The organism is Pseudonocardia tropica, from assembly GCF_040105315.1.
GTDB lineage: Bacteria > Actinomycetota > Actinomycetes > Mycobacteriales > Pseudonocardiaceae > Pseudonocardia > Pseudonocardia alni.
Window position 1 is genome coordinate 1 of sequence record NZ_JBEDNP010000004.1, and the last position, 53,239, is coordinate 53,239.

The following is a 53,239-nucleotide window of genomic DNA, read 5'->3' on the forward strand; positions in this document are numbered from 1 at the left end:
GACTCCTATCGGACCCGCGCCCGACGCGAGCTACTGGCGAAGCACAACCGCGCCAGCAACGACTGAACACCGACAGGGGTCAGTCCCAGTCCGTCGTTACGGGGTCACTCCAAACCCGCCGTTGACAGACGCCATGAACGACGTTCGACGGGGCTACCAGCAGAAGGCCGATGCGCATGCACGGGAGGCCGAGGAGTTGCTCGCGAGCCTGAACAGCAAGCAGGCGGCTGCGGCGCACGCCTCGCTTGCTGTGTTCTACCAGCTCAAGGCTAACGACAACGGTGGCGAGCTGGAGTACGCCATCAAGGACCTGGCCAGGCAGCTCGCTGGCCGAAGCTAGCTCAACCGCTCGATCCGGTCGGCCAGGCGCTCGAAGCCGAGGGCTCGCAGATTCTCGGGCGCCTGGCCGGGGTCGTGCTCGATCATCGCGTCGATCGCCTGGTCGAAGAACTCGGCGGTGGCGCGAGGCGTGTTGCCGCTGTCGATGAACTCCTGGAGCCGGTCCAGGTCCAGGTTCTTCGTGGGGTCGAAGCCGGTCACTTCGTCTCCTCCAGGGCTCGGTAGATCGTCGCGGGCGAGCAGCGGAACGCCTCGGCGATCTTGCCGATCGTGTACTGCTTCGAGTCGTACATCCGACGGGCCTCGGTCTTCTGCATCTCGGAGAGGACCGGGCGCCTGCCGCCCTTCCGGCCACGAGCCCGAGCAGCGGCGAGGCCCTCCCGGGTGTTCTCCGCGATCAGGTCGGCCTGGAACTCGTCGACCGCGCCGAGGATGTGGAACGTCAGGCGCCCGGCCGGTGTCCGGGTGTCGATCTGCTGCTTCAGCACGAGCAGCTCGATGCTGCGCTCCTTGAGCTGCTCGGCCAGCTCGGTCAGGTTGCGTACGGAGCGCGCGGCCCGGGACAGCCGGGTGATGACCAAGGTGTCCCCCGGCCGGAGGTACTCCAGGCACCGGTCCCAGTCGGGTCGGCGGGCGAGCTTGCCCGAGGCCTTGTCGACGAAGATCCGCTCGCACCCCGCCTCGCGCAAGAGGTCCTCCTGCGACTCCTCGTGCTGATCACGAGTACTCACGCGCGCATACCCAACCAGAGCCACGCCACAAGTCTCTCACAAACGGTTGTCGATGGGGACTATGAGAGATAGATTGTGGATACGGGTTCTGAGAGGAACAGCATCGCGATCTCCATCCTCGGTCCCCGGTCCATCACAAACGACCGTTTGAGGAGACCGCGATGCCCAAGATCAATCGCCTGCTCGTCGCGATGGCCACCGGCGCGGTGCTCGCGCTCGGGTCCGTCGCGTGCACGAGCGAGCCCGCCCCGGCTCAGCCCGCCGCAGCCCCCTCGGCACCAGCCAGCGTCGAGGACGTCCGGAACATGGACAGCGAGACCTGGGGCCGGGCGGTGTGCGCGGAGATCCCGGAGGGGACGCTGCCGACCGACCACCCGCTCCTCGCCGGGGCCATCCGACCGGACGACACCACCAAGGACTCGGTATTCACCCGGACCATGGCGGCCATGCAGGCCTACTGCCCGGCCAAGGCCCAGGTGCTGCTGGAGCGCTTCGCGTCGGCCCAGTCGGACGCGGCCAGCTCGGGCAACGTCGAGCAGGGGCAGAGCACCTCGGGCGACGAGCAGCACCGGTACGGATGCGAGCAGGGCTACATCACGGAGGGCTGCTGAGATGCCCATCCGCGCCTACGTCCCCCTGCCCGGCCCGTTCGCGTGGACCCCGGGTCCGCCCGGTCCCTCCTGGGGACAGCAGATCGTCGAGGGAGGCGATCAGGTCGGCGGCTCGGTCGGCAGCGGCCTGAAGCGGTTCGGGCTCTACGTCGGGGTGACCATCGGCGTGCTCAAGCTGGGCGTGCTCGCCTGGCTGCTGAGTTACCTCTTCGGCGACGTCGTGTTCGTGGCCTACGGCGGGGCTGTGCTCTACCTCGGCTGGATCCTGGAGCGGACCATGGCGCCGCTCTACGTCCGCCTGGGCATCTGGCGGGTGCGGGACGCCGAGCCGATCACCCAGCCCATCCCCGTCGTCCCCGGGCGGCACCGGCAGGCGACCCCGTGAGGGCTCACTCCATCGTCATGGCGGCCAGCCACTCCGACGGGCGCATCCCGTCGAGCGTCGGCTCGCCGTCGACGACCTCGAAGTCGTCCGGCGTCAGCTCGATCCCGGCCGCCCGTGCCGCAGCGATGTGCTCGGAGACGGTCTCGTGATCCGGCGTCGTCGTACCCACGTGAGCACGGTATCGGCCCGCCATGGTCATCGGCCGGCCTTGACGGCTATCAGTTTCGGAGTGCTGATCGGCGCTGGTGGAGCCTGGTACCGCATCCAGCGCCACCTGTGGCGCCACAGCGACCTGTCCCACGAGGAGCGCCGGTGAGCAGCATCTTCTTCTGGAGGGCCGACTCGGCCGGGAGCGGGTTCTACCGCTCGATGGAGCCCGCCCGGGTGCTGGCCGCCCGAGGGCACAAGGCGACGTCCTCGCCCTACCTGCCCGGGTGGGCTCGGGAAGCGGATGTCGTGGTCGGTCAGCGCATCTGCACCCCGACCGCCTCGAAGCGGTGGGCCGAGCTGGCCAAGGAGGGCAGGGCCAAGCTGGTGTTCGAGATCGACGACGACCTCCTCAACGTCGACCCGAGCAATCTGACGGCTCACGGCTTCTTCTCCCAGCCCGAGATCCACCAGGGGCTCCAGCGCAACGCGACGCTCGCCCACGAGGTGGTCGTGACGACCGAGCGCCTCGCCGAGATCTTCGCCGAGATCAATCCGAACGTTCGGATCATCCCGAACTACGTGCCTGAGTCCATGCTCGCGGTGCAGCGACCGACACCCGAGCGGCCGGTCGTGGGCTGGTACGGCTCGCCCTCACACACCCGCGACTTCGAGAAGACCGCGCCGCAGCTCGTGCGGTTCATGCGCCGCAACCCCAAGGCCGACTTCCACGCCCTCGGGTCCCGGCTCGACTGGATGGCCAGCATCGAGCACCGGCAGTTCCGCTTCACCGGCTGGAACGACTCGATCGCCGGACTGTGGCGCACCGTCGACTTCACCGTCGGGCTGGCCGTGATGCGACGGTCGGAGTTCAACCGGTCGAAGTCGGACTTGAAGATCAAGGAGATGGCCGCCCTCGGCATCCCCTCGGTGGTCACGAACTTCGCCGCCTACGAGCATGCGGCGATGACCGGCGCGCCGGTCCTGACCGTGGACCGGCCGAACGGCTGGGCGCCCACCCTGGAGTACCTGCTCGACGACGAGGAGGCCAGGACCGAGCTGGGGGCGAAGGCGAAGGCCTGGGCGAGTAGCCAGACCATCGAGCAGCACGCGGGCCTGTGGGAGGCCCTCCTCCCATGAGGACGAACGTCGAGCGGCCCCTGGTTCTCCCTGCGCAGACCTTGGGGCTGCTCCGGCGTCTGGCCCGTAGCGCACATCCGCGGGAAGCCTGCGGCGTGCTGTTCGGGAACCCCCGCACCCGCGAGGTTCTGCGCGTCGCTGAGCTGACCAACGTCGCTGACCATCACCTCGACTTCGCCTTCGACCCGCAGGAGCAGCTCGACTGGTGGGTGTCCGAAGAGGCCGAGGGACGGGTGCCGCTCGTGCTCTGGCACTCCCACCCCACCGCCGAGCTGTACCCCAGCCCGGCCGACGCCACCTGCATGGCGATGCACGCCCGGCTCGACCACCTCATCGTGAGCCGGTGGACCGCTCGGGCCTTCCGGTGGCGCGACGGCGTCATGCCGGTCGAACTTCGCTCGAAGCCGGGCTGGTTCCGAGTCGGCTAGATCAGGCCACGCTGTATCCGTACGGGGCCGGATCCCGGTCCGGCCTGACAACCGGGTCCCACGGCCGCTCCGCGTCTCCGTAGAACGTGACGTGCAGGTCTGTCACTTCCGGATATCCGGCCCTGGGCTGGAAGTACGGGTTGTCCCCGATCCAGCGGCCCAGGACCAGCGAGATGAAGAACCTGTCTGTGTGCGTGTCCCCGTAGGTCACCGACCTGATGATCATCGTGTCGCCGTTGGAGCACGAGACCGCCTCCCAGCCCTTGGCGACCATGAAGTCGATCGCACCTTGGGGATCGTTCGGATCGACGTAGATCAGCTCCCACTCGGGAACGGTTGGCCGCACGGTGACGGGAGTCGTCGTCACCGTGCTGGCGGGCTCCTCGGGCGGAGTCGGTGTGCTCATCGTGTGCTCCTTCGTTGGATCAGCTTCGGACGCGCGAGATCGAGATGAAGGTCGCGGCGAGGTTGCCGGTGTTGACCGTCATTGCGGCCCCGCTGCCGGTGCTGGCGATGGCCGAGCAGACGGTTCCGCCGACGTCGAAGTAGCGCTCGACAGAGACGCTGAACGATCCGCCTGCGCCGGAGCAGTAGCCGTCGGCCATGACGTAGCGCTTGTTGGTCACGTCGGTCACGTCGGCCAGGCACAGGTAACGGGTCTGAGCCGCTACGCCGCCGGAGGTGATCACACCAGCGGTGATCCGGTAGACCCCCGCCTCGTAGAAGTAGTAGCCCGTGGCGTCCGGGTACTGGTAGATCGACGGGTCGGTGTTGATCGCGTTCGGGAGCACCAGCTTCTGCATGACGCCGTTGGTCGTGTAGCTCCCCGCCGCGCTGGCCCGGTAGTGGGCGAACGGCAACGGGGCGTGCGTGTGGGTCGCCGGGGCATACTCCGGGTGCGTGTGCGTGGCCAAGCGCCCGTAGATCGTGGAGGTGTCCTCCGCGAGCTGCTGGGCGGTGCGAGCAGCCGTCTGCTCCAGGGTGTCGAAGCGTCGCTGGTCAGCCATGTCAGACGAACTCCACTCCGAGCTGCTCGTCACCGTTCTTGTCGGCGGTGACCGTGGTCTTTCCGGTCCGGAAGTTCCCGCTCTGGTAGCCCAGACCGGCGTCGTAGCCGTAGAAGACGGTGTCTCCGGGTCCGAAGTCGCCGACGTCGGATCCGGCGCGTGGGGAGATCGAGACGCCCGGCTGGAAGAGCTGGGTCGAGCGGGCCTTGAGGAACTCGGTGAGCTTGCCGTTCACCGAGGCCTGGTCCGGGATGTCCTGGAAGCTCTGCCCCGCCCAGGAGGCCCCGAAGGTCTGCCGGGCAGTCGAGTTGATGTCGCTGCTCCAGAAGGCCTGCGACTCGCCGGTGGTGCTCTGCGAGGTGCCGGTGGCGCTGGCGTCGGTGACCAGGTCGCCGGGGGCCACGGACATGGCGATCGAGGCCGACTCGATGTTGCGCTGGTCCAGGAAGACCTTGGCGCTGAGGTCCTGACCGCGCTGAGGCGAGGCCATCCGCAGGCGCCGGGTGTCGGGCTCGACCCAGATGTCGAAGCCGCTGGTCATCTTGGACAGCTCCTCGACCTTGCTGGCCACCCCGGAGAGGTCCTTCTGAAGGTAGGTCTGGGTGCGCACCACCCCGGAGGTCCCGACCGCCGAGGTGTCGATGCCGTAGTGACCCCGACCCCGGGCCTGCCAGTTGTCGACCATCGTCTTGGTGATCGCGAACTGGTCGATCCCGGTGGGGCTGTAGTCGGCCATGATCCCCATGCGGGAGACGTAGCCGTAGAGCCCGACGGCCCCCAGGACGACGTTCTGCTGCTGGAGGCCGATGGTCTCCACTCCCCCGGCCCAGACGAGCTTGGTGTTCCGGTAGATCCACACCTCGCAGGGGTTGGCCACGAGGTCGCGGAAGCGGGCCTTGGCCGTGTCGTGCAGCGAGCGGATCGGGCACGTGACGCTGGCCGAGCCCGCCTTGTTCAGCTCGTCGATGTAGGTCACCGACTCGAAGACGAGCCCGCCCAGCTCGGTGAGCGCCGGGGGCCCGGAGAACGCAGGCACCCGGGCTACCAGGGAGATCGAGTAGGACGCGGCCATCAGGCGATCCGGGTGATCCGCATGTAGGAGTTCTTCTGGATGTAGGCGGTCTGGCCCGAGGTCTCGCAGGCGTACTGGAGGCCGAGGGTCCCTGAGCCGGAGCCGCTGTTGATGACCTGGCCCTGGATGCGGATGCCGTCGGTGTTGCTGTCGCCCGTGCCGACGGTGACCTGGGTGTTCCCGCCGACCGCCCCGGTGCCGAAGGCGCGGTAGTCCACGTCGCCGGTGGGGTTGGCCGTCGAGCCGTAGCTGGGCGCGATCAGCGACCACATCCAGTCGAGGGTGCCGCCGATGCCCCAGACCAGCTTCAGTCGACTGTTCGTGCCGGTGTTCGACATGTCGACGACCAGGAAGACCTCGACGATGTAGCGGCTGTTCGCCACCGGGTTGAAGACGAACGCGCGCTGGATGTCGTTGCCCGGGTCGTAGCCCTGGTCGCGGCCGACGTCGATGAAGCTCGTGGTGTTGTTGCCCTCGTTGGCCTGCATGTACCGGAAGGTCGAGACTCCGAGGTCAGACCAGCCCACCGAGAGGTCGGAGTTGACCCGCAGGACGTTGCTGCGCGAGCCCCGGGGCAGCCGGTCGACGCTGTTCGTCGAGCCGTTGCCCAGCAGCAGGTCACCGGTCGAGATGGTCCCGGGGCGCGGTACGAAGTTGGTCCTGAGGTTCGCCAGCAGGCCCTCCGGCACCCCGGCGGTGAAGCGCATGTCGGTGACGGAGCTGATCGAGGTGGCACCGGCGGCGACCGGGACCCGGGCCAGCAGCGCCCAGGCCTTCCAGGTGGCGTCCGGGCCCGGGATGGCGCCACCGGCGTCGCCCTTGCGGTAGGCGAGCTGGGGCAGCACGAGCGCGCTGGAGTCGTAGGCGGTGTCGCGCACGACCAGGTAGATCTCGTCGGTGCGGGTCTGGGAGGCCTCGGCCGCCGAGATGGTGATGTTCTGTGTGGCGACGTCGAGCCGGAGGCAGTAGTTGCCCTGCCCGGCCGAGACGCCACCGACGATGTAGTGGTCCTCCTTGGCGTTGCCCGAGCCGACCCGCACGGTCATGTTCGGGCTGGCCTGCGGCCGGACGATGAAGGCGTTCGTCGGCTTGAGGTACCCGGGGGTGACGGTGGCGTTGGCCAGGCGGCTCTCCTCGGCCGTCAGGTCGGCCACGGCGCCGCCGCCGGAGTCGGTGCGCGCCCCGAGGGTGTTGGCCGCGAGGGTCGTGTTGACGAGCGTGGTCGTCGGCATCGTTGATCGAACTCCTAGTCCATGCTCGTCGAGCGCCAGGTCATCAGGCAGGTCGGGGCCTGGCCCGTGTAGGTGAAGCGGATGGTGTTGTCGCCCGGGGCGAGGGCGAACGGCTCCCGGGGCAGCGCCCAGTTCGCGTATCGGGTGGCTCCGTCGAGCTGGACCACGAGCCGGTCGGCACCGGTCACGGCTGCCTCGTTGTCCTGCGTGAGGATCTGGTTCGGCGCGATGGCGGTGGTGATCGAGCTGACCTGGCCGGTCGTGGTGTTCTCGATCGCCACGGCGGTCGTCGTGCCGGTGGCCGGGCCGTAGAAGCGCACCAGGGGCCAGGCGTAGTCGTTGCCGTCGTTCTGGACGATCGACTCGCTCTGGCCCGGGGTGGTCCAGTCCATGGGGAACTCGGCGTAGGGCAGGTCGACGCCGGTGCGGTTCAGGCTGAACCCCGGGACGATCTGCTGCTGCTCCTCGGTCCCGTAGATCCGGGGGTCGACCGCCCGCAGGTTCACCGGCGGATAGCCGTAGCGGTTGTAGGTCGTCCAGCTCTCGTCGCGGGTGAGCTGGATCGGACGGCACCGGATGAACTGCTCGGGCTGGCCGGGGCGCTTGAAGAACAGCGGGAAGTCGTCCGACCGCGACGGCCGGAACGCGGAGCGGACCTGCTGCCAGAACTGCTCGTAGAGCTGCCCGTCGATGTCGGGCTCCCAGATGTGGAGCTTGAACTGGAGCATCCTCGGGTTCACGAAGTCGAGGCCACGGATCGCACCGTCCCCGCGCGGCTGGTCGGAGTCCGAGGTGCGGACCTCGTAGCCGTGGAACCCGGTCGCCGAGTTGACCTGGATGTCGCAGTTCTGGCCGAAGGTGAGGCCCCGGTACTCGAAGGTCTCGTCGGCCAGCGGAGTGCCGTCGAGGGTGCTCATCGGACGCTCCGGATGCCGAGGGCCACCAGACGGCCCGTCTCCTGCGGGTTACCGCCGAGCTGGGTGACGTTGACGATCGTGTCGCCCTCGCCGTGCACACCAGCGAGGCCCGTGCTGCCCTCCAGGATGCCCACCAGCCGCTCGAATGCGTCGTTCTGGGCTCGGGTGAGGACCCGTTCCCCGGACTGGGCCAGGATCGGGATGCGGTCCTCGAACGTGGTGCCCGGGACCCGGCCGCCGAGGGCGTAGCCACCGGACTTGTTGTAGGCCCGGGGCAGCGAGCCGTAGCGACCGAGCGCGTACCGCATCGAGCTGAGGATGTTGCTGAGCGGGTCGATCGAGGTGCCGTACAGGTACGGGCCGACGTCGCGCCGGGGGTCGCGGTTCGAGCGGTAGGTCGGGCCGATGACCTGCATCAGGCCGACCGAGGGGGTGCCCTTGCGCCAGTTCGAGTCCCAGCGGTTGACGATGCTCGGGTTGCCGCCGCTCTCCTGGTTCATGCGGCGCAGCACGGTCTGGAGCAGCCCGGCGGGCTGACCCATCATCGCCAGCGCCTGGAGGGTGACCGGGGCCCAGCGCTGCACACCCCCAGCCGCCATGCCGGTGAACGCACCGGCGTCGCCGCCCGGGGCGAACGAGGCGAACAGCGAGTCCATCTTGGCCTTGGCGCCGTCGATCAGCTTGTTGCCGACGCCCATACCCAGACTGCGCCACGGGTTCTTCGGCAGCATCAGGCCGACGGCCTCGCTGACCAGGCCGGACAGGCTCCCGCCGCCGAACCAGTTCATCATGTCGCCGATGCGCGATCCGACCGAGCCGATCGCTCGCGAGGCCCCGTTCCAGAGGCTGCCGATCGTGCCGAGGATCCCGCCCTCGGCCAGCATCGGGACGCCCACCTGACCGCCGTCGGCCATGAGCTGCCCGCCCAGCGAGGCGAACAGGTCCAGGGCCCGTGAGCGGTACGCGGGGTCGGTCGGGATGACGAACTCCGGGTAGGCCGATCGGCCCTCGCCGACGATCGCCTGGGGGCCGTTGGTGACGAAGCCGCCGCCGACCCGGCCGCCGCCAGCGAGCATCTGCGGTCCGAGGGTGCCGCCCTGAGCGAGCATCTGGATCCTGGGAATCCGGTACTCCACACCCAGGGAGCCGAGGATGCTGTTGCTCTTGTCGACCAGCCAGTTCAGCGTGCCGATGACGCCGTTGACGCCGCCCTTGCCGAGGTCCCGGAGGTTCCTCCACATCTCGGAGAAGAACCCTCCGGCACCGTCCTTCGCCTTGCGCGCAAAGTCGACAACTCGGTCCTTCAGCTCTCGCATCCGATCGCCCGCCCAGTCGCGAGCCATGCCGAGGCCAGAGTTGATCCGATCGCGTGCCTCGCGCGTCCGGTCTCCTAGCCAGTCGCGGGCCTGCCCCATGCCACCGTTGACTCGGTCGCGCAGTTCACGGACCCGGTCCCCCGACCAGTCGCGGGCCATACCCAGTCCGCCGGAGATCCGGTCTCGCGCTTCCCGAGTGCGGTCGCCCAACCAGTCGCGCGCCTGGCCCATCCCGCCATTCACTCGGTCTCGAAGCTCGCGCAGTCGATCACCGGACCAGTCGCGTGCCTGCCCGAATCCGCTGCTGATCCCGTCCCGAGCCTCCCGGGTGCGGTCGCCCAGCCAGGTCCGCGCCTCACCCATGACACCGTTCACTCGGTCTCGAAGCTCGGTGGTGCGACTCCCCGCGTTGTCTCGGATCTGACCCCAGGTGAGGTTGTTGTCCGTGGCGAACTTCGACGCGCTCCCGCGCAGCCCGCCCCAGAAGTCGTCCCACTTCTTCTTCAGCTCGGGCGGCGGCTCGGGCATGTGCAGCGGGTTGGGATCCATCCCCTCCGGCACCAGCGGGTTCCGCTTGATGTCGTCCCAGATCGTGCTGCCGACGCCCTTGAAGTCGAAGTTCTTCAGGGACTCCCAGCGCTCGCCCGTGCCGACCTTGCCGTCCTGGTTGGTGTCGAGCCGCTTCTTGCCCTCGCCGCCGTCGAACAGGCCCTGGATCAGCTCGAAACCGACGTAGGCGGCGACGAAGGTGATGCCGATCTTGCCGATGGTCTTGAGCCCACGGAGCTTGCCGTCGAGCTTGGAGACCTTGCCGTCGGCGTCCTTGGCCCCGCCGCCGACCCGGCCGATCGAGGTGGCAACTCCGTCAGCCCAGGTGGCCAGGTTCCCGACGGTCTTCAGCGTCTTCAGCGCGAGGTAGGCGCCGCCGATCCAGTAGACCCAGTCGTCGAGCTGGTCGTTGTTCTCCCGCAGGAAGTCGTTCAGGTCGCCGAGCGCCGGTCCGAGGAACTCCGAGACCTGGCCAGCGATGCGCCCGACCAGCGGCAGGACGATCTCCAGGAACTCGCCGACCTCCTGCCAGAGGACCTTGAAGTCGTCGGCGTAGGGCTCCATCTCCTCGTACATGCCGACCCAGCCGTCGACCGTCGAGTCGATGAAGTCGGCGAAGCCCTCGGAGGCCGGGGCCATCTCGGCTCCGAAGTCGACGGTCTTCTCGGTCAGCTTGACCATGCCGTCGCCGATGGCCTCGGTGATCGGCAGCGAGCTGTTGAGCAGGTCGGTGAGGTCCTTCTTGAACTCGGGGTTCTTGAAGAGCTGTCCGGCCTTGCGCGACGAGTCGGCCATCTTGTCGCCGGTCTGGTCGAGGAACCCGTTGAAGATCGGGAACAGGCCCTCGGAGTCGCGCAGCATGTCCGTCAGGCCGGGCAGGAACGATCGCTGGCTGGTCTTGCCCAGGTCGTCGACCATGGGCTTCATCCGGATGAGCTGCTCGACGAAGGCCCGGCCCTCAGGGGTCAGCTTGGCCATGGCGTCGGCGTACTTCGAGGTGGCCAACGCAGCGGTGGCGGCACCCTCGGCCTGCTGGGTCTGGGCGTCCTGGAGCCCCTGGAGCGCCCGAGAGACCTGCATCGCGGCGTCCTCGGAGGCTTCGGCGGCCTGCTCCCGGGCCCGCTGGGTCGCTCGGGAGGCTTCCTGCTGAGCGAACTCGCCCTCGGTCACGGCATCGCGGACACGCTGAGCGGCAGCCTCGTTGGCCTCGCTCGCGTCGCGGGTGACCCGCCGCAGGTTCTCCTCGGCGTCGCGCGTGCCCTCCTTGGCTGCCGTGAGCCGCCCCTGGGCCGCGATGACCCCCTCGGACCCGGCGAGGCCGTTTCGCTCGGCAGCGGCCAGCTCAGCCGCGCTGCGACCCTGCCGCTTCTGGATGTCCTCCAGCCGCTCCCGGGCCTGGCCGAGCTGGTTCACCGCCTCCCGGCGGTCGAGATCGGTGGCGGTCGAGTCCGCCATGACCTTGCGGAGCTGCTCCTCCTCGCGGGCCACCCGGATCGCAGCGCCCTCGACGTCGAGCGCGTAGTCGTCCTGCTCGTCTCGCAGGTCCTGGAGCCGCTGGGCGGCCTCCTCGAAGGCGTCGTTGAGGTCCTCCTGGGCCGCGCGCTCCCGGTCCAGGGCGTCGGAGACGGTGTCGGCAGCGGCCTCGACCGCCTCGGCTCCATCGCGGGCGGTACGGGCCTGGTCGGCCTTCGCGTCGGAGATCGCCTTCGCGGTCTCGGCGACCACCCGGGCCTCGCTGCGCTCGGCGTCCTCGATCTGCCGGGCGCTGTCGCGGGCGACCTGGGTCTGGTTGCGGCGGGCGTCGTTGATCGCTTGCCCGGCGTCGCGGATCGCCCGGCCGCTGGAGGCAGCGGAGTTCGCGCTGCGCTGCCCGGCGGCAGACGCGGCGTCCTGGTCGGCTTCGTATCCCTTCAGGGCCTCCCCCACGCCGCTCAGCGAGCCCAGGAGGACGCCGCCGATGCCGCCGAGGGACGAGAGCGCGGCTGGGATGGCGGCGACTGCTGCACCAGCGATGCCCGCTGCCGAGGCGATGGCCATCAGGATCGCCGGGCCCCGGGCGGCGGAGGCGAACGAAGCTCCGAGCGCGCGGCCCGAACCGTTCAGCCGCTTCACCTGGTTGTCGGCGTTGCCAGCCTCCTGGCCCACGCCCCGCAGCCCCGAGCGAGCCTGGTTGGTGTCCGCCGTGACGCGCATCTGCGTGCGCTTCCGGTCGAGGTAGTCCAGCTCGGCTCGCGCCAGCTTCAGGTCCGACATCGCCTTCGCGGTGTCGGCATCGACCTGCACGCTGGTCTTCTGCGTGGCCAGCTTCTTCAGCCAGGCCTCGGCCAGGCGGATCTTCTTCTCAGCGGCCGAGATGTCCGCGTCGAGCTTGGCGGTGGCCCGCAGGTTGTCCAGACGGCGCTTGGCCTGGGCGACACCCTCCGCCGTCTCGTCCTTGGCCCGGATGGGGATGACGCCGTCGCCGATGAGGATGGTCATGCCGAGCCGATCTCGAACAGCTCAGGGTGCACGAACGCCATGGCCGAAGCGGTCATCTCCTGCACCTCGTCCTCACCACGAGGACGAGCAGGCGCGTTCGCCGAAGAAGCGTGTGCGGAAGCGTTCTCGCGGTTCATCTGCTCCATCACTCGCATCTTCATCACCCCCTGATATGCCGACATTCGATAGGCCTTCTGGAAGAAGTCCGGCCCGTTCATCTCGTGGATGTTGTCCACGCGGTGGAGGACCGAGAAGTCGCTCTCCAGATCCCGCAGATGGTGGGCGACCCAAGCGATCTGCTTGAGTCGCGTGATCAGTTTCCCGACTCCTCCTCGACAGACCCGAACACCATGTCGGTGAGCTTGTCCGTGATGGCCTTCATGTCGGCCGGGTCGAGGTCGTCGTAGTTCAGCAGCGCGTCGAGTGCCTCCTGCCCCAGCACGCGGCGCAGCAGGTACATCTGCCCGAGGGCCGGTCCGAGCTGCTCGAAGTGCGAGATGATCGACAGGCCCACGTTCGGCCGGAGCTTCTTCGGGACCTTGTACGTCTTCCCGTTGATGGCGAACAGCGGCACCATCTCGACGGTGCGGTCCTTCTTCGGGCCACCGCCCAGGCGGATGATTCCGTCGTCGGAGATCTCCGTCTTGGGCTCCGCCTGGGCGGTGTTCTCGATCTGAGTCGAGGTGAGGGACTCGCTCATTGTGGATTCCTTCCTGGGTCTACTTGAACCTGACGCTTGTCAGGCCGGCCGATCAGGCCAGGACCTGGTCGATGACCTTGAAGGCCTTGATGGACGCGCTGACGTAGTGCGCCGAGAAGGTGACCGAGAAGACGGTCTGGTCGTCCTTCTTGTAGGCGAAGCTGACGTCGTCGGTGCTCAGCGCGCGGCGGACGAGGATCCGGCGGGCCGGGGCGGTGCCGTCGGTCTTGGCGCCCGGGGCGAAGCCGTCGAAGACCAGCGGGCGGTAGATCGGCTGGGTCGCCGAGCCCTCGTTGGGCGGCTCGAACGACTTCGTGGCGTTCGCACCGGTGCCCGCCGTGGTGATGGCGCTGGCCGCGCTGTTCAGCGAGATGGCCAGGTTCTCCAGCGTCGGCTCGGCGAGGTTGGTCTTCAGGGTCATCTCGCGCTTGGTGATCCGCCGACCCGGGATGTCGACGACCTGGTCGACCTCCAGCTCCTTGTAGGTCTGCTTGATCGAGAGCTGCACGCCGTCGTTGGTGCCGCCGACGTCGGTGTAGCCGCTGGCGCCGGTGGCCGGGGCCGTGGTGGCGTCCGTCGGCTCGGTGGCGCCCATGACGCCCGCGTAGAGCACGCCGGGGCCCTGGGTGAGGTTCGAGACGGAGACCGGCATCGGTCAGCCCTCCTGGTTCTGGTTGTTGCCCGAGCTGTTGCTCGCGGCGCTCTTCCCGGTGACCCGGGTGACCTGGAAGCCGAACGAGCGGAGGTCCCGGACCTCGGCATCGCTCAGCTCGTGCTCGACGTCGGGGTCGACGTTGAGCCGGTACTTGGTGGCCATGCGGCCCTCCTCCTTCATCCGGCGTGCCGGAACTGGTTGCGCGTCAACGGCCAGGTGACCGAGGCGAAGTCGGGATGCAGCCGGACCGGGAGGGTCTGGCTGGCGGGGATGGACGGCGGTACCTCGCGCACCGGCGTTCCAGGGCAGAGGAACTCCAGCTCGGCGCGGTCGTCGTGGACGATCACGCGCCCGGCGTAGGTGAAGAACTCGCGCAGGGCGGGGCTGTAGAGGCCGAAGCGGTTCACGACGCCACCGCCCAGGTGAGCTGGAGGTCCAGAGAGAACCGGGCGTAGGTGCCCTCGTCGAAGCGCATCCGGCGCGGCTCGGAGACGACCTCGGCGGCCATCACCCGGGCCTGCTGGTAGCTCGACCCCGGGTCGACGCCTCGGATGCCCCAGGCGGCAGCTGAGGGGGCGTACGTCGCCGCCACGATCAGCTCGGCGAGCTGGTTGGCCTTGCCCCAGGGCGGCTTGCCCGAGGTGGGGCTGACGGCCCAGGTGTCGATCTGGAAGACCGGTCGTCGGATCGCCTGGTCGGTGTGCGGGCGTCCGCCGATGGCCAGGAACGTCACGAAGCCGTCCGCGGTCCAGGAGGCCTGGTCGCTCGGCAGGTCGGCAGCGGCGTTCGGCAAGCCCGGGATCGTGCCCAGCCAGGCCTTGAGCACCAGCTCGGAGTGCGGGATGAACGGCGGGGCCAGGGTCATCGCAGCGTCACCGCCGTGAGGCTCGGCCGCATGAAGGGCTGGGCGCGCTGGTAGCGGGTGCCGTACTCGACGAAGGGCCAATGGTCGGTGCCGACCGAGACCTCGTAGTGCGCGTCGGAGACCCGGCGGGTGTGGATCGTCTTGACCATCTCGCCGGTGTCGACGGGGCAGAGCTGAGCGGCGCGGGCTTCGACCTGCCGGGCGACACGGGCGGTTGCGTCATCGCTCGCGCGCTGGATCTCGATCGCCAGCGACGGGTTGGCCGTGAAGGCCATGCCCTTCCTCCTCAGCTCGCCTCTGCGGCGAATCTGTCCCCGCTCTGCGAACCGGTCTGCCCGGCGTTGTCGCAGCTCAGGGGGTGTTCAATCAGGATGCGTGATCAGTTGCTCTGAGTCGGCTACCGCTTGAGGCGGTCACGTGACCCGCTTTAGCTCGACCTCCAGGTCTGCGGTGTGCCCGGGGCCGCCCGGGACGGTGACGTTCTCGACCAGGTAGGTCAGGTGGTGGCGGTCGTCGCGGAGCCGGTCCCCCACCCGCACGTCGGTCGGGCTGGGGAGCTGAGCCTCGACGCGACGGATCTGCCTCGGGGTGCCGGTGGTTCGGTCCTGCACCCTGCTGGCGACCTCGCGGATGCACGCCAGGACGCCGCTGGCGACGACCGTGGGCTCGTCGGTCTCGTCGGTCTCGTCGCCGTAGTCGTCGGTGCTCGTGCCGCGCAGGATCGAGACGCGGGTGCTGGCCAGGGCATACATCAGGCACCGCCGAGCGGCACCCAGCGGTGCGCGTCGTCGTTCGCCTCGTTCAGCGGGTCGAGCCCCGTGCTGGTCTCCAGCGGGGACCGCACCCGCAGCGAGCGCGAGCGCAGCCAGGAGACGCGCTTCAGGGCCCAGCGGGCCATCGGGGCCAGCACCATCGCCTTGGAGTTCACGGGCAGACCCGACGAGCTGGTGTTGCCGCTGATCTCCAGCAGGTCCAGGCGCTCGAACAGGTCCGGGTTCGCCGGGATCCAGGCGGCCTCGTAGGCGACCGCCTTGCGCAGCCACTTCAGGTCCCTGCGCGAGATCCGACTGGTGGTCTCGTAGGTCCGGCCCGCGAACATCTCCACGACGCTCTGGGCCATCAGGGCGTCGGCGCTGGTGACGGTCTGTCCGGTCAGCGTGGCGACGTCGGCGACCGAGGCCCAGGCCTCCAGCTCCCCCGGCGTGACGCTGCCGCCCTTGATGACCTCGAACTGCTCGTAGCCGACCCGCTCGAAGCCGCCGATGGTCGCCGTCCAGGCGATCGTGTAGTCGTCGGCGAGCTGGGCGTCGGCAGGGACCTGCCAGGTCACCGAGTACAGCCCGAGCAGCTCCCGAGTGACCGTGGCCGGGTAGGTGAACGGGCCCGCCACCAGGTTGTCGTCGAGGAAGATCCGCGCGACGACGGCGGTGGGGTCGACCGGCTGGCCGCCGACGTGGTCGAGGAACGTGGCGTGCAGCTCGGCCGGGCCGTTCTGGGGGTAGCTGGTCATCGTGGTCTCACCTCACTCACGGGGACAGGAAGAATCGGCCCGACTCGATAGCCGGTGCGGCTGAATACAAGCTGTCGATGCCGGAAAACTCCATCCACGGCTGACCGTTTTGCCCGCCGCTAGAGAGAGCCTGAGCGGCACCTCCCCTTCGCCAGACGGTCCCCACATTGCTGGAGTTCGAAAAGGAGTAGCCAAACTCTGCAACTATCAAATCTCCAGCATTAGCAACAGCGTTTGTCAATGCGACGCCACTAAACCCCACGCCCGTCAGCGGAAAGCCATCAGAGGTGGCAGGAAGCTGCGCACCAAGAACTTGAGGGGCGACGATCATGCTCTTGAAGTTCCTACTGCCGTCTGCGAGCCACAGACACAACCGCAGATAGCAAGGGTTGGATGTGACCTCTGTCCGCTGCGTCGCATAAACACATCCCGACAAAGATCCCTGAACCTGTCCAGAAGCGGTGAATGGCGGAGTGAAAGCGAGCAGTCCAAACACACTCTTCGGATTAACAGAATCTTGCTCATCCTGGTAGGTGTTGCCCGTCAAGGTGCTGCCGAAAGCGGTAGTGCCTTGAACCTGCATGTACGAGTCCCAGTAAGAGGTCCAATTGCCACGGAAGGGGCTCGACAAGTAACTGCTCACGGGATTCGAGAGATAGTGGCGCGTAGCCATCAGCTCGTCACCGTGCCCGCGACCATTGCCCAGACCTGGAGGTTCGAGCGCAGCGTCGAGTACTTCAGCGAGAAGAAGCCGTACTTCTGAGCGGGCACCGAAAAGGTCCGGGTGCTCAGGCCCGTGGTCAGCAGGATGTCGCTGGAGAAGATCACCGAAGTGGCCGAGGCCGCGTAGATCACGTACTCCAGGGTCTGCCGGTTCACGCCGTTGGTCGGCAGCGCGATGATGGCGTTGCCCCCGTTGACCGTCAGATCGACGTAGGAGCCCAGCGAGGCGTCGGTGGTGTGCGTGCCCCCGCTGGCCACCGAGAAGCTCTGGAGGACCGGCAGGACCCTCGGCAGCCGGGCCGGGTCGAGGGTGCCGGTCGTGATGTCCCCGGCGGAGTGCTGGTGCGTCGGGACCGGGCGGCCGTCGACGTACTGCTTCGTGGCAGCCTCCAGCGCCCCGGTGGGGTCACCGGGGAGCTGGATCGGCGTCGCGAAGCGCTTGGGCACGGGTCAGCCCGCCACGCCGACGATGTAGTTCCCGGAGGCCGGGGCCGTCGGGAGGATGACCAGGACGTTGTTCGAGTCGGTCACCGACCACTCGACCTCGATCACCTGACCCGTGACGTAGCCACCCGAGGGCGGCGTCGAGCCGATGACCACTCGCACGTCCGGCGCGGGGTTGTTCAGGGCGTGGTTCACCGTGACGTTCTGGCCCGAGATCGCGTAGATGCCCGAGCTGGTGGCCGGGACCGCCCCGCCGATCTTCCGCATCACGACGGCGGTGTCGATGGCGACAGCCGAGCCCGGTGTGGAGGGCACGACGATGCCGGTGCCCGGGTTCACGTCGACCCGGCCCGCTCCAACCGTGGTGCCGTAGCCGGAGTTCAGCGCCGACGACGGGTTGCCCCGGATGATGAACGCGGTCGCCGTGGTGCCGATGGTGACCGCGCCGTCGGTCGTCATCAGGGCGAACAGGTCGGAGTTGGAGCCCTCGGTCACCGCCCAGAACGCACCCGGGGTGGCGGTCGCGCCGTTGGCCCAGTTCGCCGGTCGGGTCATCGCCGAGCTGGCGCCGTTCCAGACCCACGGGCCGTTCTGCGAGGCGGTCGTCTGGCCGAACAGCAGGACGATGGACTGCCCGGCAACCCAGCCGGTCGAGACACCGTCGATCGTGCCGCCCGGCGCGCTGATCGAGGTGTTCGTGGCGGTCGCGACCCGAGCCGCGCCCTTGAGCACGACGCCGTTGGTCAACGCGTCCTGGATGGCGTCCACGTAGGCCTTGGTGACGGCGTCGGTGGATGCCGTGGGGGTGGCCACGTTGATCAGACGCTGGCCGTTGACCGAGAGCGGGCCGGTCGGACCGACGAACTGGTCGAGTCGGTAGGCCTGCACCACGGTGGCCAGGTCGGAGATCGTGCTCGCGGTCTGGGTCCCGCCCTGGTTCGCGCGATCGAGGATGTCGATCGCGGCGGTGCCGTTCCAGACCTTCAGGCGGTTCGTCGTGGTGTTGAACCAGACCCGCCCCTTGTCGCTGGTGGCCAGCCCCGACGGGTCCGTCGAGACCGGGTGGAGCATCGCGTTGAGCAGCGCGAAGCCCAGCATGTTGATGTCGGTGGCGAAGCGCCTGGGCATGGCTGGCCTCTCAGCTCAGGAAGATCCGGCCGGTGAAGTCGACGCCGAAGGCGACTTCGGTGACTCCCGGCTGCGGGTGGGTGATCGAGGCGGGCTCGGTGATCTGGTCGAGCGTGTCGATGCAAAGGACGCCCGCCGGGGTCCAGCTCGTGTCGTGGGTGATCTGGACCAGCGACGTGGGCGCCGAGACCTGCGTGAAGAACCCGGACTTCCGAGCCGCCAGGTCGTCGATCTGGTCCTGGAGGTAGCTCGGGTCGCTCGGGTTCGGCCCGGCGATGACGACGCCCACGGCGATCAGCCCTCGACCGGGTCCGTGCCGAGGGTGTGGTTCTCCGGCGCGACGGCACCGGCGGTGACCGTCTCGTTCGCCTCGTGGTCGACGACGGCGGGCACGACCTCGCAGGTGTAGGTCAGCCGCGTCGTGAAGCCGCCCCGGACCTCCGGGATCTCCTCGACGTCGACCAGCTCAGCCTCGGCCGTCGGGTGCAGGCCCCGCTGGATCGCCTCGTCGAGCACCCGGCGCGCGTTGTCGGCGTGCATCGGATGCTCGCGACCGACCTGCCCGGCGACCACGAACGTCTTCCGGAAGACCTCGGCCGTCTCGGGCTTCGTCTCGGGCTGGTCGAGCGTCTGGTCGACGGTCTCGCCCGGTGTGCGCTGGGCGATCTCGGCCCCCACGTCGCCGTGGAGCGACGGGAACTGCTCGGCGGTGCTCGGAGCCGCCTCGGCGTCCTTGGTCTCGTCAGCGGCCTTCTGAGCCGCGGTCTTGCGAGTGCGCGTGGCCATCGGATCCTCCTGGTCCTGATCGGCCGGGGAGGAGCCCGGGGTGCTGCCCTCACACAGCAGCCCCGGGCCCTCGCTCGGGGAGCGGGCGATCAGACGCCGGTGGAGTCCTCGAAGCAGGACACGGCCGCCGGGTGGCCCAGGGCGAAGCCGCGCCGGGAGCGCATCTTGAGCAGCGACTCGTCGGTCAGGGCCGCCGCACCGTCCTTGCCGTCGATCAGGACGGTCTCCGGGCCGGAGCGGACGCCGAGCAGCAGGAGCTGGCGGTTCGCGATGAACAGCAGCGGGTTGCCGGTCGGGGCCGAGGTGACGGTGGTCGACTTCCGGGCGCCGAGGGTCCAATGGACCTGGTGACCGAACAGCCGGTCCGCCGTCGGGGCCTGCGCACCGCCGGGGCTGCCGTTGCTCGACTCCTGGAGGATCGGGCTGCCGGTCGAGTCCTTGATCCCCCGGAACTTCTTCTTGAAGCTCGGGTGGGCCATGACGATCATCTCGGCCTCGTCCCAGTAGTCACCGGTCTCGGCCTGCCCCAGGACGCCGGACAGGGCGTCGTAGGTGGTGCCGCCGGTGCCGGAGACGGTGATGTTCGAGTTCGCCGTGTAGCCGGTGGCCGCGTCGGCCTGCGTGAGCTGGTAGTAGACCGAGTCGAAGGCGCACAGCGAGGTGCCACGCGCGACCGAGACGCCCAGGCAGGCGTTGTCGAGGGCCTTCGCGTAGCTGGTGGCCCAGTCGACGGTCTTGGTGTCGATGATGTTGGCCAAGGAGTCGTCGATGTCCTCCTCGGCGATGCGGGCCACCGAGCCGAACTTCTGGACCCGCAGGATGACCTCGTCGTTGGCGGTGGTGTCCTCGCCGTACGCGGCGCCCTTGGCCACGAGGGAGACGCCCATGCCGCCGGAGCGCGGGGTCGACTTCGTCTGGGTCGTCATCGGGACGCGCTGGGCGTAGGCCTCGATCGCGGAGGTCTGCCGGACCTTCGTGATGACGTCGGACCCGAAGTCGATCGGGATCCAGGACTCGAACGTGGCGCGCGCGGAGCCCGCGACGGCGCGGATGGGCTCACCGAGGGAGGTGAAGCCGATGATGTCGCCCGGGTCCACGGCCGGGACGCGGGAATCGAACAGGTCCATGGTCTTGGACACGGGATGTTCCTCTGGTCGATGAGCAGATGAATCGCGGCTGCTCATCGCGAGCGAGGCTGCGGAAACGCGGCCCATCGCGGGCGAGGTGCTCCATCCCGGAGCTGTGACCTGCGCAGATTACGTGATCAGTTGGTCGGCGACAACGAGCTCGAATTTGACAGGTGTCAGGGTCGCCGGCCGATGGTCGGCGGGAACGGGTGAAGAACCCTCGCCTCTAGATAGAGGAGTTGGAACCGTTCCCGCCGACGTCGACAGATTAGCTCTTCGAGCCGAGCATCTGGCGGGCGATCTTCTCGCCGACGCTCAGCTTCTCGCCGCCGCCGCTGCCGCTCTTACGACCGGAGGCGTCGAGCTTGGTCGCCTTGCGCTTGGGCTCGTCCTTCTTTGCCTCGAACAGGGCCGGGAAGTCGTCCTTGATGGCGTCGATCTGGTCGTCGAGCCCGTTGACGTCGCCGTCCTCGTCGACGTCGACCTCGTCCATGTCGATCATCTTCAGGAGCCGGGAGATGCGGGCGTCGCTGGCGTCGTTCAGCCCGGCCTCCAACAGCGACGCCTTCGCGGCGGACCGGACGGCGACGGGCTTGAACTTCTTCTCGGCGGCCTCCACGGCCTTCTGCGCGGCGTCGTCACCGCCCTCCTGCTTGCGGGCCTGGCGGTGCTTGCGGGCCTGGCCGTTGGCCCGCTTCAGAGCACGCTGGGTGCGCTCCCACTCCTCCTTGGTCGGGGGCTTCCACTCCCCCTCGTCCTTCTTGCCGTCGCCGCCCTCCTCGTCATCCTCGGAGTCGTCGTCGGCGTCGTCCTCGTCGTCTGCCTCGTCGTCGTCCTCGGCGTCGGGGTCGCTGCCCTTGCCGGTCGGGTCGATGTTGCGCTCGGAGCCGAACACGGGCCAGATCGGCTCGCCGTCGAGGGTGAAGCCCAGCGGCTTCAGGGCGTCGTCGAGGGCGGGGAGCGTGAGGGTGCTCATCGGGGTGGTTCCTTCCATCTCAGTTGGTGCCCATGCTGGGCTCTTGGGTGGGTTCCGGCTGCTCGGCAGCAGGCGATGGGCCCTGGTAGTCGCAGTCGTAGAAGGGGGCCGCGGGGTCGAAGTCCGCGACCCGTGCGCAGGTCTGACGGCCACCGTCGGGGAACTCGGTCGTCCATCCCACGGGCGGCATGCCGGGTGCTCCGGGGTTGCCCATGACCCCCCGGCACGCGGTCGGCTCGCTCAGGCACGGCGGGCTCTGGCCGTCGGTCCCCTTCTCGCCGTCCTGGCCCTGGCATCGCCCCGGCTCGTTCAGGCAGGCGGGGCTCTCGCCGTTCGTGCCGTTGGTTTTGGGCCTACCGGGCGTCCCCGGGTCGCCAGCGGAGCCCTCGGCGCCGCGCAGGGTGATGCCCTGCACGACCGGCGGCAGCTCTCCCTGCTGGGCGCGGTCGCAGTCCTGGGCCACCTCGCCGGGCACCTGTGCTGTGTCGGTGCGTTCGCACACCGTGGCCAGCGAGGCGTTCAGCTGGGTGATGCCCTGGTCCTGGCGGCCAGAGACGTTGAGCAGCACGAGGGCAGCCACGATCAGAGCGGCGAACCCGACGGTTGCCACGCCAGCCAGTACGGCCTGCGAGCGCCGGAACTGCTTCAGCTCGACGATGGCCGCGCTCGCCTCACGACGGAGCTGTGCGCTACTGGCCACGGTGCTGGCCCTGCTGAGGGTGGGCGGGTCGCCCCTGGATGGGGTCGAGGTCGTAGCCGTGCTGGATGAGGAAGCTGCGGTACCAGGCGACGTCCTCGCGGGCTTCATCTCGCTGACGCCGAAGCTCTCCAGCCACTCGGTCGTGGTCTTCGCGGGCTTCCGCCAGCCTCTGCTCAGCAGCATCTGCTCGATCGCCTTGCGACTTCGAGTCAGAGTTGAGCCGAGCGATGAGCGTCTCTTCATCCTCCAGCTTCCCCTTCTTCCAGGTGCGGTACAGCGCGATGAGCCCGGCGAGCGCGCCCGATCCACCGGCGCCGAGCAGCAGGGTCAGGACCGTCTGGAGGTCCACCCCGCCCGTGGTCTCGGCTGGCGTCGGGGTGGCCGCAGCCAGCAGCAGCGCCATGACGTTCACGAGCATCAGTCGGTCCCCAGCTCCCGTACGCGGCTGAGCAGCGACATGACGCCCAGCCACCGGTCGAACAGGCCCAGCGCCTGCGACATCAGCAGGAGGCCGACGACCAGGTACGCGGCGTCCTCGCGGTCGGAGTAGGTCAGCAGCACGGCGGTGCCGTAGATCGCCGATGCCGAGGCGATCAGCGGCAGCCCCGCGGCCTCGCCCCACAACGACTTGAACAGCGCGCCGACGGTGCAGGTGAAGCCGCCGACGACGTAGAACCCGGCCCAGACCCACGTGAACAGCGGGGACGCGGACATTGAGACGGCCGCGGAGGGATGGCCCAGGGCGATCAGCCCCGCGACGAACAGGAAGCCGTAGAACGGCACGAGCAGCCAGCGCTGCCGCGGGATGAGCCAGCCGAGCTGACTCCAGCGGATGGTCATGCCGCGTCCCGGTCGTTCCCGAGCGCGGTGGCGATCATCTCGGCCACCTGCTCCTGGGTCAGCAGGCCTTCGTCCACCGCGGACTTGAGCTGACCGGCGACCTCGGCGACCTGCTTCAGGTGCGCGAGTCGCTCGGCGAGGGTCTCGGTCTGCCCACCGAGGAACTCCTTCACCTGGTCGTCGGTGTACCCGGCCTCCATCAGCGCCTGCTTGGTCGGCACACCGTTCGCGATCTTCGCGGCGACGACGTTCCACCCGGCCTCGTCGTCGACGGTCTCGGCCGGGGCCCAGTTGACCATCACCTCGACGTCCTCGACGCCGAGGATCTTCAGCGCGAAGACGAACACGTCCTGCCAGGTGCCGCCGTAGGAGAGCTGGCGGTTGCGGATCTTCTTCACGAAGGGCCGGTCGGCCTGGGTCTGGCTCGCGCCCGACGGCATCCGGGAGGTCTCGTAGTCGAAGAACCGCAGCGGGGTCGAGCAGATCTGCGCGCCGAACCGCAGGTAGCGCTCCATCGGCCTCAGGAACGTGTCGGGGTCGGCGGTCTCGAACTGGCCCACGCCCTTGACGCCCTGCATGTACCAGAGCGAGCCCGGCTCCGAGGTGAACTGACTGGTGCCCTGCCCCTTCGAGGCCTGGTTCTGGTCGGCAGTCGGGTCCAGCTCGAAGTCGAAGTCGTCCTCGTCGAGGTCCGCGGCCTCCCCGCTGTCGCTGTCGGGGTCGACGAGGGCGTAGCGCTGCGGCAGCGACTGGTAGTCCACCCCGGACATGTGGCTGACGATCAGCTTCGTGATCGCGTCCTGGGGCCCGTAGAAGCCCGCGTGCTCGGGCTCGCCGTAGGGCCGGTCGTTGCGGAAGTGGAAGACCGGGATCTCGCCGAAGGGGTTCTCGGCGGGCCAGATCTCGACGACCTGCTCGGTCTCCTCGTCGATCTCGAAGTCGACGACGTAGGGCACGAAGTCGGTGCTCGACTCGGCCTTGCTGCCCGGCTTCGAGATGTAGCGCTCGATGGTGTGCGGGTAGAGCAGGTCCACCCGCCAGCGCTTGTCGGCGAGCTGCCAGCGCTTGATCGCGTGGTGCTTCTTGCGCGGCACCTCGGGGTCGTAGAACACCCGGCACGTGGTCGGGTCGTTCCAGTAGATCCCGACCCGGGTGTAGCCGCCCTTCTCCTCGGCCGACTCGTCGAGGACCTCGGTCTCGTCGTCCTCGGGCCAGACCATGACGTAGCCGTCGCCAAACTCCCCCGCCTTGCGGTGGATGCCGGGTGCCTCGACGTCCAGCTCGTTGTGCCGCCAGATGTCGGACAGCTTCGCCGTCACCCCGTCGGCGGTGGAGGTGATCGAGCTGATCTCCAGCCGCTCGACGACGGCGTTGACCGGGGTCTTGGCGAAGTTGAAGGTCAGGTTGATCCCGAGCCTGCGCATGAGCCGCCGCAGCTTCGGGCTGGCGAACACCTCGTCGCGCTTGCCGTCGAAGAACTGGGCGGCCTTCTCGTAGGCCGGGGTGGCCTTGTCCAGCTCGGCAAGCCCCTTCTCCAGGTCGGGGTTGCTGGCGGCGATCGGCACCGTGGGGAGCGGGCTGGTCATCGGTCTCCTCAGATGTACGACTTGGTCTGAACGCCGGAGCGCTTCTTGCGGGACAGGAAGACCTCGGCGCCCTGGCCGACGGCGTCGACGAGGTCGTCGTGGGCGCCCTTGGGGAAGCTGACGAGCTGGCCCTCCAGCTCCGGCAGCGGCTTGGCGTGGCGCACCCGCCCGGCCTGGTAGTGGTTCAGCAGCCGGGCGGCGCGGACCTCCTTGGCCTCGCGCTGGTGCACGGTGCGCACCCGAACCGGCAGGTCCTTGAGGATCTGCTTCCACGCCTCACCGGCCTGGTTGGCCTCGACGAGCACGTGCCGGATCTCGGGGTACTGCTCGCGGATCGCGCTCACCCGGGCTCGCAGGGGCTCACCGGGGGCGACCTTGAGGTTCCAGGCGTCGCGCACCACGACGAGGCGCTCGGGCGGGTAGTAGCTGAGCAGGGCGATCGCGGTGTAGTCCGACTTCTCCTTCGTCGTCACCGCGGGGTCGATGCTCAGCAGGTGGTGGGTGTAGGCCGGGGCCTCACCGCGCCCGATGTCGTCGATGGTCCAGAACTCGCCGTCGGCGGCCATCGGGTCGTTGAGCATGTTCAGCCGGAAGGACCGGGTGTGCCGGATCGGCACCATGTCCTCGAAGGCCCAGCGCTCGGGCCACAGGGACCGCTCAGCACCCGTCTCGCGGTCGGTGGTGATGGCGGGGTAGCTGAAGGCCCGGAAGCGCTCGTCGCGCACCCAGTCGGCGATCTGGTCCTCGGACAGCGTCAGGCTCTTCACGAGGTCGTCGATGATCGAGCCGGGCATGACCGTCGTGCCGACGACCTGCACCACCGCACGGTCGTTCATCGGCAGGATGGCGTCCAGGATCGTCGAGAGCCGCTGCTCCTTCTGGTACGCGCTGTAGTTCCCGCCGGAGGGCTCGATGTCGTCGAACAGCAGCAGGTCCGGCCGCTGGCTGCCGACCTTCGCGCCGAGCACCGAGCTGTCGATGCCCTTGGCCGTGAACACCGCGCCGGATCGGGACACGTACATCGAGCGGTGGTCGGCGACCTTCGTGCCGGTCGGCCGCAGGGCGGGGGCGCACAGCTCGGGGTAGTCCTCGCGGAGCACCGCGTTGTTGTCCAGCTCGGTCTTCACCGTCGTGAGGTGCTGCTCGGCCTGGCTGGCGCTGTCGCTGAAGGCGCTGACGTAGCGACGGTGCCCGTGAGCCAGCGCCCAGGTCGGCAGGATCAGGAACTTCCAGGTGCTCTTCCCGCTGCCCCGGGGCGCGACGTCGGCCTCACGCACCTCGGCCGGGCCCAGCTCCTTCTTCGCCCAGAGCTTCGCCCGCTCGCAGATGTCGAGGTGGAAGTCGGAGAAGCTGATGACCTCGCCGGTCTCCGCACTCTTGAGGTGGTGCGGGAAGTACAGGAGCGCCCAGATCAACGGGTCGTAAGCGGTAAGAACCCGCCTGCCCTCAGACGTCTCCAGCAGCCTCGGGTTGACGCTGCCCAGCAGCCTGCTCAGCTCGAAGCGCTCGGGCCCGGCGAACGGACTCTGCGATCCGGGCACGGTGCTCGGCAGACTTGGGCTTACCACGACGCGCCTCGGACATCTTGGCGCGAGCTTCCGGAGTGGCCTTCCGCCCCAGGGCAGCAGCGCGGAGCTTCTCCTTCGACTCCTCGGTGTGCTGCTTCCCGGCGAAGGGAGACGGCCGCCCCCTCGCTGCCTCCGACATCCTCTGCCTGGTCTCCTTCGAGACCACTCGGGCGCGCAGCTTCGCCTTGTGCTCCTCGGACTTCGGTCGTCCCGCAGACGGAGACGGCTGCCCCGCTGCCAGCTCGGCCGCCCGCTGAGCCTTCGCCGACAGCGAGATCTTGCGTCGCGTCTCCTCGGACGAGGTGCGTCCGGTCCGCTGCTGCGACATGAGCGCCCGGACCTCCGGGCTGTGCCGCAGCCCCAGCACGCCCTCGCCACCCTCGGTCAGGTTGAGCAGATCCGCCCCTTGCCCACGCAGAGTCTCGATCCACCGCACCTCGGCCTCGTGCAGCTCCTCGATCGAGCCGCACCGTTCCAGCACCGTGACCATGACCTGCTCTGGCCCGTGCTTCGCGATCCAGCATTGGACCGCAGTCCGAGGTGCCGTTCGTGCCCGGTAGGAGTGCGCCCACCAGCGCTGCTGCAACGACCCGGTCGTCATCCCGACGTACCGGAAGTTCACGCCGTCCAGAGACAGGCCGTAGACGACGTTGCGCTGGGCGAAGGACACACCCTGATATTAACACTCCTGTACCCGCTCGACGGCCCGCCGGGCTGGCGAGCAGCCGCGGGTCGATGCCGGAGACCAGCTCGGTGACGGAGAGGCTCATCGCTGCCGCCCCAGCTCGTCCAGGAGCGCCTCGGAGGGCTCCTCCCCTGCCGCGACCCTCTCGGCGACCCGGTCGAGCAGAGCGTCGCTCTCAGCCTGCTGCCGAGGGCTGGGCAGCATGATGCGCACGATGGCCCACGAAGCGGCGATCGAGAACGCCACCACGCCACCGAGCAGAGCTGCCCCGCCGAGAGTCACGCGTCGGACCTCCGGCGCAGGTACCAGTCCGGCAGCACCGGGGCCCAGACGTAGATCAGTCGCTCGCCCTGGATCTCGACCGGGCAGTAGCGCTCCTCGTCGCGGTGCTGGCTGGCCACGGGGCTGCCGTCGCGCTCCAGCGTCAGCGGCCAGCCGTCGGACCGGGCGTGCCAGTCACCCTCGGGGAAGCGCAGCAGGAGGCGGCCGTCGAGGGGCCCACCCCAGAGCACGGCCGACGTGGTGCTCATGAGCCGCCCTCGATCCGCTCGCGCTCGGCGGCGTTCTTGGCCTTCGCCTCGTTGATCAGCTCGGCGAGTTCGAGGTCCTGCGGGTCGACCTTGTGCACCGTGACGTCGGCCTTGGTCGGCGCGTCGAGTCCCAGGAGCTTCGCCTCGCGCTCGTCGAGCTGGCGCAGGGTCTGGATGGCCTGGAGCTTCGGGCCGTCGTCGAGCATGGGCGTGCGGGTGTCGGGCTGGCCCTCTTCGGGTGGAGGACCGCTGAGGATGACGCGGCCGTGCGACACGACGACGTGGTCGCGCTCCAGCACCTTCAGGGCCTCGCGGCGCATCGCCTGGATCCGCATGAGCTGCTGGTTGCGGTAGTCCTCCACCGGGCCAGCGAGGACATCGCGGTTGGCCCTGTCGGCGGCCTTCTTCGCGTTCGAGCCTCCCCCGTACCCGAGCAGGTCGCTGATGCGCTTCCAGGTCTCGCCCCGAGAGCGCAGTCGCAGGCACTCGGCATCCCGGGCGATCGACTCGGGGGTGCGCACGAACTTGTTCTGGGCGTCGCGAGCCCGATCCTGGCCAGAGCGGGCCGGGGATCCCGTCATCGGGCCACCGCCTCGTCCCGTGGGCAGGCGAAGCGCCACTCCACCCGGCGAATGTCGGTGAACTCCGACTCGACGGTGTACTGGACGGTCTCCCCGAGCTGGACGGCGATGTTCTTGGCCTGCTGAGCCAGCAGGCCCCAGGCCTTGTCCGTGGAGCAGGACTTGATACACAGCGCGACGCCGTGCTTCTCGCGCCCATTGAAGTACCGGATCTTGCAGAAGTGGATCTCCTGGCCGACGAGACGACCGTCGAAGCCGGGAAGCATGCGGTAGCTCCCACCGAGCGGGATGTGGACCAGGTCGGCGGGGCTGATGGTGAGGGTCATCGGTTCCTCCGGGTGGCGAGCCAGGTCTGCATGTCGTTGGTGATCCGCCATCAGGACGCCTCCGGCCGGACGTACGCCATGACCACGGCTCCGGCCACGCAGGCCCCCGCGGTGGGGAGCACTCCCCCGAGCACGACGCCGACCAGGCTCGCCACGACCTGCCCGGTGCCGGTGCTGGCGATCGGGGTGGAGACGCCGATGGCTACGCAGAGGCCCAGGGCCAGCACGAACCCGACGAGCCAGCCCCCTCCGACGATCAGGACGGGGTGCGGGACACGCGTCGGCTCGGGCGAGTGGCGGGTCAGGCGCTCAGACATCGGGGCCGCCATCCTGCGACTCCGTGGCCGCGGGGCTGTCCCGCTGGACGTTGATCTCCCACCAGGCCTGCACCGCACCGCAGTCGCAGAGCACCCTGCTGGTCGACGAGCACCGGAACTCGTGGGCGATGTGCAGGTTCCGCTGGAGGTACCAGGCCGTCGGGACGTCGAAGACCTCGCGGTTCATGTCCTCGCGCCGGGTCACGGTCTTCGCGTCCGGCTGCTCGGTGAAGGCCAGCTCCTCGTTGCGGCGCTGGCCGGTCTTCCACCGGATGTGGGCGTCGATCGCGTTGCGCACCTGACGCTGGTGGAGGTCGTAGGAGGCCGTCTGTCGGGCCCGGAGCCGCTCGATGTGGCGCTTCCAGCCCTCCTCGGTGGTCGGGCCCTGGGCCGCAGTCTCGGCCAGCTCCTCGACGCGCTCGATCAGCTCGGTGTCGGTCGGCAGGTGGTCGATGGCCAAGGCGTTGGCCAGGCCGGAGCGGAGGCTGACGAGGTCCTGCTCGTAGTCGTAGTCGCTCACCGGGCGCCTCGCTGGGAGAGGACGGCCTGGAGGTTCTCGCGGGCCCGCAGCTCGGCGTCGGGCAGGTGCAGGGGTGCCCGGCCGACGAGGCCGGTCTCCGCGTCCTCGGCCACGACGTAGGCGTTCTCGTGGAAGACGCGCACCGTCGGTGCGGGGGCGGTCACAGGCTCAGCCGCTCGCGGAAGGTCCGACGGCCGCCGTCGACCTGGACGACGGCCTCGGCGTGCGGGACACCGACGGAGACGAGCCCGCGGATGGCGATCGCGCGGGAGGCGTGGTGCTCGACCTCGCGGAGGACGAAGTCGACGAGGGAAGGACGGCGGTACGGCTTCACGGGAGTGAGGGGTCCCATGTCGGCTCCTTACCGGTTGAAGTGAATCGCGGACAGATCAGTTCCGAAACGGATTCGGCGCGATTATGAGCACCGCTCTAGTCGGTGTCGATGTTGCGGTTCTGCTGTTGGGCCGGCGTGCAAGGTTCCTTACCTCGCACCCGATACATCTCGACGCTGAGGAGCGCCACGACCGCCAGGGCCGTGAAGAGAACGAACCAGGCCCCAGCCCTGAGCGATACCCCGTTCGCCACGACGAGAGAGGTGCCGAAGCCGATGACCCAGAGCATCAGCAACCGAGCTGTGAACGGCACGAGAACTGCTCCTCAGAACTGCCGGAAAGCACTACTCCTATGAGAGTGCAGACCGCCAGAGATCAGTTCAAGTGATCAGATTCGAGAAGATGTCGGAGTGCGTTTCCGAAGGATCGGCGGACGGGCCAGGGCGCGGCCGTCCCACCGACGAGCTGAAGCACCGCGAGCTGGTCACGACAGACCCCGCACAGCAGGAACTCGCGGTCGTCCACCACCACCGGGTGCAGGAGCAGCGGGGTCGGGGAGTGGAACTTCGCGGCCTGGCAGGCGACACCGTCGGTCGCGAGCACGCCGGGGATACGGCTCATGGGTACGTCGGCCAGCTCGACCATCACCGGATCGGGGATACCGTTCAACTTGATCTCCTGCGACGAGGGGCTCTGCACCTCTTCGGAGGCCCGGCTGCCGACCCCACAGGACCGCCTGAGCCGGTTCGTCGGCCTACTCGGCGACGGTGATGGCCCCACCCCCGTACCGAGACCGGAGCACAGCCATGACCCCACCGCCCTGGGCCCAGAACCCGCCGCCTCGCAAGCAGCCCATCGGCCTGTTGCCGAAGATCCTGTTCGGCGCGACCGCGCTGCTGGCGTTGTTCGTCGTCATCGTCGGAGTCGTGGCGTACCAGGGAGGGGGCTCCCCGGCCCCCAGTTCGTCGGTGGGCGCTTCGACGACCACTCCCCTGGGTTGCACCCCCATCGACTCGGACGAGACGTCCTGGGAGCGCTGCACGCATCGGACCATCGCCGCGATGCCGTGGTGCGGGCAGGACATCCCCAGCACTCCGGCCCGGAAGATCTCGACACCCGGACGTCCCACCGGCGGGCATTGGGTCACCGCCTACCAGACCAGCACCGGAGCCGTGACCTTCCAGATCTTCGCGACGTCGAGTCAGCAATTCATGACGATCGACTGCCCGACCGGGAGCCGACGGCTCGACGAGGGCGACCTGCTCTCCATCTCGAAGGCGGGACCACCGGAGACGATGCCGCTGGTGCTGCGATAGATCACGCGGCTCGCCCCTCCCGCAGCATCGCGCTGATGGCCCTGATCCGAGCCAGCTTGCTGGCCCTGGTCGCCTCGTCCTCGGGCTCAACGGGGGCAGCCGGAGTGACGGGCTGGAGGGTCATTACAAAGTCGGTGGCCGCCCGCTGAGCCTGCCGCTGCCGTCGTTCGTTCGCGTCGGCTCCAGCCAGCACCGGGCGTTCGACGGAGTTGGTCACGTAGGCCTCGAAGCTGGCCAGCGTGTCAGGGCGTCGGCAGCCGGAGCCCGTGACGCCGGAGAACATCCAGCGGATCCCGTCGACGACCTGGTCGACCGAGGCACCCTGCGCGAGCAGGACCAGGACCGCGCCGGGGATCTTGGCCTGCTGGTCGACCCACACCGGGTGACCACCGGCCGTCATGCAGCCCCAGTAGATGTCCAGGACGTGATCGACCTGCTCGGCGAACGGGGTGCCCTGGATCTCGGCCAGGTCGTGGCGCCAGTAGCTCGGCCGCGGTCCCGTCGCACGCCCGCCCGTGCGAACAGCAACAGGAAGGTGGGTCACAGGGTTCATCCTCTCCCTGTTCAGGCCCTCCTGGACCTCCATGGACGTACTCACCTGTAGGTCTCTTTCCTGGTGCGGCTCCCCCTCGCTGGCCACTTCCGGGCTGTTTCCGCAGTTCACAGGCGTGATCAGAAGATCTTGACTCGGTGCCAAGGAGCCGCCACCCGATGGCACCGAGTCAAGATCGCGTCGTGGCACCGAGTCAAGATCGAAGTTGTGCAGCTTCGACACCGGCTCGTACTGCCAAGACGACGTGCGGCCACCGCGGTAGTACTCGGTGACGTAGGAGGCCAGCCCTCGCTCCTGGAGGACCCGGTTTGCGCGCTTCAGGGTCCGGGGCGACAAGCCCAGGGCTGCCTGGACCTCCGCAGCCGAGATGCCGCCGGGGTGCGCGAGCCCGAACTCCAGGACGTTGGCCACGGAGCTGGGCTGGTCGGCCACGAGCGCCAAGCTCTCGTCGAGCCGGGCGAGCTGCCGCTGGGCGATCGCGACGAGCGCACGATCGCGGACTCGCTTCGGAACGGGCGATTCATCAACGGGAAGCTCGACGCCGTCGAGCAACGAGCGATAGGATGGGGTCATCCCGCACTTCCTTGGTCGGTCGTTCGGTCGGGATTCCAAAAGCCGTCTCGCGCCAACGAGGCGGCTTTTCCCGTTTCTGCTCCTAGAGTAGCGCTCCCAGAGATCAGGTGGGCCTCTCATCTGAACCTGACATCTGTCAGGAATGGCGCACGACCATGACGCCTCGTCAATTTCTTGACAGAACACAACTGATCTTTTCTCCTAGGTGCAGAGCTTCCCCGCCACCGAAGGACACCTCATGAACTGGGTACTCGACCCCGCCTTGAAGCCGCTCAAGGGAATGCCCCTCCGGGTCTTCGACCACATCGACATCGACCCCGACGACCCGGACGGCTGCTGGCTGTGGACCGGGACGCAGAACGCCCAGCACGGCTACGCGCAGACCATGGGCCCGAACGGACGGCTCATCGCCGTGCACCGATGGGTGCTCCAGGTGACCCAGGGACCTGCACCGAGCCCGGTGCACCAGGCTGGGCACGCCTGTCACGACGCTGCCGCGCACCGCGGGGAGTGCTGGGTCAGCCCGATCATCGCGTGCCCCCATCGGATCTGTGTCCAGCCCCGCCACCTCGTCTGGCAGACGCCGAGGCAGAACCTGCTGGCCTCGCCCTTCACCATGGCCAGCCGGAACGCCCGCAGCATCCCCGCCCACCTGTCCACCGAGGTCACGTGGCTGACCGACCGAGGTTGGGCGACCGAGGAGGAGATGAACTTCTACCTCGGCCTGGCGGTCGCCTGATGCCCGCAGGGAAGGTTCAGCGCGAGGGCGGCCCGGAGCAGCTCTCGGTCCGGTGCATGCACCGGGGATGCACCGCGGGCCCGTGGGACGGCCAGGGCGGGTGGCCTGCCGCTGCGGGACACCGGCACGCGCGCAGCTCCGGGCACAGGGTGCGGGTCAAGCTGGAGCGGCACTACGAGTACGTGCCGGTCGCTGGCCAGGAATGACCGGGTGGGACACCGAGCGGAACGCACGCGAGCACAGGTCCCGCTCCTGATCGTCCAGCGGAGCCCATCCGGAGACGTCGACGTCCGCGATGGCCTGCTCGATCACGGCACGCTCGATGACAGCGCGCTCGTCGGGAGTCATCCGACCTCCGAGGTCCTGGCACCCGGGGGTGCCGCGGTGACCTCTGGTTCGGTCGGGGCCAGATCAGATTAGCGCCTGCGCCGCTCGATGGTGATGGTCTCGGGATGGAAGACCGGGAGCCCGCCGACGACTCCGCGCTCGATGACCACCCGGAACAGCGTCCGGATGATTTCGCGCCTGATGGGGACGGATAGGGCCTCCCACCGCTCCCCCGCACCCGGTCCGGCCATGTCCAGCACCGCGTCGGGCACGTGGGCCGGTCGAGCACCGGCTTCGGCCGCTGCGAGCCGCTCTCGGGTCGCACGGAGCAACCGGGACCCGGTGGCCACATCCAGTACGTCAGCGTCGATCTGGGCCTCGATCTCGGCAAGCTTGCGCCGCTGCCGAGCAGCCTCAGCCCGGCTCTCCGCCCGGTGATCGTCGGCCGGGTCAGCGAGCTGCTCGGCCACGTCGGGGCGGGAGAGGAACTTGACCACCACGCCGGACACGTACGCGTCGGTGGCCTCGGCGGGCCGGTTGACCCCGTGGCAGTCCGAGCAGGTGTAGGCGATGGACCTTGAACCGGTCCGGCGCGAGGTCCGGCTGATCGTCCGGATCCGCCCGGAGTGGCACTTGCCGCACTCGGCGACTCCCGACAGCAGGTGCTTGATGTGCTCGCCGGTCCGGATGGCCTTGCGGCTCGGGTCGGCCAGCATGGCGACCAGTCGGTCGTGGTCCTCCTTGCTGACCAACGCCTCCCAGGTCCCGGGGTGGTCGTCGGGCAGCTCGTGCACCGCCGAGGTCCGGATGCCCGCGTAGACCGGCCGTTTCACCATGGCCAGGAGATTCGGCCCGGTCCAGACGGTCCCGCTGCGCGTCTGGATCCCCCGAGCCTGGAAGTCCCGCGCGATGGCCCCAGCGGACTCCCCCGCCAGCAGCCGGGCCACGGCCTCACGGACGGCGGGCGCTGTCTCCGGATCTGGCTCGCGCCCGACCGCCTTGCCCGACACGGGGTCTCTGACGACGCGGTACCCGAAGTTGACCCGCCCGTTCGGAGCGCCCAGCGCCGCTCGCTTCTTCGCGCGGCGGGCGACTCGCTTCGAGATGCGGCCCGACTCGTGCTCAGCGTCCACGGCGTCGTGCAGGAGCCGGGCACGGTCATCCGGGTCGGACGGGTCGTACACCCGCGACCGGACCGCCAGGCGGACACCGTGGAGCGCGCAGAGGTCGAGCAGCTCGGACGACTCGACGATCTTCCGGGTGGTGCGCGAGCCCTCCCACACGGCCACCTCGTCGACGTCCCCGCCGACGATCAGGGCCCGGACCGCGGCCCATCCCTCACGCTCACGGCCTCCGCTGTACCGGCTGACGCTGACCCCGTCGTCCCGGAACTCACCGACGACCTCGCTCTCGTCGTCCTCGGCCCATTCCCGCAGCTCGGAGAGCTGGTCATCGACGCTCTTGCCCTCGGAGCGGTCAACGCTGGTCCGGCCGTAGAGAACGCGACGCCTGGTTCCTGTCACCCGGTGAGTGTAGGTTGAGACTTCGTCTCGTCGACGGCGGTGATCGTGCGGCCGACGGCCTCGGCGAGGACCGTGCGTGCGTTCTCCACCTCGGGCAGCTCGGGCATGACGATCAGTGTGGCGCGGTCGGGGAACACCCGCGCGCCGGTCGGTCGTTGGGGCCGGTGTGACTGCTGGTGAACGGATGAAGGTGCGGGCGCCCGAGCTGCGCGGACGGCGGTGGCTCAACACCGGCGGCGAGGACGTGACCCTCGCCGGGCTGCGCGGGCGGATCGTGGTGCTCGACTTCTGGACGTTCTGCTGCGTCAACTGCCTGCACGCGCTCGACGAGCTGCGGCCCCTCGAAGCCGAGTTCGGTGACGTCCTGACGATCATCGGGGTGCACTCGCCGAAGTTCCTGCACGAGGCGGACCCGGCCGCGGTCGAGGCCGCCGTGGAGCGCTACGACGTCACCCACCCCGTCCTCGACGACCCCGAGCTGACCACCTGGGACGCCTACGCCGCCCGCGCCTGGCCGACCCTGGCCGTCGTCGATCCGGACGGGTTCGTCGTCGCCCGGATGGCGGGCGAGGGCCACGGCCCCGGGCTGGCCGCGCTGGTCCGGGAGCTGGTCGCCACGCACGGCGACCGGCTGCGCCGCGGGGACGACCCGTACGTCCCGCCGCCCGCGCCGGACACCGCGCTGCGGTTCCCCGGCGCGGTCGTCGCGCTGCCCGGCGGCACGTTCCTGGTGTCCGACACCGCCCACCACCAGCTCGTCGAGCTGGAGACCGACCTGGAGACCGAGGTGCGGCGGATCGGGTCCGGGGAGCGCGGGCTCGCCGACGGCGCGGCGGCGACGGCGCGGTTCTCCGAGCCGCAGGGGCTGCTGGTCCTCCCCTCCGGCGACGCCGTGCTGGTCGCCGACACCGTCAACCACGCGGTCCGGCGGGTCGACCTGGCCGACGGCACCGTGTCCACCCTGGCCGGGACCGGTGAGCAGCTGCGCGAGCGGGTCGCGGTCGGTACCGCGTCGGCGCTGCTGTCCTCGCCGTGGGACCTGGTGTGGTGGGGCGGGACGGTCGTCGTCGCGATGGCGGGACCGCACCAGCTGTGGACCCTCGACCCCGCCACCGGCGAGGCCCGGGTGCTGGCCGGGACCACCACCGAGGGGCTGCGCGACGGCGCGTTCGACGAGGCGTTCTTCGCCCAGCCGTCCGGGCTGGCCGCCGGCCCCGACGGGACGCTGTGGGTCGCCGACTCCGAGATCTCCGCGCTGCGCCGGGTCGGCGACGGCCCCGGTGCCGCGGTCGCGACGGCCGTCGGGCAGGGGCTGTTCGAGTTCGGGCACCGCGACGGCCCGGCCGCGCAGGCGCTGCTGCAGCACCCGCTCGGGGTGAGCGTGCTGCCCGACGGCTCGATCGCCGTCGCCGACACCTACAACGGCGCGGTGCGCCGGTTCGATCCGGCGACGAACCTGGTCTCGACGCTGGCCGAGGGGCTCGCCGAACCGTCGGACCTGCTCGTCGACGGCGAGACGCTGGTCGTCGTCGAGTCCGCGGCGCACCGGCTGGTGCGGCTGCCCGTCCCGGCCGGGTCGCTGGTGTCCGGCGACGCGCACGTCGTCCGGCGGACCCCGACGTCGCTCGCCCCGGACGTGGCGCTGCGGATCGGGTTCGCCCCGCCCACCGGGCAGCACCTCGACGACCGGTACGGCGACCCGACGTCGCTGACCGTGACGGCCGACCCGCCGTCGCTGCTGCTGTCCGGCGGGGGCACCGCGGCCGGGCTGACCCGCGAGCTGCGCCTGGACCCGGGCGTCGGCGCCGGGGTGCTGCAGGTCGCGGTGACCGCGGCGGCCTGCGACGACCCGTCGGACGGGTTCGCCGCCTGCCACCGCTACCAGCAGGACTGGGGCATCCCGGTGACCGTCGACGACGGCGGACCCGCGGAGCTGGCGCTGGACCTGCGCTCGGTCTAGCCCAGCCAGGCCAGGACCGCCATCACGCGGCGGTGGTCGTCCGACGACGGCGGCAGCCCGAGCTTGGTGAAGATCGAGGAGATGTGCTTCTCCACCGCGCCCTGGGTGATCACCATGAGCCGCCCGATGGCGATGTTGGTGCGGCCCTGGGCCATGAGCTCCAGCACCTCGCGCTCGCGCGGGGACAGCTCGGCCAGCGGGTCGCGCCGGCGGCGCCTGGTGAGCAGCGCGGAGACGACCTCGGGGTCCAGCACGGTGCCGCCCGCGGCGACCCGGCCGAGCGCGTCGGACAGGTCGGCCAGCTTGGACACGCGGTCCTTGAGCAGGTACCCGACCCCGCCGCCGGCCTCCAGGAGGTCGGTGGCGTAGGACTCCTCGACGTACTGGGACAGCACCAGGATCCCGACCGCCGGGAACCGCCTGCGGATCTCCAGCGCGGCGCGCAGCCCCTCGTCGGTGAACGAGGGCGGCATCCGGACGTCGACGACGGCCACCTCGGGCCGGTGCTCCTCCACCGCGGCGACGAGCGCGGTGCCGTCCCCGACGGCGGCGAGCACCGTCGCGTCCGCCTCCTCCAGCAGCCGGACCAGGCCCTCGCGCAGCAGCACCGAGTCCTCGGCGAGCACCACCCGCATCGTCATGGACCCATCCTGGGTCACGCGTCCCCCAGGCCGGCGACCGGGACCTCCGCGGTCAGGACGGTCGGGCCACCGGGCGGGCTGTCGACCTCCAGGCGTCCCTCGACGATCTCCAGCCGGTCGGCGAGCCCGGCCAGACCGTGGCCCTTGCCCGGGTGGGCGCCGCCGCGGCCGTCGTCGCGGACGCAGACCCGCAGCAGGGTCTCGTCGACGGTCACGGTGACCGTCACCGCGGTCGCGCCGGCGTGCTTGGCGATGTTGGTGAGCGCCTCGGTCACCACGAAGTACGCGGTGTTCTCGACCAGGGCGGGCAGCCGGGCGCCGTCGTCGAGACCGACGTCGAGGTCGACCGGGACCGGGCAGCGCCCCGCGGCCGCCCGCAGCGCCGGGCCGAGCCCGCGGTCGGCGAGGATCGGCGGCGCGATGCCCCGGGACAGCGCGCGCAGCTCCGAGAGCGCCTCGCGGCTCTGCTCCAGGGCCTCGTGCAGCAGCGGGCGGGCGCGCTCGGGGTCGTCGTCGAGGCGCCGGACGGCGGACTCCAGGTCCATGCCGAGCCGCACCAGGCGCTGCTGCGGCCCGTCGTGGATGTCGCGTTCGAGCCGGCGCAGGGTCTGCGCCTCGGCCGCGACGGCCGCCCGACGGCCGGCGGCCAGCGCCAGCGCGCGGGCCCGCAGCGCGGCGGTCTGGTTGGTGAGCAGACCGCGGGCGAGCAGCGCGCGCACGTCGGTCAGCCAGCGCACGACCGTGGGCAGCGTCATCAGCAGCAGGACGCCGAGCCCGGTGTTGAGCGCGACGTCGCCGAGGGTGGAGTCGATGCCGGTGATCGAGCCGAACAGCGTCCAGTTGTTCGGACCGCGCGGCAGCGACCACTGCCAGAACACGTAGAACAGCCCGCCCAGGCCGGTGACCGACCACACCAGCGCGACCGCCGCGGTCACCGTCCGCACCGGCAGCGCGGTGACGGCGTGCGCGACGTCGCGCCAGCTCTGCGGGTCGGCCAGGGCCCGGAACAGCCGCCCCATCAGCGAGCGCCCGCGGTTGGGCCGGTAGTGGTGCGGCGGGAGCGGGCCGCCGGTCGCGGCCTCGGTGGCCCGGCGCTCCAGCTCGGCGAACCCGCGCGCCGCGGCCAGCAGCCCGACGGTGATCGGCAGCCCGATCCAGATCACGAACGTCCCCGCGCCCAGCACCAGCCCGACCAGCACCACGACCCCGCTGACGACCGCCAGCGGCAGCCCGGTGAGCAGGTAGGCCATCTGGGCGCCGAGCCGGGTGCGCCCCGGCCACGACGACGGCCAGCCCGGCGGGTGCGGCAGGTGCAGGCCGCCGTCACGCAGGAGGTACTCCCGCAGCGCCCCGTTGCCCCAGCCCTCCAGCGCGCGGACCAGGTGCGGGTCCAGCGGGCTGCCGCCCGGTTCGTCGGGGGCGGGGCGGGGACGGGTGGCGACGTCGCGGTCGGCCGGCTCCTCGGACATGCGGTCCTCCTGCTCGGCGCGGCACGGGTGCACCCCGAGGATAGGCGGTGACGAACACCCCGCCGGGGTCGCGTGGGAGGGGGCGACGTGGTGAGCTACCTCCCGGTAACAGACGCGACGACGCGAGAGGTGTGTCCGTGGACCCCGCCGACCTCACCGACGTCCTGGACTCCGTCCGTGACTTCATCCGCACCGAGGTGGTGCCGCAGGAGGAGCGGATCGACGCCGAGGACGCCGTCCCCGAGCGCATCGTCGCCCAGTGCAAGGAGATGGGGCTCTACGGCTTCACCATCCCCGAGCAGTACGGCGGCCTCGGTCTGACCGCCTCGCAGGAGGTCCGCCTCGCATTCGAGCTGGGCTGGACGAGCCCCGCGCTGCGCTCGCTGTTCGGCACCAACAACGGCATCGCCGGACACGTGCTGCTGGAGGGCGGCACCGAGGAGCAGAAGAAGCAGTGGCTGCCCCGGCTGGCCTCCGGCGAGGTCACCGCCTCGTTCGGGCTGACCGAGGCCGACGCGGGCTCCGACCCCTCCTCGCTCACCACCAGGGCCGTCCGCGACGGCGACGGCTGGGTCCTCAACGGCTCCAAGCGCTACATCACCAACTCCCCCGTCGCCGACGTGATCATGGTGTTCGCGCGGACCGACCCGGACGCCCCCGGCAACCGCGGCATCTCGACCTTCCTCGTCCCGAAGGGCACCCCCGGCCTCTCGGTCGGCCCGAAGGACCACAAGATGGGCCAGTTCGGCGCCTGGACCGCCGACGTGTACCTCGACGACGTCCGCGTCCCGTTCGAGAACGTCGTCGGCGGCGAGGAGGGCGTCGACCAGGGTTTCCTCGTCGCCGCGAAGTGCCTCGCCCACGGCCGGCTGCACATCGGCGCGGTCTGCGTCGGGATGGCCGACCGGCTGGTCCACGAGACCGTCGAGTTCGCCAGGACCCGCGAGCAGGGCGGCAAGCCGATCGCCCGGTTCCAGCTGGTCCAGGGCCTGGTCGCGGACTCGGTGACCGACGCCCGCGCGGGCCGCGGCCTGGTCCTCGACGCCGCCCGCAGCTTCGACGACGGCACCGACATGGTCTCCGGGCCCGCCGCCGCGAAGTACTTCTGCTCGGAGATGGTGGGCCGGGTCGCCGACCGCGCGGTGCAGGTGCACGGCGGGGCGGGCTACATGCGCGGCGTCGCCGTCGAGCGGTTCTACCGCGACGCCCGGCTCTTCCGGATCTACGAGGGCACCAGCCAGATCCAGCAGGTCATCATCGCCCGCGACGCGCTGGGCCGCGCGGCCCGGGGCTGACCGCGCCCCGGCGGCCACGTCCCGCAGCGCGGCGGCCTGAGCACCCCCGAACGGCGAACGGCCCCACCCCCGGAGACGGGGATGGGGCCGGCTCGCGAGCCGGTCAGTGGGCGGCGGGGCCCCGGTGGTACTCGAACACCAGACCGCCGACGGCGATCAGCACCAGGGTCATGCCGACGACGATCATCCAGGCGTACCAGAAGGCGACGCCCAGGGCGGCGAAGGCGGCCGCGGCGGCCAGGCCCAGCGGCCAGTAGCTGCCGGCGGAGAAGAAGCCCACCTCGCCGGCACCGTCGGACACCTCGGCCTCGGGGTTGTCCTCCGGGCGCTCCTCGAGGCGGCGCGAGACGAACCGGAAGTACGTGCTGACGATCAGCGACAGACCCGCGGTCAGCCACAGCGCGGTCACGCCGACGACCTCACCGGCGATGAACATGTACGCCAGCGCGGCCAGGATGAAGAAGCCGGTGACGATCTCGAAGAGCCGGGACTCGATCTTCATGGGTGCGCGTCCTCCCTCAGCCCGTGACCTGCGCGGCCAGCTGGCCGCGGTCGGTCGAGAACGGCTGCGTGCTGATCGCCTCCGGCGCGCACCACTCGCCGCAGTTCAGCGCCTGCAGCGCCTCGCCGGTCGAGTAGGCCTGCCCGGTCTGCGGGTTGGTCTCCTTGCGGAGCTGGATGTACCGGTCGAACAGCGCGGGCTCCAGCGCACGCACCTCGAAGTTCATCTGCGAGTGGTACGTGCCGCACAGCTCGGCGCAGCGACCGACGAACGCACCCTCACGGTCGATCCGGTCGATGATGTAGCTGTTGTCCTGCTCGTTCCGCTCCGGGAACGGGAAGACGTCGCGCTTGAAGAGGAACTCCGGCACGTAGAACGAGTGGATCACGTCGGGCGAGCGCTGCGTGAACTGGATCGACCGGTCGGTCGGGAGGACCATGATCGGGATCGTGTCGCTCGTCCCCAGCGTGCTCACCGGGCGCCCGCCCTGACCGGCCTCGTCGGGGTAGGAGAACTCCCAGTTCCACTGGAACCCGACGATGTCGACCCGCAGGTCGGCCGGGCCACCCGCGGTCGGGTTCTCCTTGTCGACGAAGTTCTGCACGTTCACCGTGAAGCCGAAGAGCACGGCCACGATGACGGTCGGGATCGCCGTGAAGACGAGCTCGACCGGCAGGTTGTACTGCGTCTGGCGCGGCAGCGAGCCGTCGTCGTCCTTGCGCTTCCGGTGCAGGATCATCGCCCAGAACATGGCGCCCCAGGTGATGACACCGACGACCAGCGCCGCGATCGCGGACCAGGTCCACAGGTTGCGCATCGACTCGGCTTCGGGGGTCACCCCCTCGGGCCACCCGAACCGGATGACCTCCTGGACCGAGCAACCGGCCAGAGCCGGCGCCGCCAGCAGGCCGACCACGGCCACCTTCGCCGCCCGGGCGATCCGGGAGCGGCCTTCGGTTCGGGCCACTGCACGCCGCCTTCCTGTCGTCTCCTGCGTACGCCGCACTGCCAGCACGTTCTTCCTTGCTCCGCCGTCACGACACCGCGGTCGAAGGGGACCTTGTGCCACCCGTATGGAGCACCGTCTTCGACCTCGCGTAGAGCCTAGACGAACCCCGGTCGGGCCGCGCCCCCCGGGGGTTCCCGAACAGGGCGTGAACGTCGTCACCGCCGCGGGGGAACCGGCAGTCTCGCAGCGGGAAGACCGTTTCGCACCGGGGCGCGCGAGACCCGTCCGGCTGACTCGGCATACTGACCGATGTGTGCGGACTGCTGGGATTGCTGACCGCCGGGGCGGACGCCGCGACCCGGGTCGACCCGATCGCCGACGGGCTGCGCTGTGCGCGGCACCGGGGACCCGACGAGAGCGAGACGTGGAACGACCACGACCTCGTCCTCGGGTTCAACCGGTTGTCGATCATCGACGTGGACCATTCCCACCAACCCCTGCACTGGGGGCCGGTGCCGGGCGAGGACACCCGCTACACGATCGTCTTCAACGGCGAGATCTACAACTACCTCGAGCTCCGCGAGGAGCTGATCGAGACCTACGACGCGGCGTTCGCCACCGACGGCGACGGCGAGGTCATCGTCGCGGCGTTCCACTACTGGGGCCCCGACGCCGTGCAGCGCCTGCGCGGCATGTTCGCCTTCGCCATCTGGGACGTCGTGGAGCGCGAGCTGTTCCTGGCCCGCGACCCGTTCGGCATCAAGCCGCTGTTCCTGGCCACCACCCCGGTCGGCACCGCGTTCGCCAGTGAGAAGAAGTCGCTGCTGTCGCTGGCCGGTGAGCTCGAGATCGGGCTGGACCTGGAGCCTGCCGCGCTGCAGCACTACCTGACCCTGCAGTACGTGCCCGAGCCGATGTCGCTGCACCGGATGATCTCGCGTGTCGAGTCCGGCACGCACGTCACCGTGCGCCCCGGCGAGGAGCCGCTGCACCAGCGCTACTTCGCGCCGAAGTTCATCTCGCTGCCCAGCCACGCCCCGGCCAGCGCCGAGGCGGAGGCGATCGTGCACGGCGAGATCGCCGACGTGCTGCGCGACTCGGTCGCCAAGCACATGCGGGCCGACGTCACCGTCGGCGCGTTCCTGTCCGGCGGGATCGACTCCACCGCGATCGCGGCGCTCGCCAAGGAGCACAACCCGAACCTGATCACCTTCACCACCGGGTTCGAGCGCGAGGGCTACTCCGAGGTCGACGTGGCCGCCGAGTCCGCCGCCGCGATCGGCGTGCGGCACGTGGTCCGCACCGTCAAGCCGGACGAGATGATGGAGTCCCTGCCGCTCATCATCTGGTACCTCGACGACCCGGTCGCCGACCCGGCGCTGGTCCCGCTGTGGTTCATCGCCCGCGAGGCCCGCCAGCACGTCAAGGTCGTGCTGTCCGGCGAGGGCGCCGACGAGCTGTTCGGCGGGTACTCGATCTACCGCGAGCCGCTGTCGCTGTCGCCGTTCGAGAAGGTCCCCGGCACGCTCAAGCCGCTCATGCGCCGGGCGTCGCGCAAGATGCCCGAGGGCATGCGGGGCAAGGATCTGCTGCGCCGCGGGTCGCTGTCGATGGAGCAGCGCTACTACGGCAACGCCCGCATCTTCCGCGACGACCAGCTCCACGAGGTCCTGCGCGGCTACGACCCGCGGGTGTCACACCAGGACGTGACGGCGCCGCACTACTTCGCCAGCCACGACTGGGACCCGGTCGCCCGGATGCAGCACGTGGACCTGTTCACCTGGCTGCGCGGCGACATCCTGGTCAAGGCCGACAAGATGACGATGGCGCACTCGCTGGAGCTGCGGGTGCCGTTCCTCGACCCCGAGGTGTTCGACATCGCCTCGTCGCTGCCGCAGTCGCAGAAGATCACCCACGGCTCGAACGGCACCACGAAGTACGCGCTGCGCCGGGCCTGCGAGGGGATCATCCCGCCGCACGTGCTCAACCGGCCGAAGCTCGGCTTCCCGGTGCCGATCCGGCACTGGCTGCGCGACGAGATGTACGCCTGGGCGCGCGACATCCTGCAGAACTCCGGTGCCGGGCACCTGATCGACCTGCAGGCCGTGCACCGCATGCTCGACGCGCACCGCGAGGGCCCGGTCGACCACTCCCGCCGGATCTGGGCGGTGCTGGTCTTCCTGCTGTGGCACGGGATCTTCGTCGAGAAGCGGATCGTGCCCGAGGTCCCGACCCCGACCTACCCGGTCAAGATCTGAGCGGCCCCGCACGACGACGGGCCGGCACCCCCGCGGGGGTGCCGGCCCGTTCCCGTACGGCGGGGGTCAGCCGGGCAGGACGGCCCGGATCTCGTCGGCCGCGGCGCCACCGAAGGCGTCGCGCAGCCGGGTGAGGGCGGCGTCGCGGTCCCAGGTCCACTCCTGCGGGCCGTCGGACTCCAGGACGTAGGTCGCGATGAGCGCACCCAGCTGGGCCGAGCGCTCCAGCGACAGCCCCGCGCCGAGCGCGGTGAGGAAGCCGGCGCGCCAGGCGTCGCCGACACCGGTCGGGTCGACCAGCTCGGTCGGCGGGACGACGTCGATCCGGGTCTCGGTGCCGTCGGCCTCGACGATCAGCGCGCCCTTCTCCCCGAAGGTGGTGATCCGGGTGCCGACCTTGGCGCCGATCTCCTCGGCGGTCCAGCCGGTCTTCTTGAGCAGCAGCTCGAACTCGTAGTCGTTGGTCACCAGGTAGGTGGCGCCCTCGATGAGGCGCCGCACCTCGGGGCCCTCCATGCGGGCCAGCTGCTGGGACGGGTCGGCGAGGAAGGTGTAGCCCTTCTCGCGGCACTCGTCGGTGTGGCGCAGCATGGCATCGGGGTCGCTGGCGCCGATGAGCACCAGGTCGAACCCGCCGACGCGCTCGGCGATCGGGGCGAGCTCGATCTCCTTCGACTTCGCCATCGCGCCGGTGTAGAAGGACGCGATCTGGCGCATGTCGTCGTCGGTGGTGCAGACGAAGCGGGCGGTGTGGACGTCGTCGTGGGTGTGCACCCCGGAGGTGTCGACACCCAGGTCGTCGAGGACCTGCTTGTACTCGGCGAAGTCGGCGCCCACGGCACCGATGAGGACCGGGTTCTGGCCGAGGACCCCGAGCGCGTAGGCGATGTTCCCGGCGACCCCGCCCCGGCGGACCGTCAGGTCGTCGACCAGGAAGCTGACCGAGATCCGGTCCAGCTGGTCGGCGAGGATCTGCTCGGAGAACTTCCCCGGGAAATGCATGAGATTGTCGGAGGCGATCGATCCCGTCACGGCAATAGGCACACAGGGGACCCTACGTCACCCACGGCGAAGGGCCCCGCCGGAGATCACCGGCGGGGCCCTTCGGAGGTGCTGCTGTGCGACGTCAGTTGAAGCTGTCGCCACAGGCGCAGGAGCCGCCCGCGTTCGGGTTGTCGATCGTGAAGCCCTGCTTCTCGATGGTGTCGACGAAGTCGATCGTGGCGCCCTGCAGGTACGGGGCGCTCATCCGGTCGACGCCGACCTTGAGACCGTGGAAATCACGGAAGAGGTCACCGTCGAGCGACCGGTCGTCGAAGAAGAGCTGATAGCGCAGGCCGGCGCAGCCACCGGGCTGCACGGCGATACGCAGGTGCATGTCGTCGCGGCCCTCCTGCTCGAGCAGGGTGCGCGCCTTGACGGCAGCGGAGTCGGTCAGCTCCACGCCGTGCGTCTGCTCCCTGGTCGCGCCCGCGTCCAAGGTGTTGTCAACGGTCATGACTCTCCCAACAACGTGCGTGGTCCGCCCTGTTCCCACCGGGCGTCGGGATCCATAGTACGACGTCGGGCGGGTCCGCATCCGGGCGGAGACCGTGCGATTCGCCGACGGGCGGGTGACGGGGCTCACCGGCTCCAGCGTGGTGCGACCCGTTCGGCCAGGTCGGCGAGGGTCCCGGCGGGGTCGGCCATCGACGCCTCCAGGCCGAACTCCTCCGCCACCCCGAACGCCGCGTCGACCCCTGCCGCCGCGGCCTCCCGGCGGCCGACGCTGACCTGACCGGCCAGCACCACGCACGGCGTCCCGCGGTCGGCCGCACGCCGGGCGACGGCGGTGACGAGCTTCCCGCGCAGCGACTGCCAGTCGAAGCTGCCCTCCCCCGTGACGGCGACGTCGGCGGCGTCCAGCTCGGCGTCGAGCCCGACCAGGTCGCGGACCAGCCCGGCACCGGACTCGACCCGCGCGCCGATGGCGAGCAGCGCGGCGCCGAGACCGCCCGCGGCGCCGGCCGAGGGCAGGTCGCGCACCTCGCGCCCGGCCAGGTCGGCGAGCACCCCGGCGAACACGGTCAGCGCGCCGTCCAGCTCGGTCACGGCGGCGTCGTCGGCGCCCTTCTGCGGACCGAACACCGCGGCGGCACCGTGCGGTCCGAGCAGCGGGTTGTCGACGTCGCTCGCCGCGACCAGGGTCATCCCGCCCAGGTCGGGGGTCCCGTCGAGGCGGGCGCAGCAGTCCAGGGCGGCGCCGCCGGGCGGGAGCGGGAGGCCGTCGTCGTCGACGGGGACGGCGCCGAGCGCGGCCAGCAGGCCGGCGCCGCCGTCGGTGGTGGCGGACCCGCCGAGCCCCACGACGGCGGTGGTGACGCCGGCGTCGCGGGCGGCGGCCAGCAGCTCCCCCACCCCGGACGTCGTCGCGGTGCGGGCGACCCCGGGCACCCGGTCCTCGCGCGGGACGTGGTGCAGCCCGCACGCCGAGGCGCACTCCAGGTAGGCGGTGTCGCCGACGCGCAGCCAGGACCCGGTCACCGGGTCACCGAGCGGGCCGGTGACCTCCAGCTCGTGCATGGTCCCGCCGAGCGCGGTGTGCAGCACCTCCGCGAAGCCGGTGCCGCCGTCGGCCAGCGGGACGATCGCGACCTCGGCGCCGGGCACGCCGCGCCGCCAGCCCGCGGCGATCGCCTCGGCCGCCTCCCGTGCGCGCAGCGTTCCGCCGAAGGAGTCGGGAGCCACCACGATGCGCATGCGGGGCAGGCTAGCGGCGGCCCGTATTGTGGACGACTGTGAGGTTCCTGCGCCGCTCCGAGAGCTCCGACCAGGCCGGTCAGACGGCCGTCGAGTCCCCGGCGGGCACGGACGCTGCGGAGACGGAGGGCGAGGGCGCGACCCGCTCGCGTCCCCACACCACCCCCGGCAAGGGCCGGGCGACACCGAAGCGCCGTGACGCCGAGGGCAGGCGGCGCGGTCCCGCGCCGCCCCCGCCGCGCACCCAGCGGGAGGCCGCGAAGCTGGCCCGCGCCACCCGGCCGTCGAAGGACGAGCGCCGGGCGAAGGCGCTGGAGCGCCGCAAGCGGATGGACGCCGGCGACGACCGGGTGCTGCTCCCCCGCGACCGCGGCACGGTGCGGGCCTACGTGCGCGACGTCGTCGACTCGCGCCCGCACGTCATCGGGCTGTTCCTGCCGCTGGCCGCCCTCGTGCTGGTCGCCGCGCTGATCCAGAACCCGGTGATCCAGCAGTACGTCACGCTGTTCACGTTCCTCATGCTGATCGTGATGGTCGTCGAGGGCACGCTGCTGGGCATGCAGGTCCTGAAGAAGGCGCGCGCGAAGTTCCCCGGCGAGGAGATCAAGGGACTCGGTACCGGGTGGTACGCGTTCTCCCGCGCCACCCAGCCTCGCCGCATGCGGGTGCCCAAGCCGCGCGTCAAGCGCGGCGACACGGTCTGACACCGTCCCGGCGGGCCCCTGCCCTCAGAGCACGAGCGGCCCGCCGGGCAGGTCCAGCACGGCCTGCAGCGACGGCGACTCCCCCGCGACGACCTCGGCCTCCCCACCCGCACCGACCGCGTCGAGCAGTGCGGTCACCCGCTCCGGCTCGGGGTGGGTCAGGCGCAGCGTGCGCAGGCTCGCCGGGACCGGCAGGTCGGCCGACGGGTGCCGGGTGGTGCCCCAGTCGATGAGGAACGGCAGCACCCCGCCCGCGTCGTCGGGCGGGAACGCGAGCCGCCACGCGAGCAGCGTGCCGTCCGGGCGCCGGCGGGACATGTCGCGGGCGGGTCCCGGGTCGTGCCCGACGGCGCGGGCCGCGGCGAGCGCGGCGTCGAGGTCGTCGACGCGCACCGCCCAGGTCACCAGCGCGGGCGCGGCCAGGGTGTCGATCCGGAACGGGCGCGGTGCGCCCGGCTCGTCCTGCGCGGGGTCGGGGCCGACGACCTCCAGGTAGCGGCCCGGCCCGATCCCGGCCAGCCGGTTGCGGGTGCCGACACCGACGTGCGGCCCGCCCTCGAGCGTGTGGAGATGACGTCCGGCCAGGTCAGCGGCGGTGCCGTCGACGTCGGGGGTGGCCAGGACCAGATGATCGAGCACCTTCGCGACGCTACCGGGGACCGGTAGGACACGATGTGCGGCGTGACTCCTCCCGTCGAACTGCGGACGCTCGTCCTCGGGGGCACGCGCTCCGGCAAGTCGCGGCACGCCGAGGAACTGCTCGGCGACGACGCGGCGGTCCGCTACCTCGCGACCGGCCGGCGGATCCCCGGCGACACCGAGTGGGACGCGCGGATCGCCGCGCACACCGCCCGGCGCCCGGCCCACTGGACCACCGAGGAGGTCGGCGGCACCGAGCTGGCCGCCGCGCTCGCCCGGCCCGGCCCGGTGCTGGTCGACGACCTGGCGACCTGGCTGACCGGGGTCCTCGACGACGCCGGCGCCTGGGACGCCCCGGTCGTGCCCGCCACGGTCGACGCCGCCGTCGACGGGCTGGTCGCCGCGGTCGCCGCCGCGCCGGGACCGCTGGTGCTGGTGTCCGCCGAGACCGGGCTGGGGGTCGTGCCGGACACCCGCGCCGGGCGGCTGTTCCGCGACCGGCTGGGCGAGCTGAACGCCGCCGTCGCGCGGGTGTGCGACGACGTCGTGCTCGTGGTGGCGGGGCGGGCCCTCGCCCTGCCCGCTCCGGCCGCGGACGCCTCCGCCGATCCGGCCGGCATCGCCGCCCCCACATCCGGTCCTGCAGCGCCGGCCGCCGGAGCACCCGCCGATCTCGCCGCTGCGGGACCCGCTGCCGGGCTCGACGCCGCCGTAGCCGGCTCGCCCGGCTCCGCCACCGGGGTCACGGCTCCCGGTGGGAGCGGTGGGAGCGGTGCTCCGGCCGCCGGAGCCGAGGTCGCCGACGCCGACGGCGACGTCGCCGGCACCCCCGCCGGGGTCCCGGGTGCGGTCCTCCCCGCGACCGGGGCGGCCGCGGGCGCCGTCGCCGGGGCCGCGACGACACCCGACTCGGTCACCGGGTCGGACGTGGAGATCGTCCCGGTCACCGTCGGGCGGCCGGACTCCCGCAGCCGCCGCGAGGCCGTCGCACTGGTCGAGGGGCTCGCGATGCCCACCGGCGGGCTCGGCAGGCTCGGCGAGCTGGGCGTCTGGCTCGCGTCCTGCCAGGGCACCTGTCCCCCGCAGGCGCCCGTGCGCGCCCGGGTGGTGCTGCTCGCCGCCGACCACGGCATCGCCGAGAACGGTGTCTCGGCGTACCCGCCGCAGGTGTCCACGGTGCGCGCCACCGCCGCCGCGGCCGGACGGCTGCCGGTCACCGTCGCCGCGCGGGCCGCCGGGGCGACCGTGCGGGTCGTCGACGTCGGGCTCGTGTCCGGGGCCGAGGGCGCCGAGCCGGGCTGGCTCGTCGCGCACGGCACCGGCCGGATCGACCGCGAGGACGCCCTGGACGGCGAGCGCGCCACCGCGGCGTGGCTGACCGGGCGGCGGCTGGCCGACGCCGAGATCGACGCCGGCGCGGACCTGCTGATCCCGGCGACGCTCGCCGTCGGCGTGACGACCCCCGCCGCGACGCTCGTCGCGGCGGTGACCGGGGCCGAGCCCGTCGCGGTCGTGGGGCGGGCGTCGGGGATCGACGACCGCGCCTGGATGCGCAAGGCCGTCGCGATCCGCGACGCGCTGCGCCGGGCCCGCCCGCACCTGCGCGACCCGCTGGCGCTGCTGCGCACCGTCGGCGGCACGGACCTCATCGTGCTCGCCGGGTTCCTCGCCCGGGCCGCGGAGCGCACGGTGCCCGCGGTGCTCGACGGTCTGGCCGTCGGCGCCGCGGCCCTGCTCGCCGACGAGCTGGCCCCCGGTGCGAAGGACTGGTGGGTCGCCGCGCAGCCGTCGACCGAACCGGCCGCGGCGCTCGTCCTGGAGCACCTGTCGCTGGTGCCGCTGCTGGACCTGGCGGTGCGCACCGAGGACGGCACCGCCGCGGTGACGGTGCTGCCGCTGCTGGTCACCGCGGCGCGGCTGCTCGCCGAGACCGGGACCGCGCACGACACCGGCGTCGTCCCGGGTGACGTGACCGCGCCGGTCGGCCTCGGCCGGTGAGCGGACCCCGGCCGGGTCCCCTCGCCGGGCTCGCGCTGGCGGTCAGCTGGCTGACCGTCGTGCCCGCCCGGGTCCGCACCTCCGACGACGGCGCGCTTCCCGACGGCGTCGCCGCGGCCGCCCTGCGCTGGGCTCCGCTGGTCGGCGCCGGGCTCGGCGTCGCGGGCGGGGCGTTGCTCACCGGACTCGTCGCCGCCGGGGTGTCCCCGCTGGTCGCGGGCCTGCTGACGGTCGGGGCGGGTGCCCTCGCGACGCGCGGGATGCATGTCGACGGCATCGCCGACACCGCCGACGGCCTGGGCAGCTACGGCCCGCCGGAGCGGGCGCTGCGGATCATGGCCGACGGCGGGGCGGGACCGTTCGCCGTGGTCACGCTGCTGGTGGTGCTGGGCGCCCGCGCCGCCGCCCTCGCGCAGCTGGCGTCCGCGCCGCCCGCGGTCGTGCTCGTCGTCTGCGCGCTGGCCGCGGCGACCGGGCGGGCCGGGTTCTGCTGGGTCGCGCGCCGCGGGACGCCCGCCGCGCGCCCCGGCGGGCTGGGGGCGACCGTCGCCGGGTCGCAGCCGGTGTGGGTGGCGCCGCTGTGGTGGACCGGTCTGGCGGTGGCCGCGACCGCCGCGCTGGTCGTCGCCGTCGAGCCGCAGCGGTACGCCGCCGTCCCGGAGGCGGGCGCCGCCGGGGTGGTGCTCGCCGTCGCCGGGGCGGTGCTGATCGCGGCGCTGCTGGTGGTGGGGCTGGCCCGGCACACCCGGCGACGCTTCGGTGGGATGAGCGGCGACGTCCTGGGTGCGTCCTGCGAGCTCGGCGGCACCGCGGTCCTCGTCGTCCTGGCGGCCGCGCTCACCGGGTGACCCGGGTGGCGGTCCGCGGGGCGCGCTCCAGCCGGTCCGGGCGCCGGGCATCGCAGGACCGGGGATCCGCGCCGCCGGTGGTCCCCGCAGCCGGGGATGCGCGCCGCCGGGACGCCCGCGGCCGAGGGCCGCGCCGTCGGTCGGGCCGGGCGGGTCGGGTGGCCCCCGAGACGCGGTGGGACCGGAGGGCCGACCCGGGACGGCTCAGACCGACGCGGAGGCAGGCACCAGGGTGTGCATCCAGCCGTGCGGGTCCGGGGCCGCGCCGCGCTGGATCGCGGTCAGCGCCTCGCGCAGCTGCAGGGTGACCGGGCCGGGCTCACCGTTGCCGACGGTCACCTCGCCGCCGCTGTGCTTGACCGTCCCGATCGGGGTGATCACCGCGGCGGTGCCGCAGCCGAACACCTCGGTCAGCACGCCGCTCGCGGCGCCACCGAGCCACTCCTGGCCGGAGATGCGGCGCTCGACCACGGAGATCCCGAGGTCCTTCGCCACCGTGATCAGCGAGTCCCGGGTGATGCCGGCGAGCACCGAGCCGCGCAGGTCCGGCGTCGCGACCTCGACCGAGCCGTCGTCGGAGCGGAAGACGAAGAACAGGTTGTTCGAGCCCATCTCGTCGATCCACTGACGCTCCTCGGCGTCGAGGTAGGCGACCTGGGCGCAGCCGTGCTGGGCGCCGACCGACTGCGGGAGCAGCGACGCGGCGTAGTTCCCGCCGCACTTGGCGGTGCCGGTGCCGCCGAGCGCGGCCCGGGTGTACTCGGTCTCCAGCCACACGTCCATCGGCTTGACCCCGCCGGAGAAGTACGGCCCGGCCGGGGACGCGATGACCGAGTACAGGTACTCCGACGAGGGCCGCACCCCCAGCCCGACCTCGGTCGCGATCATGAACGGCCGGAGGTAGAGCGAGTCCTCCCCGCCCGCCTCGGGCACCCACTCGGAGTCGACCGCGAGGAGTTCGGACAGCGAGGCGAGGAACAGGTCCTCGGGGAGCTCGGCCATCGCGAGCCGGCGCGCGGAGCCGGCGAACCGGGCGGCGTTCGCGTCGGGCCGGAACGAGGCGATCGAGCCGTCGGGCTGGCGGTAGGCCTTGAGCCCCTCGAAGATCTCCTGCCCGTAGTGCAGCACCATCGACGACGGGTCCAGCGTCATCGGCCCGTACGGCACGACCGCCGGATCGTGCCAGCCGGTGCCCGCGGTCCACCGGACGGTCACCATGTGGTCGGTCATGTACCGCCCGAAGCCGGGGGCGGCCAGTACGTCGGCGCGCCGCTGCGGGGACGCCGGGGCGGGGTTGCGGGTCACGGAGAACTTCGGCGCGCTCATGCCCCGAACGGTATCCCCGCTGTCCACGGGGCAAACAGTCGGATTCCCGAGGAACGGAACGCTCAGCGGACGTGCGAGGGCACCAGCGGCGGCTTCACGACCTCCACCGGCAGCGCACGGCCCCGGACGTCGATCACCAGCGTGTCGCCCACGGCCACCTCGCCCGCGGTGTCGACCAGGGCCAGCGCGACGCCCGTGCGCAGCGTCGGGGAGAACGTCCCGGAGGTGACGACGCCGACGGGCCTGCCGCCCTCACCGTCGAGGACGGTCATGCCCGCCCGCGGGACACCACGCCCGGTCGCCCGCAGCGCACGCAGGCGCCGCGCCGGGCCCGCCGCGCGCTCGGCGAGCAGGGCGTCGCGGCCCCAGAACGCGGGCTTGTCCCAGCCGACCGCCCAGCTGCTCCCGGCCTGGACCGGGCTGATCTCGGTGGACAGCTCGTGGCCGTGCAGCGGGTAGCCCATCTCGGTGCGCAGGGTGTCGCGCGCCGCGAGACCGCACGGTCCGCCGCCGACGGCGCGGACGGCGGCGAGCAGGGCGTCCCACATCGCCGGTGCCGCCTCCGCGGCGAGGACGACCTCGTAGCCGAGCTCGCCGGTGTAGCCGGTGCGGCAGATCCGCAGACCGCCGTCGTTCAGGCCGCCCTCGAGGTCGGTGAACGCCATGTAGCCCAGGTCCGCGACGCCCTGTCCCGCGGCACCGAGCGCCGCGGTCAGGGCCTCGGCGGAGCGGGGCCCCTGGACGGCGAGCACGGCGAGCTCGCGGTGCCGGTCGGTGACCGTGACCCCGGGCGGGGCGTCGGCGGCGAGCGCGGAGACGATCCGGGTGGAGTTCGCGGCGTTCGGCACGAGCAGCAGGTCGTCGTCGGCCGCCAGGTAGACGATCATGTCGTCCTCGACGCCGCCGCGGTCGTCGCAGGCCAGGGTGTACTGGGCGCGGCCCGGGCCGATGCGGCCGAGGTCGTTGGTGAGGCAGGCGTTCAGGTGCGCGGCCGCGCCCGGCCCGGAGATCGGGACGGTGCCGAGGTGGCTGACGTCGAACAGGCCCGCCGTCTCGCGGACCGACGTGTGCTCGGCGACGGTGCCGCCCGGGTAGGAGATCGGCATCGACCACCCCCCGAACTCGCCGAGGGTGGCGTCGAGGGCGACGTGCCGGTCGTGCAGCGGGCTGGGCAGGAGCTCGTCGGTCACGCGCCCGACCCTATCGGCCTCAGGCCGCCTGTTCCTCGGGATCGCTGCGGCGCACGGGTTCCTCGGCCGCGGCGCGGGCGCGGGAGCGCGCCGTGACGGCGCACAGCACCCAGCCCGCGGCGAGCGCCCCGGCCGTCGCGACCAGCGGCCACGGCGGCATCGACGCGGCGACGGCCAGGCACCCCACCCCACCGGCGACGGCGACGACCGCCGCCCGCACGGGGCGTCCCGGCAGCCGGAGCACCGCGGCGTGCAGCACGGCGTGGTGGACCAGGGCCGCGACGACGGTGACGACGATCGCGGTCGTCGCGGACAGCAGCAGGGTCATCGCCAGGGTCAGCACCCCCAGCGTCAGGTCGGCCACCCACGGCGTGCCGCGCGCCCCGCCCCGCCCCAGGAACGCGGGCAGCTCCCCCTCGCGGGACAGCCGGGCGGCGCC

At 71.0% G+C, this 53,239-nt stretch carries 68 protein-coding genes (1 of these 68 cut by a window edge); 13 read left to right on the forward strand and 55 right to left on the reverse strand.

The features are described 5' to 3' along the window. Positions 1-133: 133 nt before the first annotated feature. A complete protein-coding gene (locus tag WHI96_RS07830; RefSeq protein WP_349302356.1) occupies positions 134-340 on the forward strand; it encodes a hypothetical protein in 207 nt (68 codons plus the stop codon). On the opposite strand, the gene WHI96_RS07835 is transcribed toward WHI96_RS07830, so the two are convergent. Continuing rightward, positions 337-540 carry a hypothetical protein gene (locus WHI96_RS07835; RefSeq protein WP_345652874.1) on the reverse strand — a complete coding sequence of 68 codons (204 nt, stop codon included), beginning with the start codon at positions 538-540 and terminating at the stop codon, positions 337-339. The genes WHI96_RS07830 and WHI96_RS07835 overlap by 4 nt on opposite strands. Further along, a complete protein-coding gene (locus WHI96_RS07840) occupies positions 537-1,094 on the reverse strand; it encodes a recombinase family protein (RefSeq protein WP_345652872.1) in 558 nt (185 codons plus the stop codon). The genes WHI96_RS07835 and WHI96_RS07840 overlap by 4 nt, the downstream gene beginning before the upstream one ends. A 137-nt stretch (positions 1,095-1,231) precedes the next feature. Here WHI96_RS07840 and WHI96_RS07845 point away from each other — a divergent pair, with 137 nt between their 5' ends. Beyond that, positions 1,232-1,681 carry a hypothetical protein gene (locus tag WHI96_RS07845; protein WP_345652869.1) on the forward strand — a complete coding sequence of 150 codons (450 nt, stop codon included), beginning with the start codon at positions 1,232-1,234 and terminating at the stop codon, positions 1,679-1,681. Position 1,682: 1 nt separating this feature from the next. Continuing rightward, positions 1,683-2,066 carry a hypothetical protein gene (locus tag WHI96_RS07850; protein ID WP_345652866.1) on the forward strand — a complete coding sequence of 128 codons (384 nt, stop codon included), beginning with the start codon at positions 1,683-1,685 and terminating at the stop codon, positions 2,064-2,066. A 4-nt stretch (positions 2,067-2,070) separates the two neighbouring features. On the opposite strand, the gene WHI96_RS07855 is transcribed toward WHI96_RS07850, so the two are convergent. After that, positions 2,071-2,235 carry a hypothetical protein gene (locus WHI96_RS07855; RefSeq protein ID WP_345652863.1) on the reverse strand — a complete coding sequence of 55 codons (165 nt, stop codon included), beginning with the start codon at positions 2,233-2,235 and terminating at the stop codon, positions 2,071-2,073. Between the two features lie 143 nt (positions 2,236-2,378). On the opposite strand from WHI96_RS07855, the gene WHI96_RS07860 reads away from it, so the two are divergent. Together WHI96_RS07860 and WHI96_RS07865 are read left to right on the forward strand one after the other, a co-directional pair. Beyond that, complete coding sequence (locus WHI96_RS07860) at positions 2,379-3,353, forward strand: glycosyltransferase family protein (protein ID WP_345652860.1); 975 nt, start codon at positions 2,379-2,381, stop codon at positions 3,351-3,353. After that, a complete protein-coding gene (locus tag WHI96_RS07865) occupies positions 3,350-3,781 on the forward strand; it encodes a M67 family metallopeptidase (RefSeq protein ID WP_345652857.1) in 432 nt (143 codons plus the stop codon). Before WHI96_RS07860 ends, WHI96_RS07865 begins: the two co-directional genes overlap by 4 nt. A gap of 1 nt (position 3,782) precedes the next feature. Here WHI96_RS07865 and WHI96_RS07870 read toward each other — a convergent pair whose 3' ends face one another. The 38 genes from WHI96_RS07870 to WHI96_RS08055 all read right to left on the reverse strand — a co-directional run bounded on the left by WHI96_RS07870 (position 3,783) and on the right by WHI96_RS08055 (position 29,950). After that, positions 3,783-4,187, reverse strand: a complete 405-nt coding sequence (locus tag WHI96_RS07870; protein ID WP_345652854.1) for a hypothetical protein — start codon at positions 4,185-4,187, stop codon at positions 3,783-3,785. Between the two features lie 19 nt (positions 4,188-4,206). After that, the gene (locus WHI96_RS07875) at positions 4,207-4,788 is read right to left on the reverse strand and encodes a hypothetical protein (RefSeq protein WP_345652852.1); all 582 of its coding nucleotides are present in this window, start codon (positions 4,786-4,788) and stop codon (positions 4,207-4,209) included. Position 4,789: 1 nt separating this feature from the next. Continuing rightward, positions 4,790-5,860 (reverse strand): hypothetical protein, encoded by a 1,071-nt coding sequence (locus tag WHI96_RS07880; protein WP_345652849.1) that lies wholly within the window; start codon positions 5,858-5,860, stop codon positions 4,790-4,792. Next, positions 5,860-7,092 carry a hypothetical protein gene (locus WHI96_RS07885; protein WP_345652846.1) on the reverse strand — a complete coding sequence of 411 codons (1,233 nt, stop codon included), beginning with the start codon at positions 7,090-7,092 and terminating at the stop codon, positions 5,860-5,862. The genes WHI96_RS07880 and WHI96_RS07885 overlap by 1 nt, the downstream gene beginning before the upstream one ends. 14 nt (positions 7,093-7,106) lie before the next feature. Next, a complete protein-coding gene (locus tag WHI96_RS07890) occupies positions 7,107-8,009 on the reverse strand; it encodes a phage tail family protein (protein ID WP_345652844.1) in 903 nt (300 codons plus the stop codon). Beyond that, positions 8,006-12,352 (reverse strand): hypothetical protein, encoded by a 4,347-nt coding sequence (locus WHI96_RS07895; protein ID WP_345652841.1) that lies wholly within the window; start codon positions 12,350-12,352, stop codon positions 8,006-8,008. The genes WHI96_RS07890 and WHI96_RS07895 overlap by 4 nt, the downstream gene beginning before the upstream one ends. Beyond that, positions 12,349-12,588, reverse strand: a complete 240-nt coding sequence (locus tag WHI96_RS07900; RefSeq protein WP_345652838.1) for a hypothetical protein — start codon at positions 12,586-12,588, stop codon at positions 12,349-12,351. Before WHI96_RS07900 ends, WHI96_RS07895 begins: the two co-directional genes overlap by 4 nt. A gap of 77 nt (positions 12,589-12,665) precedes the next feature. Then, on the reverse strand, positions 12,666-13,052 hold the full coding sequence (locus WHI96_RS07905) for a hypothetical protein (RefSeq protein ID WP_345652835.1): 387 nt from the start codon (positions 13,050-13,052) through the stop codon (positions 12,666-12,668). A gap of 52 nt (positions 13,053-13,104) precedes the next feature. Next, positions 13,105-13,704: a phage tail tube protein gene (locus WHI96_RS07910; protein WP_345652832.1), complete on the reverse strand. Its 600-nt coding sequence runs from the start codon at positions 13,702-13,704 to the stop codon at positions 13,105-13,107. Between the two features lie 3 nt (positions 13,705-13,707). Beyond that, a complete protein-coding gene (locus WHI96_RS07915) occupies positions 13,708-13,869 on the reverse strand; it encodes a hypothetical protein (protein WP_345652830.1) in 162 nt (53 codons plus the stop codon). 14 nt (positions 13,870-13,883) lie between these two features. Further along, a complete protein-coding gene (locus WHI96_RS07920) occupies positions 13,884-14,114 on the reverse strand; it encodes a hypothetical protein (RefSeq protein WP_345652828.1) in 231 nt (76 codons plus the stop codon). Continuing rightward, positions 14,111-14,572, reverse strand: a complete 462-nt coding sequence (locus WHI96_RS07925; RefSeq protein WP_345652825.1) for a hypothetical protein — start codon at positions 14,570-14,572, stop codon at positions 14,111-14,113. The genes WHI96_RS07920 and WHI96_RS07925 overlap by 4 nt, the downstream gene beginning before the upstream one ends. Then, positions 14,569-14,847 carry an HK97-gp10 family putative phage morphogenesis protein gene (locus WHI96_RS07930; RefSeq protein WP_345652822.1) on the reverse strand — a complete coding sequence of 93 codons (279 nt, stop codon included), beginning with the start codon at positions 14,845-14,847 and terminating at the stop codon, positions 14,569-14,571. The genes WHI96_RS07925 and WHI96_RS07930 overlap by 4 nt, the downstream gene beginning before the upstream one ends. A gap of 138 nt (positions 14,848-14,985) precedes the next feature. Continuing rightward, complete coding sequence (locus WHI96_RS07935; RefSeq protein WP_345652819.1) at positions 14,986-15,324, reverse strand: hypothetical protein; 339 nt, start codon at positions 15,322-15,324, stop codon at positions 14,986-14,988. Then, positions 15,324-16,082, reverse strand: a complete 759-nt coding sequence (locus tag WHI96_RS07940) for a hypothetical protein (RefSeq protein WP_345652816.1) — start codon at positions 16,080-16,082, stop codon at positions 15,324-15,326. The genes WHI96_RS07935 and WHI96_RS07940 overlap by 1 nt, the downstream gene beginning before the upstream one ends. A 16-nt stretch (positions 16,083-16,098) precedes the next feature. Continuing rightward, entirely contained in the window at positions 16,099-16,665 is a 567-nt protein-coding gene (locus WHI96_RS07945; RefSeq protein WP_345652814.1) for a hypothetical protein, read from the reverse strand. A gap of 89 nt (positions 16,666-16,754) precedes the next feature. Continuing rightward, entirely contained in the window at positions 16,755-17,252 is a 498-nt protein-coding gene (locus tag WHI96_RS07950) for a hypothetical protein (RefSeq protein WP_345652811.1), read from the reverse strand. A 3-nt stretch (positions 17,253-17,255) separates the two neighbouring features. Continuing rightward, positions 17,256-18,377 (reverse strand): hypothetical protein, encoded by a 1,122-nt coding sequence (locus WHI96_RS07955; protein WP_345652808.1) that lies wholly within the window; start codon positions 18,375-18,377, stop codon positions 17,256-17,258. Between the two features lie 10 nt (positions 18,378-18,387). Beyond that, positions 18,388-18,666, reverse strand: a complete 279-nt coding sequence (locus tag WHI96_RS07960; RefSeq protein WP_345652805.1) for a hypothetical protein — start codon at positions 18,664-18,666, stop codon at positions 18,388-18,390. 5 nt (positions 18,667-18,671) lie between these two features. Further along, the gene (locus WHI96_RS07965) at positions 18,672-19,163 is read right to left on the reverse strand and encodes a hypothetical protein (RefSeq protein WP_345652802.1); all 492 of its coding nucleotides are present in this window, start codon (positions 19,161-19,163) and stop codon (positions 18,672-18,674) included. A gap of 89 nt (positions 19,164-19,252) precedes the next feature. Then, on the reverse strand, positions 19,253-20,302 hold the full coding sequence (locus WHI96_RS07970) for a phage major capsid protein (RefSeq protein ID WP_345652799.1): 1,050 nt from the start codon (positions 20,300-20,302) through the stop codon (positions 19,253-19,255). 256 nt (positions 20,303-20,558) lie between these two features. Continuing rightward, entirely contained in the window at positions 20,559-21,266 is a 708-nt protein-coding gene (locus WHI96_RS07975) for a phage scaffolding protein (RefSeq protein ID WP_345652796.1), read from the reverse strand. A gap of 19 nt (positions 21,267-21,285) precedes the next feature. Then, positions 21,286-21,966, reverse strand: a complete 681-nt coding sequence (locus tag WHI96_RS07980; RefSeq protein WP_345652794.1) for a hypothetical protein — start codon at positions 21,964-21,966, stop codon at positions 21,286-21,288. Beyond that, complete coding sequence (locus WHI96_RS07985) at positions 21,956-22,384, reverse strand: hypothetical protein (protein ID WP_345652792.1); 429 nt, start codon at positions 22,382-22,384, stop codon at positions 21,956-21,958. Before WHI96_RS07985 ends, WHI96_RS07980 begins: the two co-directional genes overlap by 11 nt. Continuing rightward, positions 22,384-22,806: a hypothetical protein gene (locus WHI96_RS07990; RefSeq protein WP_345652789.1), complete on the reverse strand. Its 423-nt coding sequence runs from the start codon at positions 22,804-22,806 to the stop codon at positions 22,384-22,386. Before WHI96_RS07990 ends, WHI96_RS07985 begins: the two co-directional genes overlap by 1 nt. Continuing rightward, a complete protein-coding gene (locus WHI96_RS07995) occupies positions 22,803-24,392 on the reverse strand; it encodes a phage portal protein (RefSeq protein WP_345652786.1) in 1,590 nt (529 codons plus the stop codon). The genes WHI96_RS07990 and WHI96_RS07995 overlap by 4 nt, the downstream gene beginning before the upstream one ends. Before the next feature lie 8 nt (positions 24,393-24,400). Further along, positions 24,401-25,933 (reverse strand): phage terminase large subunit family protein, encoded by a 1,533-nt coding sequence (locus WHI96_RS08000; protein ID WP_345652784.1) that lies wholly within the window; start codon positions 25,931-25,933, stop codon positions 24,401-24,403. Beyond that, complete coding sequence (locus WHI96_RS08005) at positions 25,839-26,630, reverse strand: NUMOD3 domain-containing DNA-binding protein (RefSeq protein ID WP_345652781.1); 792 nt, start codon at positions 26,628-26,630, stop codon at positions 25,839-25,841. Before WHI96_RS08005 ends, WHI96_RS08000 begins: the two co-directional genes overlap by 95 nt. A 96-nt stretch (positions 26,631-26,726) precedes the next feature. Next, complete coding sequence (locus WHI96_RS08010) at positions 26,727-26,927, reverse strand: hypothetical protein (RefSeq protein WP_345652778.1); 201 nt, start codon at positions 26,925-26,927, stop codon at positions 26,727-26,729. After that, positions 26,924-27,175, reverse strand: a complete 252-nt coding sequence (locus WHI96_RS08015) for a hypothetical protein (protein ID WP_345652776.1) — start codon at positions 27,173-27,175, stop codon at positions 26,924-26,926. Before WHI96_RS08015 ends, WHI96_RS08010 begins: the two co-directional genes overlap by 4 nt. Continuing rightward, positions 27,172-27,756: a hypothetical protein gene (locus tag WHI96_RS08020; protein WP_345652773.1), complete on the reverse strand. Its 585-nt coding sequence runs from the start codon at positions 27,754-27,756 to the stop codon at positions 27,172-27,174. The genes WHI96_RS08015 and WHI96_RS08020 overlap by 4 nt, the downstream gene beginning before the upstream one ends. Further along, a complete protein-coding gene (locus WHI96_RS08025) occupies positions 27,753-28,082 on the reverse strand; it encodes a hypothetical protein (RefSeq protein ID WP_345652771.1) in 330 nt (109 codons plus the stop codon). The genes WHI96_RS08020 and WHI96_RS08025 overlap by 4 nt, the downstream gene beginning before the upstream one ends. A gap of 50 nt (positions 28,083-28,132) precedes the next feature. Beyond that, complete coding sequence (locus tag WHI96_RS08030; RefSeq protein ID WP_345652769.1) at positions 28,133-28,399, reverse strand: hypothetical protein; 267 nt, start codon at positions 28,397-28,399, stop codon at positions 28,133-28,135. After that, positions 28,392-28,919: a hypothetical protein gene (locus tag WHI96_RS08035; protein ID WP_345652766.1), complete on the reverse strand. Its 528-nt coding sequence runs from the start codon at positions 28,917-28,919 to the stop codon at positions 28,392-28,394. Before WHI96_RS08035 ends, WHI96_RS08030 begins: the two co-directional genes overlap by 8 nt. Then, positions 28,916-29,083 carry a hypothetical protein gene (locus WHI96_RS08040; RefSeq protein WP_345652763.1) on the reverse strand — a complete coding sequence of 56 codons (168 nt, stop codon included), beginning with the start codon at positions 29,081-29,083 and terminating at the stop codon, positions 28,916-28,918. Before WHI96_RS08040 ends, WHI96_RS08035 begins: the two co-directional genes overlap by 4 nt. After that, complete coding sequence (locus WHI96_RS08045) at positions 29,080-29,271, reverse strand: hypothetical protein (protein WP_345652760.1); 192 nt, start codon at positions 29,269-29,271, stop codon at positions 29,080-29,082. Before WHI96_RS08045 ends, WHI96_RS08040 begins: the two co-directional genes overlap by 4 nt. A 77-nt stretch (positions 29,272-29,348) precedes the next feature. Beyond that, positions 29,349-29,564 (reverse strand): hypothetical protein, encoded by a 216-nt coding sequence (locus tag WHI96_RS08050; RefSeq protein ID WP_345652758.1) that lies wholly within the window; start codon positions 29,562-29,564, stop codon positions 29,349-29,351. 62 nt (positions 29,565-29,626) lie between these two features. Further along, entirely contained in the window at positions 29,627-29,950 is a 324-nt protein-coding gene (locus WHI96_RS08055; protein WP_345652756.1) for a hypothetical protein, read from the reverse strand. 107 nt (positions 29,951-30,057) lie between these two features. On the opposite strand from WHI96_RS08055, the gene WHI96_RS08060 reads away from it, so the two are divergent. Next, the gene (locus WHI96_RS08060; RefSeq protein WP_345652754.1) at positions 30,058-30,567 is read left to right on the forward strand and encodes a hypothetical protein; all 510 of its coding nucleotides are present in this window, start codon (positions 30,058-30,060) and stop codon (positions 30,565-30,567) included. Between the two features lies 1 nt (position 30,568). On the opposite strand, the gene WHI96_RS08065 is transcribed toward WHI96_RS08060, so the two are convergent. After that, on the reverse strand, positions 30,569-31,693 hold the full coding sequence (locus WHI96_RS08065) for a hypothetical protein (protein WP_345652752.1): 1,125 nt from the start codon (positions 31,691-31,693) through the stop codon (positions 30,569-30,571). A 238-nt stretch (positions 31,694-31,931) separates the two neighbouring features. Here WHI96_RS08065 and WHI96_RS08070 point away from each other — a divergent pair, with 238 nt between their 5' ends. Continuing rightward, entirely contained in the window at positions 31,932-32,432 is a 501-nt protein-coding gene (locus tag WHI96_RS08070; RefSeq protein ID WP_345652750.1) for a hypothetical protein, read from the forward strand. Positions 32,433-32,848: 416 nt separating this feature from the next. On the opposite strand, the gene WHI96_RS08075 is transcribed toward WHI96_RS08070, so the two are convergent. Beyond that, complete coding sequence (locus WHI96_RS08075) at positions 32,849-34,282, reverse strand: recombinase family protein (RefSeq protein WP_345652746.1); 1,434 nt, start codon at positions 34,280-34,282, stop codon at positions 32,849-32,851. Then, positions 34,279-34,389, reverse strand: coding sequence for a DNA-formamidopyrimidine glycosylase family protein (locus WHI96_RS08080; protein WP_345652744.1), 111 nt, complete (start codon positions 34,387-34,389; stop codon positions 34,279-34,281). Before WHI96_RS08080 ends, WHI96_RS08075 begins: the two co-directional genes overlap by 4 nt. 77 nt (positions 34,390-34,466) lie before the next feature. Here WHI96_RS08080 and WHI96_RS08085 point away from each other — a divergent pair, with 77 nt between their 5' ends. Continuing rightward, positions 34,467-36,242: a redoxin domain-containing protein gene (locus WHI96_RS08085; RefSeq protein ID WP_345652741.1), complete on the forward strand. Its 1,776-nt coding sequence runs from the start codon at positions 34,467-34,469 to the stop codon at positions 36,240-36,242. Here the strand turns inward: WHI96_RS08085 and WHI96_RS08090 are convergent. Together WHI96_RS08090 and WHI96_RS08095 are read right to left on the reverse strand one after the other, a co-directional pair. Next, entirely contained in the window at positions 36,239-36,877 is a 639-nt protein-coding gene (locus WHI96_RS08090) for a response regulator transcription factor (protein WP_345652913.1), read from the reverse strand. The two genes, WHI96_RS08085 and WHI96_RS08090, sit on opposite strands and share 4 nt — an antisense overlap. 20 nt (positions 36,878-36,897) lie before the next feature. Beyond that, entirely contained in the window at positions 36,898-38,352 is a 1,455-nt protein-coding gene (locus WHI96_RS08095) for a sensor histidine kinase (RefSeq protein ID WP_345652738.1), read from the reverse strand. Positions 38,353-38,489: 137 nt separating this feature from the next. On the opposite strand from WHI96_RS08095, the gene WHI96_RS08100 reads away from it, so the two are divergent. Further along, positions 38,490-39,647, forward strand: a complete 1,158-nt coding sequence (locus WHI96_RS08100; protein ID WP_345652735.1) for an acyl-CoA dehydrogenase family protein — start codon at positions 38,490-38,492, stop codon at positions 39,645-39,647. 103 nt (positions 39,648-39,750) lie between these two features. Here WHI96_RS08100 and WHI96_RS08105 read toward each other — a convergent pair whose 3' ends face one another. Together WHI96_RS08105 and ctaC are read right to left on the reverse strand one after the other, a co-directional pair. Then, positions 39,751-40,149: a cytochrome c oxidase subunit 4 gene (locus tag WHI96_RS08105; RefSeq protein ID WP_345652733.1), complete on the reverse strand. Its 399-nt coding sequence runs from the start codon at positions 40,147-40,149 to the stop codon at positions 39,751-39,753. Positions 40,150-40,165: 16 nt separating this feature from the next. Then, positions 40,166-41,116 carry an aa3-type cytochrome oxidase subunit II gene (ctaC, locus tag WHI96_RS08110; protein WP_345652730.1) on the reverse strand — a complete coding sequence of 317 codons (951 nt, stop codon included), beginning with the start codon at positions 41,114-41,116 and terminating at the stop codon, positions 40,166-40,168. A 293-nt stretch (positions 41,117-41,409) separates the two neighbouring features. Between ctaC and asnB the strand changes: the two genes are divergently transcribed. Next, positions 41,410-43,356, forward strand: coding sequence for an asparagine synthase (glutamine-hydrolyzing) (gene asnB / locus WHI96_RS08115; protein WP_345652727.1), 1,947 nt, complete (start codon positions 41,410-41,412; stop codon positions 43,354-43,356). A 66-nt stretch (positions 43,357-43,422) separates the two neighbouring features. On the opposite strand, the gene WHI96_RS08120 is transcribed toward asnB, so the two are convergent. The 3 genes from WHI96_RS08120 to WHI96_RS08130 form a co-directional block, all read right to left on the reverse strand. Continuing rightward, positions 43,423-44,358, reverse strand: a complete 936-nt coding sequence (locus WHI96_RS08120) for a carbohydrate kinase family protein (protein ID WP_345652724.1) — start codon at positions 44,356-44,358, stop codon at positions 43,423-43,425. Positions 44,359-44,482: 124 nt separating this feature from the next. Continuing rightward, positions 44,483-44,854, reverse strand: coding sequence for a HesB/IscA family protein (locus WHI96_RS08125; RefSeq protein WP_345652720.1), 372 nt, complete (start codon positions 44,852-44,854; stop codon positions 44,483-44,485). Between the two features lie 125 nt (positions 44,855-44,979). Next, complete coding sequence (locus tag WHI96_RS08130; RefSeq protein WP_345652718.1) at positions 44,980-46,095, reverse strand: glycerate kinase family protein; 1,116 nt, start codon at positions 46,093-46,095, stop codon at positions 44,980-44,982. Between the two features lie 38 nt (positions 46,096-46,133). Here WHI96_RS08130 and WHI96_RS08135 point away from each other — a divergent pair, with 38 nt between their 5' ends. After that, the gene (locus tag WHI96_RS08135) at positions 46,134-46,799 is read left to right on the forward strand and encodes a DUF3043 domain-containing protein (RefSeq protein ID WP_345652715.1); all 666 of its coding nucleotides are present in this window, start codon (positions 46,134-46,136) and stop codon (positions 46,797-46,799) included. Between the two features lie 24 nt (positions 46,800-46,823). Here the strand turns inward: WHI96_RS08135 and WHI96_RS08140 are convergent, their stop codons facing one another. Beyond that, complete coding sequence (locus WHI96_RS08140) at positions 46,824-47,438, reverse strand: VOC family protein (protein WP_345652712.1); 615 nt, start codon at positions 47,436-47,438, stop codon at positions 46,824-46,826. Positions 47,439-47,480: 42 nt separating this feature from the next. Between WHI96_RS08140 and WHI96_RS08145 the strand changes: the two genes are divergently transcribed. Beyond that, positions 47,481-49,436: a bifunctional adenosylcobinamide kinase/adenosylcobinamide-phosphate guanylyltransferase gene (locus tag WHI96_RS08145; protein ID WP_345652709.1), complete on the forward strand. Its 1,956-nt coding sequence runs from the start codon at positions 47,481-47,483 to the stop codon at positions 49,434-49,436. After that, complete coding sequence (locus tag WHI96_RS08150; RefSeq protein ID WP_345652706.1) at positions 49,433-50,284, forward strand: adenosylcobinamide-GDP ribazoletransferase; 852 nt, start codon at positions 49,433-49,435, stop codon at positions 50,282-50,284. The genes WHI96_RS08145 and WHI96_RS08150 overlap by 4 nt, the downstream gene beginning before the upstream one ends. A 204-nt stretch (positions 50,285-50,488) precedes the next feature. Here WHI96_RS08150 and WHI96_RS08155 read toward each other — a convergent pair whose 3' ends face one another. The 3 genes from WHI96_RS08155 to WHI96_RS08165 form a co-directional block, all read right to left on the reverse strand. Next, complete coding sequence (locus tag WHI96_RS08155; protein ID WP_345652703.1) at positions 50,489-51,610, reverse strand: branched-chain amino acid aminotransferase; 1,122 nt, start codon at positions 51,608-51,610, stop codon at positions 50,489-50,491. A 62-nt stretch (positions 51,611-51,672) separates the two neighbouring features. After that, entirely contained in the window at positions 51,673-52,800 is a 1,128-nt protein-coding gene (gcvT, locus tag WHI96_RS08160; RefSeq protein ID WP_345652701.1) for a glycine cleavage system aminomethyltransferase GcvT, read from the reverse strand. 19 nt (positions 52,801-52,819) lie between these two features. Then, positions 52,820-53,239, reverse strand: the 3' end of a protein-coding gene (locus tag WHI96_RS08165; protein WP_345652698.1) for an APC family permease. The gene runs 939 nt beyond the window's last position; the window shows 420 of its 1,359 coding nt (coding positions 940-1,359); the start codon falls outside the window, past its right edge; it ends in the stop codon at positions 52,820-52,822.

What these genes read in the sequence shown, in the direction of transcription:
- WHI96_RS07830 (WP_349302356.1), top strand. Translation starts at nt 134, where the DNA reads ATGAACGACGTTCGACGGGGCTACCAGCAGAAGGCCGATGCGCATGCA.
- WHI96_RS07845 (WP_345652869.1), top strand. Translation starts at nt 1,232, where the DNA reads ATGCCCAAGATCAATCGCCTGCTCGTCGCGATGGCCACCGGCGCGGTG.
- WHI96_RS07850 (WP_345652866.1), top strand. Translation starts at nt 1,683, where the DNA reads ATGCCCATCCGCGCCTACGTCCCCCTGCCCGGCCCGTTCGCGTGGACC.
- WHI96_RS07865 (WP_345652857.1), top strand. Translation starts at nt 3,350, where the DNA reads ATGAGGACGAACGTCGAGCGGCCCCTGGTTCTCCCTGCGCAGACCTTG.
- WHI96_RS07870 (WP_345652854.1), bottom strand. Translation starts at nt 4,187, where the DNA reads ATGAGCACACCGACTCCGCCCGAGGAGCCCGCCAGCACGGTGACGACG.
- WHI96_RS07875 (WP_345652852.1), bottom strand. Translation starts at nt 4,788, where the DNA reads ATGGCTGACCAGCGACGCTTCGACACCCTGGAGCAGACGGCTGCTCGC.
- WHI96_RS07880 (WP_345652849.1), bottom strand. Translation starts at nt 5,860, where the DNA reads ATGGCCGCGTCCTACTCGATCTCCCTGGTAGCCCGGGTGCCTGCGTTC.
- WHI96_RS07885 (WP_345652846.1), bottom strand. Translation starts at nt 7,092, where the DNA reads ATGCCGACGACCACGCTCGTCAACACGACCCTCGCGGCCAACACCCTC.
- WHI96_RS07890 (WP_345652844.1), bottom strand. Translation starts at nt 8,009, where the DNA reads ATGAGCACCCTCGACGGCACTCCGCTGGCCGACGAGACCTTCGAGTAC.
- WHI96_RS07895 (WP_345652841.1), bottom strand. Translation starts at nt 12,352, where the DNA reads ATGACCATCCTCATCGGCGACGGCGTCATCCCCATCCGGGCCAAGGAC.
- WHI96_RS07905 (WP_345652835.1), bottom strand. Translation starts at nt 13,052, where the DNA reads ATGAGCGAGTCCCTCACCTCGACTCAGATCGAGAACACCGCCCAGGCG.
- WHI96_RS07910 (WP_345652832.1), bottom strand. Translation starts at nt 13,704, where the DNA reads ATGCCGGTCTCCGTCTCGAACCTCACCCAGGGCCCCGGCGTGCTCTAC.
- WHI96_RS07915 (WP_345652830.1), bottom strand. Translation starts at nt 13,869, where the DNA reads ATGGCCACCAAGTACCGGCTCAACGTCGACCCCGACGTCGAGCACGAG.
- WHI96_RS07925 (WP_345652825.1), bottom strand. Translation starts at nt 14,572, where the DNA reads ATGACCCTGGCCCCGCCGTTCATCCCGCACTCCGAGCTGGTGCTCAAG.
- WHI96_RS07930 (WP_345652822.1), bottom strand. Translation starts at nt 14,847, where the DNA reads ATGGCCTTCACGGCCAACCCGTCGCTGGCGATCGAGATCCAGCGCGCG.
- WHI96_RS07935 (WP_345652819.1), bottom strand. Translation starts at nt 15,324, where the DNA reads ATGTATGCCCTGGCCAGCACCCGCGTCTCGATCCTGCGCGGCACGAGC.
- WHI96_RS07940 (WP_345652816.1), bottom strand. Translation starts at nt 16,082, where the DNA reads ATGACCAGCTACCCCCAGAACGGCCCGGCCGAGCTGCACGCCACGTTC.
- WHI96_RS07945 (WP_345652814.1), bottom strand. Translation starts at nt 16,665, where the DNA reads ATGCAGGTTCAAGGCACTACCGCTTTCGGCAGCACCTTGACGGGCAAC.
- WHI96_RS07955 (WP_345652808.1), bottom strand. Translation starts at nt 18,377, where the DNA reads ATGCCCAGGCGCTTCGCCACCGACATCAACATGCTGGGCTTCGCGCTG.
- WHI96_RS07965 (WP_345652802.1), bottom strand. Translation starts at nt 19,163, where the DNA reads ATGGCCACGCGCACTCGCAAGACCGCGGCTCAGAAGGCCGCTGACGAG.
- WHI96_RS07975 (WP_345652796.1), bottom strand. Translation starts at nt 21,266, where the DNA reads ATGAGCACCCTCACGCTCCCCGCCCTCGACGACGCCCTGAAGCCGCTG.
- WHI96_RS07985 (WP_345652792.1), bottom strand. Translation starts at nt 22,384, where the DNA reads ATGCTCGTGAACGTCATGGCGCTGCTGCTGGCTGCGGCCACCCCGACG.
- WHI96_RS07990 (WP_345652789.1), bottom strand. Translation starts at nt 22,806, where the DNA reads ATGACCATCCGCTGGAGTCAGCTCGGCTGGCTCATCCCGCGGCAGCGC.
- WHI96_RS07995 (WP_345652786.1), bottom strand. Translation starts at nt 24,392, where the DNA reads ATGACCAGCCCGCTCCCCACGGTGCCGATCGCCGCCAGCAACCCCGAC.
- WHI96_RS08015 (WP_345652776.1), bottom strand. Translation starts at nt 27,175, where the DNA reads ATGAGCACCACGTCGGCCGTGCTCTGGGGTGGGCCCCTCGACGGCCGC.
- WHI96_RS08020 (WP_345652773.1), bottom strand. Translation starts at nt 27,756, where the DNA reads ATGACGGGATCCCCGGCCCGCTCTGGCCAGGATCGGGCTCGCGACGCC.
- WHI96_RS08025 (WP_345652771.1), bottom strand. Translation starts at nt 28,082, where the DNA reads ATGACCCTCACCATCAGCCCCGCCGACCTGGTCCACATCCCGCTCGGT.
- WHI96_RS08030 (WP_345652769.1), bottom strand. Translation starts at nt 28,399, where the DNA reads ATGTCTGAGCGCCTGACCCGCCACTCGCCCGAGCCGACGCGTGTCCCG.
- WHI96_RS08045 (WP_345652760.1), bottom strand. Translation starts at nt 29,271, where the DNA reads ATGGGACCCCTCACTCCCGTGAAGCCGTACCGCCGTCCTTCCCTCGTC.
- WHI96_RS08060 (WP_345652754.1), top strand. Translation starts at nt 30,058, where the DNA reads ATGACCCCACCGCCCTGGGCCCAGAACCCGCCGCCTCGCAAGCAGCCC.
- WHI96_RS08065 (WP_345652752.1), bottom strand. Translation starts at nt 31,693, where the DNA reads ATGACCCCATCCTATCGCTCGTTGCTCGACGGCGTCGAGCTTCCCGTT.
- WHI96_RS08070 (WP_345652750.1), top strand. Translation starts at nt 31,932, where the DNA reads ATGAACTGGGTACTCGACCCCGCCTTGAAGCCGCTCAAGGGAATGCCC.
- WHI96_RS08080 (WP_345652744.1), bottom strand. Translation starts at nt 34,389, where the DNA reads ATGCCCGAGCTGCCCGAGGTGGAGAACGCACGCACGGTCCTCGCCGAG.
- WHI96_RS08085 (WP_345652741.1), top strand. Translation starts at nt 34,467, where the DNA reads ATGAAGGTGCGGGCGCCCGAGCTGCGCGGACGGCGGTGGCTCAACACC.
- WHI96_RS08090 (WP_345652913.1), bottom strand. Translation starts at nt 36,877, where the DNA reads ATGCGGGTGGTGCTCGCCGAGGACTCGGTGCTGCTGCGCGAGGGCCTG.
- WHI96_RS08095 (WP_345652738.1), bottom strand. Translation starts at nt 38,352, where the DNA reads ATGTCCGAGGAGCCGGCCGACCGCGACGTCGCCACCCGTCCCCGCCCC.
- WHI96_RS08105 (WP_345652733.1), bottom strand. Translation starts at nt 40,149, where the DNA reads ATGAAGATCGAGTCCCGGCTCTTCGAGATCGTCACCGGCTTCTTCATC.
- WHI96_RS08120 (WP_345652724.1), bottom strand. Translation starts at nt 44,358, where the DNA reads ATGCATTTCCCGGGGAAGTTCTCCGAGCAGATCCTCGCCGACCAGCTG.
- WHI96_RS08125 (WP_345652720.1), bottom strand. Translation starts at nt 44,854, where the DNA reads ATGACCGTTGACAACACCTTGGACGCGGGCGCGACCAGGGAGCAGACG.
- WHI96_RS08130 (WP_345652718.1), bottom strand. Translation starts at nt 46,095, where the DNA reads ATGCGCATCGTGGTGGCTCCCGACTCCTTCGGCGGAACGCTGCGCGCA.
- WHI96_RS08155 (WP_345652703.1), bottom strand. Translation starts at nt 51,610, where the DNA reads ATGAGCGCGCCGAAGTTCTCCGTGACCCGCAACCCCGCCCCGGCGTCC.